Annotated in this window: 51 protein-coding genes and 1 pseudogene (2 of these 52 cut by a window edge); 24 read left to right on the forward strand and 28 right to left on the reverse strand. The window is 61.9% G+C overall.

Going from position 1 to position 57124, the window contains the following annotated elements; translation table 11 throughout:
* Positions 1-550 carry the 3' portion of an SDR family oxidoreductase gene (locus ACXAH0_RS00750; RefSeq protein ID WP_475188345.1) on the forward strand. Its footprint begins 227 nt before the window's first position, so 550 of the gene's 777 nt are visible here — the last part of the coding sequence; its start codon lies off the left edge, out of view; it ends in the stop codon at positions 548-550.
* A 79-nt stretch (positions 551-629) separates the two neighbouring features.
* On the opposite strand, the gene ACXAH0_RS00755 is transcribed toward ACXAH0_RS00750, so the two are convergent.
* The 10 genes from ACXAH0_RS00755 to ACXAH0_RS00800 form a co-directional block, all read right to left on the reverse strand.
* Positions 630-2138 (reverse strand): aldehyde dehydrogenase (NADP(+)), encoded by a 1509-nt coding sequence (locus ACXAH0_RS00755; RefSeq protein ID WP_475188348.1) that lies wholly within the window; start codon positions 2136-2138, stop codon positions 630-632.
* A gap of 11 nt (positions 2139-2149) precedes the next feature.
* Complete coding sequence (locus ACXAH0_RS00760; protein WP_475188351.1) at positions 2150-3304, reverse strand: fumarylacetoacetate hydrolase family protein; 1155 nt, start codon at positions 3302-3304, stop codon at positions 2150-2152.
* A gap of 375 nt (positions 3305-3679) precedes the next feature.
* Positions 3680-4408, reverse strand: coding sequence for a transcriptional regulator NanR (locus tag ACXAH0_RS00765; RefSeq protein ID WP_475172646.1), 729 nt, complete (start codon positions 4406-4408; stop codon positions 3680-3682).
* An 84-nt stretch (positions 4409-4492) separates the two neighbouring features.
* Positions 4493-6319 carry a D-apionate lactonase gene (apnL, locus tag ACXAH0_RS00770; protein ID WP_475188357.1) on the reverse strand — a complete coding sequence of 609 codons (1827 nt, stop codon included), beginning with the start codon at positions 6317-6319 and terminating at the stop codon, positions 4493-4495.
* Entirely contained in the window at positions 6319-7347 is a 1029-nt protein-coding gene (locus tag ACXAH0_RS00775; protein ID WP_475188359.1) for a Gfo/Idh/MocA family protein, read from the reverse strand. The genes apnL and ACXAH0_RS00775 overlap by 1 nt, the downstream gene beginning before the upstream one ends.
* A 37-nt stretch (positions 7348-7384) precedes the next feature.
* A complete protein-coding gene (locus tag ACXAH0_RS00780; protein WP_475172641.1) occupies positions 7385-8449 on the reverse strand; it encodes an ABC transporter permease in 1065 nt (354 codons plus the stop codon).
* The gene (locus ACXAH0_RS00785) at positions 8446-10050 is read right to left on the reverse strand and encodes a sugar ABC transporter ATP-binding protein (RefSeq protein WP_475188360.1); all 1605 of its coding nucleotides are present in this window, start codon (positions 10048-10050) and stop codon (positions 8446-8448) included. Before ACXAH0_RS00785 ends, ACXAH0_RS00780 begins: the two co-directional genes overlap by 4 nt.
* On the reverse strand, positions 10047-10730 hold the full coding sequence (locus ACXAH0_RS00790; RefSeq protein WP_475188365.1) for a DUF2291 family protein: 684 nt from the start codon (positions 10728-10730) through the stop codon (positions 10047-10049). The genes ACXAH0_RS00785 and ACXAH0_RS00790 overlap by 4 nt, the downstream gene beginning before the upstream one ends.
* Positions 10731-11069: 339 nt before the next feature.
* On the reverse strand, positions 11070-12008 hold the full coding sequence (locus ACXAH0_RS00795) for a substrate-binding domain-containing protein (protein WP_475172633.1): 939 nt from the start codon (positions 12006-12008) through the stop codon (positions 11070-11072).
* Between the two features lie 102 nt (positions 12009-12110).
* Complete coding sequence (locus ACXAH0_RS00800; protein ID WP_475172630.1) at positions 12111-12935, reverse strand: phosphogluconate dehydrogenase C-terminal domain-containing protein; 825 nt, start codon at positions 12933-12935, stop codon at positions 12111-12113.
* A 172-nt stretch (positions 12936-13107) separates the two neighbouring features.
* On the opposite strand from ACXAH0_RS00800, the gene ACXAH0_RS00805 reads away from it, so the two are divergent.
* Both ACXAH0_RS00805 and ACXAH0_RS00810 read left to right on the forward strand, forming a co-directional pair.
* Entirely contained in the window at positions 13108-14376 is a 1269-nt protein-coding gene (locus tag ACXAH0_RS00805; RefSeq protein WP_475188366.1) for a ribulose-bisphosphate carboxylase large subunit family protein, read from the forward strand.
* A complete protein-coding gene (locus ACXAH0_RS00810) occupies positions 14373-15722 on the forward strand; it encodes a four-carbon acid sugar kinase family protein (protein ID WP_475188368.1) in 1350 nt (449 codons plus the stop codon). Before ACXAH0_RS00805 ends, ACXAH0_RS00810 begins: the two co-directional genes overlap by 4 nt.
* A gap of 402 nt (positions 15723-16124) precedes the next feature.
* Here ACXAH0_RS00810 and ACXAH0_RS00815 read toward each other — a convergent pair whose 3' ends face one another.
* Positions 16125-16886, reverse strand: coding sequence for an AAA family ATPase (locus ACXAH0_RS00815; RefSeq protein WP_475188369.1), 762 nt, complete (start codon positions 16884-16886; stop codon positions 16125-16127).
* Positions 16887-17321: 435 nt separating this feature from the next.
* Here ACXAH0_RS00815 and ACXAH0_RS00820 point away from each other — a divergent pair.
* From ACXAH0_RS00820 to ACXAH0_RS00845, 6 genes and pseudogenes are all read left to right on the forward strand, one after another.
* Positions 17322-17614, forward strand: a pseudogene (locus tag ACXAH0_RS00820) (transposase); the annotation flags it as partial.
* A 39-nt stretch (positions 17615-17653) separates the two neighbouring features.
* The gene (locus ACXAH0_RS00825) at positions 17654-17857 is read left to right on the forward strand and encodes a nucleotide-binding domain containing protein (protein WP_475173006.1); all 204 of its coding nucleotides are present in this window, start codon (positions 17654-17656) and stop codon (positions 17855-17857) included.
* A 214-nt stretch (positions 17858-18071) separates the two neighbouring features.
* Positions 18072-19109, forward strand: a complete 1038-nt coding sequence (gene bchI / locus ACXAH0_RS00830; protein ID WP_475188371.1) for a magnesium chelatase ATPase subunit I — start codon at positions 18072-18074, stop codon at positions 19107-19109.
* Positions 19102-21102 carry a VWA domain-containing protein gene (locus tag ACXAH0_RS00835; RefSeq protein ID WP_475188373.1) on the forward strand — a complete coding sequence of 667 codons (2001 nt, stop codon included), beginning with the start codon at positions 19102-19104 and terminating at the stop codon, positions 21100-21102. The genes bchI and ACXAH0_RS00835 overlap by 8 nt, the downstream gene beginning before the upstream one ends.
* Positions 21099-22025, forward strand: a complete 927-nt coding sequence (gene bchO, locus ACXAH0_RS00840) for an alpha/beta fold hydrolase BchO (protein ID WP_475188375.1) — start codon at positions 21099-21101, stop codon at positions 22023-22025. Before ACXAH0_RS00835 ends, bchO begins: the two co-directional genes overlap by 4 nt.
* 79 nt (positions 22026-22104) lie before the next feature.
* Entirely contained in the window at positions 22105-23319 is a 1215-nt protein-coding gene (locus ACXAH0_RS00845; RefSeq protein ID WP_475188378.1) for an ATP-grasp domain-containing protein, read from the forward strand.
* Here ACXAH0_RS00845 and ACXAH0_RS00850 read toward each other — a convergent pair.
* Positions 23285-24682 (reverse strand): cytochrome P450, encoded by a 1398-nt coding sequence (locus ACXAH0_RS00850; protein WP_475188381.1) that lies wholly within the window; start codon positions 24680-24682, stop codon positions 23285-23287. The two genes, ACXAH0_RS00845 and ACXAH0_RS00850, sit on opposite strands and share 35 nt — an antisense overlap.
* Positions 24683-24734: 52 nt before the next feature.
* Here ACXAH0_RS00850 and ACXAH0_RS00855 point away from each other — a divergent pair, with 52 nt between their 5' ends.
* The 3 genes from ACXAH0_RS00855 to ACXAH0_RS00865 all read left to right on the forward strand — a co-directional run bounded on the left by ACXAH0_RS00855 (position 24735) and on the right by ACXAH0_RS00865 (position 28437).
* Positions 24735-25514 carry a hypothetical protein gene (locus ACXAH0_RS00855; protein WP_475188383.1) on the forward strand — a complete coding sequence of 260 codons (780 nt, stop codon included), beginning with the start codon at positions 24735-24737 and terminating at the stop codon, positions 25512-25514.
* 176 nt (positions 25515-25690) lie between these two features.
* Positions 25691-27238, forward strand: a complete 1548-nt coding sequence (crtI, locus tag ACXAH0_RS00860; protein ID WP_475188731.1) for a phytoene desaturase family protein — start codon at positions 25691-25693, stop codon at positions 27236-27238.
* Entirely contained in the window at positions 27235-28437 is a 1203-nt protein-coding gene (locus ACXAH0_RS00865) for a phytoene/squalene synthase family protein (protein ID WP_475188385.1), read from the forward strand. Before crtI ends, ACXAH0_RS00865 begins: the two co-directional genes overlap by 4 nt.
* A 21-nt stretch (positions 28438-28458) precedes the next feature.
* Here the strand turns inward: ACXAH0_RS00865 and ACXAH0_RS00870 are convergent, their stop codons facing one another.
* Positions 28459-29190, reverse strand: coding sequence for a carotenoid 1,2-hydratase (locus tag ACXAH0_RS00870; protein WP_475172600.1), 732 nt, complete (start codon positions 29188-29190; stop codon positions 28459-28461).
* A 104-nt stretch (positions 29191-29294) separates the two neighbouring features.
* Positions 29295-30968, reverse strand: a complete 1674-nt coding sequence (gene crtD, locus ACXAH0_RS00875) for a 1-hydroxycarotenoid 3,4-desaturase CrtD (protein ID WP_475188388.1) — start codon at positions 30966-30968, stop codon at positions 29295-29297.
* A gap of 102 nt (positions 30969-31070) precedes the next feature.
* Between crtD and ACXAH0_RS00880 the strand changes: the two genes are divergently transcribed.
* The 12 genes from ACXAH0_RS00880 (at position 31071) to pufC (ending at position 42160) form a co-directional block, all read left to right on the forward strand.
* Positions 31071-31940 (forward strand): polyprenyl synthetase family protein, encoded by an 870-nt coding sequence (locus tag ACXAH0_RS00880; RefSeq protein ID WP_475172594.1) that lies wholly within the window; start codon positions 31071-31073, stop codon positions 31938-31940.
* Between the two features lie 24 nt (positions 31941-31964).
* Complete coding sequence (locus ACXAH0_RS00885) at positions 31965-33164, forward strand: methyltransferase (protein ID WP_475188389.1); 1200 nt, start codon at positions 31965-31967, stop codon at positions 33162-33164.
* 108 nt (positions 33165-33272) lie between these two features.
* Positions 33273-34214, forward strand: coding sequence for a chlorophyll synthesis pathway protein BchC (bchC, locus tag ACXAH0_RS00890; protein ID WP_475188391.1), 942 nt, complete (start codon positions 33273-33275; stop codon positions 34212-34214).
* Positions 34211-35218: a chlorophyllide a reductase iron protein subunit X gene (locus tag ACXAH0_RS00895; protein ID WP_475188392.1), complete on the forward strand. Its 1008-nt coding sequence runs from the start codon at positions 34211-34213 to the stop codon at positions 35216-35218. The genes bchC and ACXAH0_RS00895 overlap by 4 nt, the downstream gene beginning before the upstream one ends.
* Before the next feature lie 15 nt (positions 35219-35233).
* Entirely contained in the window at positions 35234-36820 is a 1587-nt protein-coding gene (gene bchY / locus ACXAH0_RS00900) for a chlorophyllide a reductase subunit Y (protein ID WP_475188394.1), read from the forward strand.
* The gene (gene bchZ, locus ACXAH0_RS00905; RefSeq protein WP_475188396.1) at positions 36814-38259 is read left to right on the forward strand and encodes a chlorophyllide a reductase subunit Z; all 1446 of its coding nucleotides are present in this window, start codon (positions 36814-36816) and stop codon (positions 38257-38259) included. Before bchY ends, bchZ begins: the two co-directional genes overlap by 7 nt.
* A gap of 47 nt (positions 38260-38306) precedes the next feature.
* Complete coding sequence (locus tag ACXAH0_RS00910; protein ID WP_475172581.1) at positions 38307-38543, forward strand: hypothetical protein; 237 nt, start codon at positions 38307-38309, stop codon at positions 38541-38543.
* A 126-nt stretch (positions 38544-38669) separates the two neighbouring features.
* Positions 38670-38816, forward strand: a complete 147-nt coding sequence (locus ACXAH0_RS00915) for a light-harvesting protein (RefSeq protein WP_475172578.1) — start codon at positions 38670-38672, stop codon at positions 38814-38816.
* 28 nt (positions 38817-38844) lie between these two features.
* Positions 38845-39042 (forward strand): light-harvesting antenna LH1, alpha subunit, encoded by a 198-nt coding sequence (gene pufA / locus ACXAH0_RS00920; protein WP_475188399.1) that lies wholly within the window; start codon positions 38845-38847, stop codon positions 39040-39042.
* A gap of 147 nt (positions 39043-39189) precedes the next feature.
* Complete coding sequence (gene pufL / locus ACXAH0_RS00925; protein ID WP_475172573.1) at positions 39190-40035, forward strand: photosynthetic reaction center subunit L; 846 nt, start codon at positions 39190-39192, stop codon at positions 40033-40035.
* A gap of 11 nt (positions 40036-40046) precedes the next feature.
* Positions 40047-41012 (forward strand): photosynthetic reaction center subunit M, encoded by a 966-nt coding sequence (gene pufM / locus ACXAH0_RS00930; RefSeq protein ID WP_475188401.1) that lies wholly within the window; start codon positions 40047-40049, stop codon positions 41010-41012.
* 11 nt (positions 41013-41023) lie between these two features.
* Positions 41024-42160: a photosynthetic reaction center cytochrome PufC gene (gene pufC, locus ACXAH0_RS00935; RefSeq protein WP_475188402.1), complete on the forward strand. Its 1137-nt coding sequence runs from the start codon at positions 41024-41026 to the stop codon at positions 42158-42160.
* 138 nt (positions 42161-42298) lie between these two features.
* On the opposite strand, the gene idi is transcribed toward pufC, so the two are convergent.
* The 14 genes in view from idi to ACXAH0_RS01005 are tightly spaced (at most 35 nt apart) and all read right to left on the reverse strand, a layout consistent with a single transcriptional unit that may run on beyond the window.
* Entirely contained in the window at positions 42299-42829 is a 531-nt protein-coding gene (gene idi / locus ACXAH0_RS00940; RefSeq protein ID WP_475188403.1) for an isopentenyl-diphosphate delta-isomerase, read from the reverse strand.
* Positions 42830-42854: 25 nt separating this feature from the next.
* The gene (gene hemA, locus ACXAH0_RS00945) at positions 42855-44072 is read right to left on the reverse strand and encodes a 5-aminolevulinate synthase (protein ID WP_475188406.1); all 1218 of its coding nucleotides are present in this window, start codon (positions 44070-44072) and stop codon (positions 42855-42857) included.
* 30 nt (positions 44073-44102) lie between these two features.
* Complete coding sequence (puhE, locus tag ACXAH0_RS00950) at positions 44103-44957, reverse strand: putative photosynthetic complex assembly protein PuhE (protein ID WP_475188408.1); 855 nt, start codon at positions 44955-44957, stop codon at positions 44103-44105.
* A gap of 10 nt (positions 44958-44967) precedes the next feature.
* On the reverse strand, positions 44968-46077 hold the full coding sequence (acsF, locus tag ACXAH0_RS00955; protein WP_475172556.1) for a magnesium-protoporphyrin IX monomethyl ester (oxidative) cyclase: 1110 nt from the start codon (positions 46075-46077) through the stop codon (positions 44968-44970).
* On the reverse strand, positions 46074-46379 hold the full coding sequence (locus ACXAH0_RS00960) for a hypothetical protein (protein ID WP_475172555.1): 306 nt from the start codon (positions 46377-46379) through the stop codon (positions 46074-46076). Before ACXAH0_RS00960 ends, acsF begins: the two co-directional genes overlap by 4 nt.
* The gene (gene puhC, locus ACXAH0_RS00965) at positions 46376-46870 is read right to left on the reverse strand and encodes a photosynthetic complex assembly protein PuhC (RefSeq protein WP_475188411.1); all 495 of its coding nucleotides are present in this window, start codon (positions 46868-46870) and stop codon (positions 46376-46378) included. The genes ACXAH0_RS00960 and puhC overlap by 4 nt, the downstream gene beginning before the upstream one ends.
* A gap of 10 nt (positions 46871-46880) precedes the next feature.
* On the reverse strand, positions 46881-47558 hold the full coding sequence (gene puhB / locus ACXAH0_RS00970) for a photosynthetic complex putative assembly protein PuhB (protein WP_475172551.1): 678 nt from the start codon (positions 47556-47558) through the stop codon (positions 46881-46883).
* Positions 47555-48337, reverse strand: a complete 783-nt coding sequence (gene puhA, locus ACXAH0_RS00975) for a photosynthetic reaction center subunit H (protein ID WP_475172549.1) — start codon at positions 48335-48337, stop codon at positions 47555-47557. The genes puhB and puhA overlap by 4 nt, the downstream gene beginning before the upstream one ends.
* A 35-nt stretch (positions 48338-48372) precedes the next feature.
* A complete protein-coding gene (locus tag ACXAH0_RS00980) occupies positions 48373-49812 on the reverse strand; it encodes a BCD family MFS transporter (RefSeq protein WP_475172546.1) in 1440 nt (479 codons plus the stop codon).
* Positions 49809-50528, reverse strand: coding sequence for a magnesium protoporphyrin IX methyltransferase (gene bchM / locus ACXAH0_RS00985; protein ID WP_475172544.1), 720 nt, complete (start codon positions 50526-50528; stop codon positions 49809-49811). Before bchM ends, ACXAH0_RS00980 begins: the two co-directional genes overlap by 4 nt.
* 16 nt (positions 50529-50544) lie before the next feature.
* The gene (gene bchL / locus ACXAH0_RS00990) at positions 50545-51474 is read right to left on the reverse strand and encodes a ferredoxin:protochlorophyllide reductase (ATP-dependent) iron-sulfur ATP-binding protein (protein ID WP_475188413.1); all 930 of its coding nucleotides are present in this window, start codon (positions 51472-51474) and stop codon (positions 50545-50547) included.
* Positions 51471-55241: a magnesium chelatase subunit H gene (locus ACXAH0_RS00995; protein WP_475188415.1), complete on the reverse strand. Its 3771-nt coding sequence runs from the start codon at positions 55239-55241 to the stop codon at positions 51471-51473. The genes bchL and ACXAH0_RS00995 overlap by 4 nt, the downstream gene beginning before the upstream one ends.
* Entirely contained in the window at positions 55216-56805 is a 1590-nt protein-coding gene (gene bchB / locus ACXAH0_RS01000) for a ferredoxin:protochlorophyllide reductase (ATP-dependent) subunit B (RefSeq protein ID WP_475172537.1), read from the reverse strand. The genes ACXAH0_RS00995 and bchB overlap by 26 nt, the downstream gene beginning before the upstream one ends.
* On the reverse strand, positions 56796-57124 hold the end of the coding sequence (locus ACXAH0_RS01005) for a ferredoxin:protochlorophyllide reductase (ATP-dependent) subunit N (RefSeq protein WP_475188417.1). 979 nt of this gene lie beyond the right edge of the window; 329 of the gene's 1308 nt are visible here — the last part of the coding sequence; its start codon lies beyond the right edge, outside the window; the stop codon is at positions 56796-56798. Before ACXAH0_RS01005 ends, bchB begins: the two co-directional genes overlap by 10 nt.

Genomic DNA, 57124 nt, shown 5'->3' on the forward strand with positions numbered 1-57124 from the left:
AGCACTGTTCGACACCCTGCAGTCGAAACACGGCCGGATTGACCTTCTGGTGAACAATGCCGGGATCGGCAATTCGCCCGTGCCTATGGAAGAGATCAGCTTCGAGGAATGGAACCGGGTCGTGGCCACCAACCTGACCGGCGCGTTTCTGTGCACCCAGCAGGCGTTCCGCCTGATGAAGGCCCAGAGCCCGAAAGGTGGCCGGATCATCAATAACGGGTCGATTTCGGCCACAACGCCGCGGCCGAATTCAGCGCCCTACACGGCGACCAAACACGCCATTTCCGGCCTGACAAAATCCACCTCCCTGGACGGGCGGCCTTTCGATATTGCCTGCGGCCAGATCGATATCGGTAATGCGGCCAGCGACATGACTGCGAAAATGAGCGGCGGTGTGCCGCAAGCCAATGGGGAGCTGGCCCCCGAGCCGACCATCGATGCCACCCATGTGGCCGATGCGGTGGTCTATATGGCCAGCCTGCCGCTGGATGCAAATGTTCTGACGCTGACTGTGATGGCCACCAAGATGCCGTTTGTCGGGCGCGGCTGAGCCAGCGCCCTCAAAGAAAAAGGCGGGGGCAGCCCTGCGGCTGCCCCCGCCTTTTTGTTTTCCCTGAGAGCCGCCGCGATCAGGCTTTCAGATCGGCCGGAAGCAGGGCTTCGGAGAGGTTCTGATAGCAGACCGGACGCAACCAGCGGCGGATCGCCATGGTGCCGACCGAAGTCGCGCCGAAATTGGTCGAGGCCGGGTACGGCCCGCCATGGACCATGGCCTCCGCCACTTCCACACCAGTCGGAAAGCCGTTGACCAGAATGCGCCCGGCCACCCGCTCCACAATCGGCAGCAGGGACTGGGCAACTGCCAGATCACCGTCTTCCATCTGCAAGGTAACCGTCAGCTGGCCGCCAAAGCTTGCCGCGACCTTCCGCATCTCGTCGTCATCCGCCACCGTGACAATCAGGCCAACCGGCCCGAAGACCTCTTCCTGCAGAGCTTCATTGCTCAGGAACGTTTCTGCGCCGGTCTTGAACACGGACGGCGCCGCCGCACGGCCTTCGCCGGTTCCGGTAAAGAGTGTTTCAACGCCCACCTGGCTGCCCAGATGCTCCTGACCGGCGCGGCAGGCGGCGGCGATACCGTCGGTCAGCATGGTCTGAGGCCCGACGGCGTCCAGCGCTTTCAGTGCAGCTGCGGTGAAGGCCTCACATTCAGCCCCGGCCTTGACCACAACGATCCCCGGATTGGTACAGAACTGGCCCACCCCCATGGTGAGCGAACCTGCCCAGCCTTCGCCAATGGCCGCCGCGCGTTGCGCCATGGCCTCCGGCAGCAGGAACACCGGGTTGACACTGCCCAGTTCGCCGAAAAAGGGGATCGGTTCCGGCCGGGTGGCACACAGGTCAAACAGCGCACGTCCGCCGCGCAGCGAGCCGGTAAAGCCGACCGCCTTGATGAGCGGATGCTGAACCAGGCCCTGGCCGAGCGCGTGGGTCGTGCCCTGCAGGAAGCCGAATGTGCCGGATGGCAGGCCGCAAGCCTTGACAGCCGCGTCGATCGCCTGGGCAACGATCTCTCCTGTGGCAGGATGGGCCGGATGGCCCTTGACGACAACCGGACAACCGGCGGCCAGCGCTGAGGCGGTATCCCCGCCCGCGGTCGAAAACGCCAGCGGGAAGTTGGACGCCCCAAAGACGGCGACGGGCCCAACGGCCCGTTGCACCATGTAAAGCTCCGGACGCGGCAGGGGCTGGCGGTCCGGCAAGGCTTCATCATGGCGCTTGTCCAGATAATCGCCCTTGAGGATATAGTCGGCAAACAAGCGCAGCTGGCCGGTGGTGCGGCCGCGCTCGCCCTGAAGCCGGGCTGCGGGGAGAGCCGTTTCCTGGGTTCCGGCTTCAGTCAGCGCGTCGCCCCGCGCCTCGATTTCATCGGCGATCTTGTGCAGGAACGCGGCGCGTTCCTCACGGCTTGTGGCGCTATAGGCGGCAAAGGCCGCTTCTGCGGCCTGGCAGGCCCGGTCCACATCCGCTTCGGACGCTTCAGAAAAGCTATGCGACGGACCGTCCGCCGGCTGCGACTGAAAAGTTCCGTCGCCTGAGATCCATTCCCCGTCGATGAGGTTTTTTCCGCTCAGCATCTTGTTGTCCTTTAGATCAGCTTGCGAGTTGAAAGATTGCGCATAAGCGCGCGGGTTCCGAAAGTCCATTCCGGGCACTCGGTCGAGAGCCGGACCGTGTTCGAAAGCGTACCCAGCTCAGGACACGAAATTGCAACAAGGTCCCCCAATTTGTGGGTGAAGCCTTCTCCGGGCGTATCCCGGTCCTCCGTCGGCGCGAACAGTGTGCCCAAAAACAGGAAAAACCCATCCGGATACTGGTGGTGGCGGCCGCAGGCCTGACGGACCAGATCCTGCGGGTCGCGGCTGATTTCCGACATGGAGGACTGTCCGGTCAGACGGTAACCGTCTGACCCTGTTACGGTCAGGTCCAGTTCCAGTGCGCGCACATCGTCCATGGAAAAAGTCCCGTCAAACAGGCGGACCGCCGGACCGATGGACGTCGAGCCATTGTTGTCCTTGGCCTTGCCGAGCAGCAGAGCGGAGCGGCCTTCCACATCGCGCAGATTGACGTCATTGCCAAGGGTGGCCCCCTTGACCGTCCCGGAACTGTCCACGGCCAGCACCACTTCCGGTTCCGGATTGTTCCAGGTGGAGACCGGATGCAGCCCGACAGAGGCCCCCCAGCCAACTGCTGACAGAGGCTGCGCCTTGGTAAAAACCTCCGCATCGGGGCCGATCCCGACCTCCAGATACTGGGACCAGACGCCTTCGGCAATCAAGGCCTCCTTGAGCTGCGCCGCCTTTTCGGAGCCCGGCACAACAGAGCGCAGGCTGTCGCCAATAATGGCGGTGCAGCGCGTGCGGATCGTCTCTGCCTTGCTGGGGTCTCCCTTGGCCTGTTCCTCAATCACACGTTCCAGCATGGAGGCCACAAAGGTTACACCGCAGGCCTTGATAGCCTGGAGATCGGCTGGTGCCAGCAAAAAGGGCCGGGACGGATCCGGGGTTTCGCGGGAATTGTCAACCAGTTCGTCCAGGGAGCAGACCCGCTCTCCGGGTGCGCTACGCACCCACCCGGCGGGGCTGTCCAGCTCCAGAAGGTCGCGCATGGTGGCAACCTCCGGACTTGTGACATCCACCACATCCCCGCCGCGCAAGGCACAAACGGACGGACCTGCCAGATCCGAGCGCCAGACCCGGACAACAAAAACACCCTCCCCGGGCAAGTTCAATTCGGTGCTCATTGTCTCACATTTTCCAATTCTGAAAGACGCCCGCCACGCTCCGGCCCGCAATGACAGCCGGAACGGCAGCAGGTGCTGGATCAAGGCGCGCGCGGCCCGGACCTTAGATGTCGTGTTCAATCAAGAAGATGTCACCTCACAAGAGACGGATCTGACGTAAAGGCGGGACCGGTCTCGGGGCCTGCTGCAACAGAACCTGTTCCGGGCCCTCCTCCAGAACAGCACTGAGTGCGGAACAGCCCCACAACACGCTTTATCCTTACGAAGCCAGCGCTTCGGGAGCAAGGGCCAAGGCTCAACTTTCTAACATGTTACATTGTGTTTTCGCTGCTGGATCCCCCCGCCGGCTGCTGTGGACCAGCGGCTGGCCCCGCATCACACATGGTGGCGGTAGAGGTCCTGTGAGCGGTTCAGGTGAGAGCGCATGGCGGTTTCCGCATCCTGGACATTGCCGCTTTCGATGCAGGCAACGATCCTGGAATGCTCTTCCAGGGTCACGTTTTCCCGCCCGGACCAGATCAGCAGATCAATATGATAGGTGAACAGCCATTTCAGCATGGCGTCGCTGACAGCCGCAAAGATCGGGTTGCCGGACATGGACGCGATCTTGTGATGAAAGGCCATATCGGCCTTGATGAAGTCCGGCGGCGACCCCAGCACATTTTCCTGATCCGCCACCAGTTGCTTGAGCTCTGCAACGTCGTCCGGCGTGGCCGCTTCAGCGGCAATCCGGATCATGCCGATTTCAAAAAAGCCCCTTGCTTCCTTCAGATGTTCCAGATTGTCGGAGGACGAGGACAGCAGCATTCTGGCGACCAGATCCATCTGCCGGAAGGCAAGATCTGCGGAGAGCTCACTGACCCGCGAGCGCTCGCCCTGGGAAATCGAAATGAGGCCCTGGGTGTGCATAGTCTGCATTGCTTCGCGCACGGCCGGACGGCCAACTCCGAAGCGCTGCATCAATTCCCGCTCGGACGGCATCGGATCGCCCGGGGCAAGTTCCCCGCGCACGATCATTTCGCGCAAGCGGTCAAACACCTGATCGGAAAGTTTGCGCCGGACAATCTTATCGTCACCGGCTTCCGCGCCGTTCCAGTTTGCCATGACCCGCCGATTCGCCCCCTTTCCGTCTGGCCGCACTATACCCGTGATCGGCTCCGCCGCGAGAGCGCTCCGGTTGGCCCGCCCCTAAAGCCACAGGATTTCAAAAGGCTTTAGAACCACAGTCCCCCGCCACGCGGCCTTCAGTGTTTCGCAAGTAAGGTTGGCGGCAAGAAGTTCACTCCCTCTGCCCCGGTCCACAGCCAGCACCGCCAGCCTGTCCGGTGCACTGCTCGTGACCGCATGGACCTTTGCCCCGCTCAGGCCTGCCAGAGCGGCCACGGTCTGGCCCACCGGCAGCAACCCGCCACCGGGTCCGCCAATCACGCCTCTTGGCCCGGCAACCGAGGCCGGAACCCATTGGGAGATCCCGGCCGGAGCGACCCGGGCCGCATAGCCAAGCGTCCAGGCAGAGGCAAAGCGGCCGTGCTGTCGCGGATCCTCATGGCTCATACAGATCCGGCTCTGATGTGGATTGGCGAATGTGCGCGACCCATAAGGGTTCTGGCGCATGCCAATGCTGGTCAGCCCCAGCCGGTAGGGCATATCCCGGCCGATGACCGCCCGCACAGACCGGGTGATATGCGGCAGGGTTTCCAGGGTTTCCATGACGCTGTCATCATCGGCCGCATGCACGATCGGATTGGTGCCGTGAGAGACAAAGTCCAGCAGATCCAGCGGCGGGCGCTTGCGGTTCAGCTCCGTGAAATAGCTGACCATACCGCCCCCCAGAACCATCTGAGGGAAGGCCTGCCGGGCGGCCGCGTAAATGTCCTCCAGGGGCGGACAGTCAGGCCACTTGCTGCCCGGCGGCGTCGATTGACGGTCAACGGAGGGACAGACCATCAGCGAAGCCAGCTTGAGACCGCTTTGGCCAACCCAGTCCCGCAGGCGCGCAAACTCTTCCCTCAGATCCCCGTCACAGGCCACCACATATTCCAGATCGATGGTGGCCGGAACCGCTGCCTGAAGCGCCAGGAACCGGCTAAGCGCTTCCGCATCATGTCCTTTCGAAGGGTCCAGATGGCAGAGCAACGCCTGCGGGGCAACCTCCTGCACCAGCTCCAGATGGGGGAGAACGGACTCTACGTCTTCCGGATCCACCAGCAGACCGATTTTCGGAAACAGCGCTCCGGTGTCCTCCCCTGGGGCCACCTGGATCACCTCTTCGTCCTGCTGCAGCCTGGCCCCGTGCGGAGTGGAAAAGGACGGGTCTTTCTTGAGGGTCAGCGTGACGGATTGCTCAAAGCTCTCCTTGTCAGGCAACATATAGGGCCAGGGCAATTCGAGCGGGCGGACATAGGTTTTGTAGGAGGCATCGGACCAGTTGCGCTGATCCTCCATTTCAAAGGCGTCACCTTCCATCCGGCAGCAGGCCGTCAGCCCCTTGCCCGGAGAGTGGGTCAGCGCCCGGATGGATTTGAAGGGCTGCCAGGGATCGATCAGGTCGGGAAATTCCGTCTCGTTGAAGGTTCCGTCACACTGCTCCACCAGCACCGGCGCTCCGGCCACCCCGTCAATCGGATGCAAGATGGTGAAGCCGCAGCGGTTGGTCTCAAACGGCCCGTTCGCAAAGGCTTTGGCAGTAAAGCTGAGATGACCGGACGCAGCGCCGCGGATCTCTGTCTCGACCGTGAGCCGCGCGCCCCCGTGGTCAAAGGTGGCGCGATAGGCAACCCGAAACCCTTCTGCCTCTTCAACGATTTCCGGTTCGTCGATCTCCGGCGCCAAAGTGCCCCAGTCCCGGTCCCGCACCACATAGGAGATGGCGCGCAGAACCTCCAGTCCCTCAAAACGCACATAGCGCAGATTTCCTTCCTCGAACCGGACCTCCAGAGGTCCCGCCCGCAGGAGACGGTAAGGGGCCGGTGGCTCGGCCGTGCCATAAAGATCAAAGGCGGTCCCGGCCTCCATCAGACGCCTCCGGTCAGATCGATCGTCAGGCTGCCTTCCTGCGCCGAACGGTAGGCGCTTTCCACCAGATCCAGAGTCTTCAAATTGTCGGCGCCTGAGGTTTCCGGCTCTTTGCCAGTCTCAAGACAATCGATGAAATGCTGCTGAATGTTGAAGACGCTTTCCTGAATATTGTGCCAGGGCCGCTCGGCCCAGGGCAGCAGGGGCGGCGCAATCTGGCGCTCCCCGGTTCTGCCCTGGCTATGCACCACCAGCTGGTAATCCGGCATCAGACGCAGCGTGCCTGCACTGCCGTCGATCTCCAGCAGCGTTTCGGGGAAGTTTTCCCGGGGCAGCGCCGTTGCGTAGCTGCAATCCACAATGCTGGTCACGCCGCTCTGATGCACCAGCAAGACCGTGGCCACATCCTCGGCCCGGATCGCAGGATTGACCCGCCGCGTGCTGGCCGTGAGAGATTTTGCGTCCCCGAAGAGAAACCGGGCAATATCGAGCATGTGAATGCCCAGATCCTGAATGATGAAGCGCTCGTCGGTCGCCAGATAGGGTTGGCCCGAATAAACGTCGTAATGGGAGCGGAAACTGACCCGCCCCCAGAAAGGTGCGCCGATTGCACCGCTGTCCAGAACCTCCCGCACCGTGCGGATGGCCGACTGCCAGCGGAAATTCTCATGCACCATCAAGGTCACGCCCGCCTGCCCTGCCGCCTCGACCATCTTGCCGGCATCCTCCATGGTATCGGCAAAGGGCTTCTGGCAGATGATATGCAGCCCGGCATCCGCCGCCTGTTCTACCAGTGGGCGGTGGGTCTGAACCGTGGTGGCGATGTCAACAAAGTCAAGCGCTTCAGCCTTGAACAGCGCGGCCGCATCCCGGTAAAGGCGCGTGATCCCGAATTTCGCCCCCGTGGCCTCCAGCCGCTCCGGGTCCCGGTCGCACAGGGCAGTGATTTCTGCCCCCATCACATCTGCCCAGCCATGCAGGTGGTTCTGGGCAAAGAAGCCGCATCCGATCAAAGCGCCTTGTTTCATAAGTCCTCCCGGGGCTATGCCCCTGTCAACGTCCTGTTCACGCAGCCGCAGCCTGCTGCTGCAAGGCCACCCGGGCCTGTAATCTCTGCTGGGCCTGATCCACCACCACGGCGGCAATGATCACCAGCCCCTTGATCACGGTCTGCCAGAACGAACTGACACCCATCATCACCAGACCATCCGACAGCACCCCGATCACAAAGGCGCCGACAATGGTGCCGCCAATCCGCCCCCGGCCACCGGACATGGATGTACCGCCGAGCACCGCCGCCGCTATGGCGTTGAGCTCGAAGGTTTCTCCGGTGGCCGGGTGGGACGCGACGAGCTGGGAGGAGATCACCAGTCCGACAATGGCCGCGCAGAACCCTGAAAACATATAGACGAACATCTTGACCCGGTTAACCTTGACCCCGGACAGAGCCGCCGCCTTTTCATTGCCGCCCACCGCATAGATGTGCCGCCCGAGCGGCGTCCGCCCGGCAATATAGGCGGCCAGGAACCCGACAGCGATCAGCAGCCAGATCGAGACCGGAATGCCCAGAACACTGCCCGCGCCCAGAAAGTTGAAGCCGGTGGAACCATAGGCTTCATTGCCAACCAGATTGGGAAAGGTTGCCCCGTCCGAGGACAGAAGGGCAAGGCCGCGCGCCACATAGAGCGTGCCAAGTGTAGCGATGAACGGGGCCACATTCAGCCGCGTTATCAAGAGCCCGTTTATCGCCCCCACCACGACACCAACCACCAGCGTGATCAGGATGATCTCGAAAATATTGAAATAGACCGAATAGCCGATGCCCAGATCAACCCCATTGAGGATCAGATAGCCCGCCACCATGCCACACAGGCCGACTATGGACCCGACAGAAAGGTCAATGCCGCCGGTGATGATGACAAAGGTCATGCCGATGGCGAGAAACGCATTCAGCGCCACATGTTTGGACATGATGACAAAGTTGGCGGTGCTCAAGAAATTGGGCGCCGCAAAGGAAAAGAAGGCAAAAACCGCAATCAGCGCGATAAAGGTCCGCAGTTTCAGAACGAGCAGGATCAAGGGCTGCCCGCCGCCCGCAACCGGACGCTGCGTATCTGTGAGTGTTGTCATCCCTGGTGTCTCCCGTTCAGCGGGCCGGTCTCGCCCGTTGGAGAATGGCCGACCGCGGAGGCCGCGATTAAATCTTCTTCTTTTGCGCTGCTGCCCTCAAATTCCCCGGTGATCCGCCCATTGGACATGACGATGATCCGGTCGGACAGCGACATGACCTCTTCCAGATCGGAGGTCACGAACAGAATGCCGAGGCCCTCGGCCGCCAGCCGCCGCATGGTGCGGAACACTTCCGCCTTGGCACCGATATCAATTCCCCGGCTCGGCTCATCCATGAGCAGCACTTTGGGCGCGGTCATCAGCGCCTTGCCGATCACCACTTTCTGCTGGTTGCCGCCGGACAGGGAACTGACCGGGTTCTCCATGCTGGCAATCTTGATGGTGAGATCCTTGACGAACCGGCCCACCGCGGACCGCTCCTGCTTCAGGTTCAGGTGAAAGCCCTTTGCAAAGCTCCACAGGCTGGACAGGGACATGTTCTCCCGGATCGGCAGGATCTGCACGAGCCCTTCCGTCTTCCGGTCCTCCGGGATCAGCGCCAGCCCCCGGCCGATCCGCCCGGCCACATCCGGCTCGTCGAGGCGCCTGCCGTCCACGTAAAACGCGCCGGTCGAGGCCGGGTGCTGAGCCATGATGCATTCAAACAATTCCGACCGACCGGCGCCCATCAGCCCGTAAATGCCGACAATTTCCCCTGCCTTCAGGGACAGGGAGACATGGTCAACCAGATAGCCGCCCGCCTTGCTCCTCAGGCAGATGTCCTCGCAGCGGAACACCTCGGCGCCATAGGTATGCTCCACCGTCTTTGCGAAATCCTTGGAGGCCGCTCCGATCATGTTCTGGACGATCCAGGGAATATCCACGCCCTCCATGGAGCGCGCGCCGGTTTTCCGGCCATCCCTGAGCACGGTAATATAGTCGCCGATCCGGATCAGCTCTTCCAGCCGGTGGGAAATATAGACAATGCCGACGCCGCGTTTGCGCAGATCATCAATCACCCGGAAGAGGATCTCCACTTCCGCAGCGCTCAAGGCAGAGGTCGGCTCATCCATGATCAGGATGCGGGCATCCTGAGCCAGAGCCTTTGCGATCTCCACAATCTGCTGCTCGCCTATCCTCAGATCCGACACAATGGTGTCGGGCGAAATATCATGTTCCAGACGCTTGAGCAGCGCCGCAGCTTCCGCGCGCTGGTCCTGGGCGGCAATATCAATCCCGCCCCTTGTCTTTTCCCGGGCAATGAAGATGTTGTCGGCCACCGACAGGTTGGGAAAAAGGTTCAACTCCTGAAAGACAATTCCGATCCCGTGGGCCGCTGCGGCACGGGTATCGGGAAAGGTCAGCACCTCGCCCTCCATCAGGATCTGGCCAGAGGTGAGCTGCTCGACCCCGGCAATCACCTTCATCAAGGTCGATTTTCCGGCGCCATTCTCGCCCACCAGCACATTGACCGCACCCAGATGCACATCAAAATCGACATCCTTCAGCGCCTGAGTACCCGGATAGACCTTGTTTGCCCCCCTGACGGACAGGCCGACAGGATGCTCCGTGCCTGGCGCATAGGCGGCGCCGGCCGCTTTGCCGTCAACCTGCCCCGTCATTGCTCCCGGACCTCCAGCTCCACCGGGGTCACCAGATAGGGCGGCCCCTTGCCGCGCACAGTGAAGGCGCCCAGCGCCCTCACATGCTTGCCGGCAAGCGCGTCCCTTGGGGCATCCTTGAGCACCGTGTCATAGGCGCGGGTGTTGAGGGCGCGGGAGAGTTTTGCAAATTCGATCTGATCCGTGAAGGAGGAGAAATCGACAAAGGGCAGAATATCCCGAAGGGCGGTGCCCCGGATCACCGGGCCAAGCTGCAAGATAACATCTGCCGTGCCATCCCCGGTCACATCCACATCGGCCGTCGCCGCCCGTGTGTCAGTCTTGGCAGACAGGATCGTGCCCTCAATCCGGATGGCAAAATTCCATGGGCTGCCTTCACTGGTCGGCCGGTAGCCGCTCTTTTCCCCCGCCGTGTCCACATCCTGCTGCAAAGCCGGATAAAGGGTATTCATATCCGTCGCCGTCTCGGCAAGATGGGGCAGCACCTGCTCGTCCCAGATCCCAGCCACCAGCGCGGTCATGTCGCCGCCCGGCTGGCTGGAGACTGTGGTCTGCTCCTGCGCCTTGCCAGCAATCTCGTTCTTTTCCAGTTTGCAGGCCCCAAGGGCAAGCGCGGCGACAAAAACGGCGCATACCAACGGGAATGGGGCCAACGGGGATGGAGCTGGACCACGGATCACGTTAAACCTCCCGGATCGTCTCAAAGACCGATTTGCGCAAATCGCATTTCATTGGATTTGCCTTCCGCTGGCAGCCACCAGAAATGTCAGCACAAAAGACAAAAGTTTTAGCTCCATCTGAATGCGGCCGGCTCCAAAAGATTTTCAGCAAAAGAAGACACCGGTTTGCGTCCGCGGTCGCGTGAAAACAACGGGTTGGAGCGTTTCCCTGATGCCATTTCAAAATGGACAGGCTTTGGATAGAAACCGCCTTGCAGAATGGGCGGGCGGCTTGAGGGCAAGCCGCCCCCGCCGGTTATGGGAGCGGCCGCGCATGCTGCAGGCGCGGCCTCCCGGCGGTTATTTCAGTGCAAAGGTTTCCAGCTGCGGTGCATTGGCCGGAGTGATCAGAATGCAGTCCATCAGCTGCTTCTCATCCTGGCCGGTGGATCCGGTTTTCAGATACTGGTCCGCCTGCTCAACAGCGAGCTGGGCCTGCCGGTAGGCGGGCTGCAGAACGGTTGCCTTGATGCCACCTTCCAAAATGGAGTCGCGCACATCATTGCTGCCGTCAAAACCCACAACGATCACATCCGTGCGGCCAGCAGCCTTCAAGGCCGCCCAGGCGCCCATCGCCATAGTGTCGTTACCGGAGATGACGCCCTTGATTTCCGGATTGGCCTGCAAGATGGTTTCCATCTTTTCATAGGCTTCCGTCTGGCTCCAGTTGGCCGATTGCTGTGCGGCCATTTCCATATCAGGATACTGATCGATCACATCATGATATCCGGCTGACCGAATGCCCGCATTGGTGTCGGCCTCACGGCCCAGAAGCTCGGCATATTTGCCTTCTTCTCCCATCAGGCGGACAAATTCCTCTGCGCCAAGCTGGGCCCCCTGATAGTTGTTGGACACGATCTGCGAAACGGCAATGCCGGTTTCCTTGATTTCCCGGTCAATCAGGAAGGACGGAATGCCCGCTTCCTTGGCCCGGCGAACCGGGGCGACCGTGGCATCAGCGCCCGCATTGTCCAGAATGATCGCCTTTGCCCCGCGGGCAATGGCGGTGTCAAACAGCTGGTTCTGTTTGTTCGGATCATCGTCATGGACCAGCACAAGGGTCTCATAGCCCAGTTCCTCGGCCCGCTGCTGGGCCCCTTCGGCTTCCGCCTTGAAGAACGGGTTGTCATGGGACGGGGTGATGATGGCGATCAGATCCGCCGCCGAAGCAGCGGCGGGGGCAAGAGCTGTGGCCGCGAGCGCAGCCCCGGCCAGAAGTGTCCTACGGGTAAAAGTCATGTTGTCCTCCCAACAAAGTCTCAAGTCAGCCGCCAGTCCCTCCCAGAATCTGACGGCCCGTGGTGTACTGCCTGCCTACGTCTTCACATAGAGGCAGCCGGATCAGGTGATCTGCCGGATACTCTCTGCAATCTCCTCCGGCTTGAACACGCCGATCCAGTCGTCGCGCATCAGGCGCGTCTTTCCGTTTGTAATGGCCTTGTTGCAGGCGTCCGAGAACACGCCGTCAACTTCCTCCATAACAACCGCGCCCAGAATGTTCAGGTGGCCCAGCAGGAAGTCCCGCGCTGCCTCCCGATCCACACCCCGGCGCACAACCTCGTCCATGGCTTCCTTCATCACTACCAGAAGGGTGGCGCAGACCGTTTCCGACAGGCCCGGCTCCAAAAGCGCCATCTGGTCAACGGTTACCCGGTGGGCCCTCAGGATCGGCTGAAAGATGGTCCTGGCGATCTCCTCGCCAACCGCATAATGCTCTTCCGGCCCCTGCATCAGCGCCGAGACAATCGCCTGCTTGGCCGCGATCCCGCCGAAATAGTCCCGCTTGGCGGACATGTCCGTCTCATCATTGAAGATCGGGGGATGGCAGGGATGGGTAACAAAAAGGGTGATGTCATCCCGCTCGGGGAAATGGCCTGCAAAGGGCGCGGCCGCATCCAGCGCGATCAGGATCGTGCCCGGCTCCAGCTTGTCGGCAATCCCGTGGGCCACTTTTTGAATGGCCGTGTCCGGCACAGCGAGAATAACCGCTTCCGCGCCCTCAAGGGCCGCGTCCGGGTCCACGCAGTCCACACCCACTGCCTCTTTCAGCCGGGCTTGGCCTGCTTCGCTTACTTCCACATGGGCAACAGTGTAGCGGGAGCCTTTCAGGTTCTGGGAGAGACGCACTCCCATTTTGCCTCCAGCACCGATCAGCGCAATTTTCATGGTTCCTCCCCATTGGCTGGCAGAATTAACACATAGTAAAATCATGTTGTCAACTGGTATGATAAGTTGATATTCATACAAAATCGATCCACCCATGGCCCAGCCGGGATCGGGTGAGGCGGAGAAAGACGATCCCGTTCAAAGGGAGTACCCATCAAGGAGAGGAGCCGGAATGGGGAGGATTTACGCAACCTATGAGCTGGAAACACCGCTGGCACTGGATGTAACCGCCAGCGTGATTGCCGGCGAACAATCCTCCGGCACGTTCCTGAAACTGGCGGGCGAAACCGATGCGCTGAAGGAACGGTCCGGTGCCCGGGTGGAAGAGGTCCGCGAGACCGGCCGCAGTTCAACGCCGGCCCTGCCCTGCCGGATCAGTAGCCCGGCCTATACGCGCGGGCAGATCACCCTGTCCTGGCCGGTTGACAATATGGGGCCGTCCCTGCCCAATCTTCTGGCGACGATTGCGGGCAACCTCTTTGAACTGGCCGAGATCTCCGCGCTGCGTCTGATCGACCTCGACCTGCCGGACACTTTCTCAAATGCCTATCCCGGCCCGGCCTTCGGTCGCAGCGGTACGCTGGAGCTTGCCGGCGTGTCCGGCCGCCCGTTGATCGGCACGATTGTCAAACCCAGTGTTGGCCTGACGGCCGACGACACGGCGCGCCTGGTAAGCCAGCTGGCGGAGGGTGGAATTGACTTCATCAAGGATGATGAATTACAGGCCAACGGCCCCCATTGCCCGTTTGACGAGCGGCTGCGCAAGGTCATGCGGGTGATCGATGCCCATGCGGACCGTACGGGCAAGAAGATCATGTATGCCTTCAACATCACCGACGAGCTGGACGAGATGCGCCGCCATGCGGATCTGGTGGCCCAGGCGGGCGGTACCTGCCTTATGGTCAGCCTGTTTTCCCTCGGGCTTGTGGGCCTCAGCGCCATGCGCCGCCATGTCAGCCTGCCGCTCCACTGCCACCGCAATGGCTGGGGCCTGCAATCCAGGTCCCCTGATATCGGCATCGCCTTCCGGGTCTGGCAAAAGCTGTGGCGGCTGGCGGGGGCCGACCATCTGCACGTCAACGGAATTGCCAACAAATTTACCGAAGCAGATGATATCGTGATGGAAAATGCCCGTGCGCTTGGTGAGCCGCTCAAGGGGCCCAATCCCTTTCCCGCCATGCCTGTCTTTTCCTCCGGGCAGACAGCCGTTCAGATGGCCCCGACCTACAAGGCCATCGGCCACACGGATTTCATCTATTGCGCGGGCGGCGGTATCATGGGGCATCCGGGCGGCGTTGCGGGCGGGGTTGCCAGCCTGCGTCAGGCTGCCGAGGCCGCCGCAGAAGGCATCTCCCTGGAAGACTATGCCAAAGACCATGGAGAACTCGCAGACGCACTTGCGGCCTTTGCGGATAAGGCCAGCGCAGAGCCCGCGTCATGAGCGCGCCCCTGCTGCTGTCCTATTATGGCGATGATTTCACCGGCTCCACCGATGTGATGGAGGCGCTGACCACAGGGGGCGTGGAGACTGTCCTCTTCACGCGCCTGCCGGACGAAGCCCTGCGCGCCCGGTTTGCCCACTGCCGGGCCATCGGGCTGGCAGGCACCAGCCGCAGCCAGAACGCAGCCTGGATGGTTGACACACTGCCCGGCATCTTCGCCTGGCTGAAAGATCTTGGCGCCCGCTTCTGCCACTATAAGGTCTGCTCGACCTTTGACAGTGCGCCCGACAAGGGCTCGATCGGCCGCGCTCTGGAAATCGGCCTCAGAACGTTTGCGCAAAACCGGGCCGCGCTTGTCGTGGGCGCACCGCAGCTGCGCCGCTTCACCACTTTCGGCACCCTTTATGCTGCCTATCAAGGCAAGGTTTACCGGATCGACCGGCATCCAGTGATGCAGAACCATCCGGCGACGCCGATGGACGAGGCTGACCTTCTGATTCACCTCTCGAAACAGACGGCCTTGCCGCTTGCCTGTATCACCCCTGAGGATCTGGACACCTACCGCCAAAGCGGCGTCTGCCGAAATTTACTGGATGGAGCCAACACCCCGGCCGGGGTGCTGATCGATGTCTACGACGCGGCCTCCCAGGCCACCGCCGGAGCCATTCTGGAAGAGCATCAGGACACGCTCGGCCCGTTTGTGGCCGGGTCTTCCGGCCTGGAATATGCCTTGCTCACCGCCTGGCAGCAGCAGGGGCTGGCCCATCCTGCAGCGCTCCGGCCGCCCCTGGAGCCGAAGGAGCGGATTGCGGTTGTCTCGGGCAGCTGCTCGCCGACAACCGGCACCCAGATCCAGACCGCCCTTCAAAACAATTTCGCCGGGATCAAGCTGGACTATGCCAGCCTGGCCGGGGGCATGGGACTGGACGCGGAAGTCAGCCGGGCTCTTGATCTGGCAGACATGGCACTCACCAAGGGCCAAAGCCCGCTGCTTTATACGGCAGATGGCACTGGCGGTCCGGCCCTCTCCCTTTCCCAGCCCGGCGCGACCACAGGGCCTGAAGACCCGGACCGGGTCGGCCAGACCCTCGGCCGTCTGCTCGCAGCCCTCACCAAACGCCATGCTCTGGACCGGATTGCCGTTGCCGGGGGCGACACGTCCAGCCACGCCTTGAGCGAACTTGCCATTGCCGCGCTGACCTTGCGCACCCCCCTTCCCGCCAGCCCCGGCTCGCCCGTCTGCACGGCCCACCGGACCGATGGCACCCTTCTGGACATTGCTCTCAAGGGCGGCCAGATCGGCACGGACAGGTATTTTGTGGATCTGAGGGACGGGCTGGGCTGAAAGGGAATGTCAGCGACAGTCCACCGCGCGGACACGCTCCTCGGACTGGGCGTTCGGCACCGTCCCGTCACCTACCGGGACATCGTTGGCGACACCTCCGAATGGAAGATTTTACATCGGAAGGAAATCTATCGAGCTATCGATCCGGAACACCTCAAGGCCGCGAAGCTCATCGCGAAAGTCGAGCTTAGGGACGCGCTGGACATTCTGACAGAACTTCCGCGGGAAAAGCGGACCTATGAGCGGAAATCACCCTCTCGGCCGATATTGTCAGTGCGGCCGGAGGGACAGAGGCGCATCACGCGGAGATATACGCATCCATCAAAGCCATGGTGGGCTGAGCAACAAATGATGCGCCCTGCGTAAGGGATGAATTGTGGTCTCTACCTAAAATTCCACGAACTAACAGCGGACAAACTCGGCAGCAGGCTTCCCTTCGGCTTCGGCGATTTTTGCGAAAATCTCGGAAGCGGCGCCTTCCGGAGAAGTAATGTTCTGAACCGTACACCCAAGGGATCTCAGATTGCGTTCGACGGCGCGGTAAGTCTGGATCGTAAGATCTCCCAAGGGTTCTCGACCTTTGCGGGTGGCTTCTCTTTCGATCACGGCTTCAATAGGCGCCCAGATCGTAAAAAGGTACACCGGAGTGTTCGGAGGAAGCCATTGGCAAAATCTCGATACCTTTTCCGTAGCATCAAAAACATACTCGAAAATTATTCGCGGTGCTCCCATCCTTAGGTAGGCAGAAGCCAAAGATGCCCCAGCGCGATAGGTTGAACCAGAGCCTAGGTGTTGACCGACATCAGGTGGCGCAAACCATCGAATGGCATCACCAGAAACATTTATGGTCCCTGGGAGCATTCCTGCCAGCTTGGAAGAAACAGAGGTCTTTCCCACCCCTGCCGGGCCATTGATAATTACGACATGTGTCAATTCGAACTTCCGTTGAGTGGCGTTGCTATCTGTATAATGCTGAGCGAGCTTCGCCGCTAAGACAAGCTGGTAAACCAGATCAATAACGGGACCATCTCGTTTGATGGGGATGCCGCAACAGCGACCTGTCAGATCGGAGAAGAATCTGTTCTCCTTGCAATTGGCACTGGAGAGCCAAACCAATGCTCCATCGCTATATGTTGTATGTCCCTGAGCGAACGGGATAAGCAATCGTCGTTTTGGGATGAATACAGTTGGGTGGGAATTATGTTGAGGTCAGTTAGCTAGCTATCTGTCACTTTTGCCGTGTGTGTGTACAATTGAATGCTCTTCGCAGCCATGTTGAGATTTCGAGCAATATTTAAGTGCTTGATCAAACGATTACATCGAAGCGAAAGTTTCATTTCGCTCTAGTTTAGGGTGAATTTATTTTCTTGCAGGGTTTCTCGCAGATGTTCAAGGAGAAAATTTTTGAAGTAATGGTGAGTATTATAGATAGAAAGATTAATAACATTAAAAATGTAAAAATACGTAAAATTTTAAATTCTTTCTTTCTTTTTACTGTTATAATACTTGCCGTTTTATATATCTGGGCAAAATTTTACATTAGAGCAGAAATGTGGGGCTTTTGATGCAACCGTCATTGTCGAGAAGATGGAGGGTCGAATGCCCAGGAATGATATCACTCGCAAGCAACATAACCGGGACGCTCTTCGATTTCTAAGCGATTTACGGACGGGGAATGGGCGATTTTGGCGCCTTTGATCCCTCCGGCCAAGTTCAGCGGACGTCCGCGGACGACCAACATGCGGGTAGTTGTGAACGCGGTCCTTTATATCGCGGGCAGCGGCTGTCAGTGACGGGCGCTGCCAAAGGACTTTCCGCCGGCCTCCATCGTGCGTGGCTATTTCTATTCCTGGCGCGACCTCGGGCTTTGGCAGACCCTCGGCCGTCTGCTCGCGGCCCTCACCAAACGCCATGCTCTGGACCGGATTGCCGTGGCCGGGGGCGACACGTCCAGCCACGCCTTGAGCGAACTTGCCATTGCCGCCCTCACCTTGCGCGCGCCCCTGCCCGCCACTCCCGGTTCCCCGGTCTGCACGGCCCACCGGACAGATGGCGGCAGTCTGGACATTGCCCTCAAGGGGGGACAGATCGGCACGGACAGGTATTTTGTGGACCTGAGGGACGGGCTGGACTGAGAGGAGCTGTCACGGAAGACCGCCGCGCGGAAACGCTCCTGCGAAAGATATGCCCCAGGTGGATTTGCCGGTCCTCGCTCATGAGCGGCCAATACCCCCTTTCTGGCTCGGCAAGACCCGACGTCCGTCCTCCGACGCTGCTTTTGAAAGAATGGGCTTCAAACCGCGCTGAAAATGTGTCAATTTATATTGACACTCAAAACAGGCGGGTCCCATGTCCACACCGTTTCCCTTTTCGGCCATCGTCGCCCAGGAGGACATGAAAAAAGCGCTGCTGATGGCTGCGGTGGAACCTCTTCTTGGCGGCGTTCTCATTTTTGGCGACCGGGGCACCGGCAAATCCACGGCCGTGCGCGCCCTCGCCGAACTGCTCCCCAAGATCGACACCCGTGAGGGCTGCCGGTTCAATTGCGCCCCCGGCCACCCGCAGGACGCCTGCCCTGTGTGCTCGCCGCAGAACGGGACCAGCCAGGCAAAAAAGATCAAGACCCGGACCCCCATGGTGGATCTGCCGCTTGGCGCCACGGAAGACAGGATCTGCGGCGCGCTTGATCTGGAAAAGGCGCTGGTTGCCGGTGAGAAGGATTTTGAACCGGGGCTACTGGCCGCCGCTAACCGGGGTTTTCTTTATATTGACGAGGTCAATCTGTTGGAAGACCACCTGGTTGATCTCTTGCTGGACGCAGCCGCGTCCGGAGTGAATGTGGTCGAACGCGAAGGCCTCAGCATCCGTCATGCCGCCCGCTTTGCCCTTGTGGGCAGCGGCAATCCGGAAGAAGGGGACCTGCGCCCGCAACTGCTCGACAGGTTTGGCCTTGCCGTAGAAATCCGGACACTTGAGGACCTGAAACAGCGGATCGAGGTGATCCGGCGCCGGGATGCCTATGAAGCGGACCCTGACGCCTTCTGCAAGAGCTACGCCCGCAAAGACGCCGCCATCCGCAACCGGGTCGTCAAGGCCCGCAAGATGCTGCGCAAGATCGACATTCCCGAGGATGTGCTGACCCGCATGTCCCAATTGTGCCTTGGGCTCGGCATTGACGGAATGCGTGGCGAACTGACCCTCATGCGCGCCTGCCGGGCCGCCGCCGCGCTTGCCGGACGCGCGTGTGTCAGTTGGAACGACGTGTCGGACATTTCGCCTCTGGTCCTGTGCCACCGCCTCCGCCGCGATCCGCTGGACGATGCGGGCAGCGTCCCGCGCGTGGAACGCGCCATTGCCGCCGTCAGCGCCGGGGCCGGCTATGGATGACGTAAAACCAACAAAGGTCTGCAGTCCCTCCAAGGCCGACGCGATGGCCGCCGATGCGGCCCCGACCCCGGTGCCGATCCGGGCGCAAGACCCTGCAAAAAATTCTCCCCTGCCACCTGCCCCCGATCCTCACTCTGCGCACGTCTGGCAGGATGCTCTTCTGGCCGCGGGCCTGTTGAAAGCCGCAGGCCCGGCCCTTGGCGGCCTATGGCTGAAAGCGCGAGCTGGCGGTGTGCGCGAGGCCTATCTTACCCACCTGGAGCGCCTGTTTGGTCGCAGAACGCCCTGGATACGGATGCCTGCCTCCGCCGGTCCGTCCACGCTTCTGGGCAGTCTTGATATTCCTGCCACGGCCAGGATGGGACGGATCGTCACCAGGTCCGGCCTTTTGGCGCGCGCAGACAAGGGGGCTCTTCAGGTGCCCATGGCCGAACGGCTAGACCCTGCGACGGCGGCCCTCATCGGCACCGTTATGGATACGGGCCGGACCCGCCCGCAAGCCGCCGCAGGCGCTCAATGCGGGCAGACCAGACAGGACAGTGAGGACAGATGCAACGCGCGGTTTCAGGTGATTGCGGTGGATGAATCCGCCTCCCACGAAGAGACCCTGCCCCCTGCCCTTGCCGACCGTCTGGGACTGATTGTGGATCTGAGCGCAGTCTCCTGGAGCGCGGTCACTGTTGTGGAAGAGCCCCTGAATGAGCACGCGGCACCGGACTGGCAAAGCGTCAGCCTGAGCGCGCCCGTGACCCGCTTCTTGTCCGGGATTGCCCAAGCGGCAGGCGCAACGTCTTTGCGGCGGCTGCGCCATCTGACCCTTGTCAGCCGCCTGCTGGCGGCCATGGAAGGCCGGGACTGCGTGGACAGCGCGGACGCTCTTGCAGCCGCCCGTCTGTGCCTTGGGATCAGGCCCGAGGCCCACGCCCGGCCGGAAGACACGGCAGTGAAGGACGGCAGCGGCGAGAGCGCGCCAGCCCCGGCCCCAAATCCGGCCCAGGCACCGCCCACGCCCCAATCAGGCACTCAGGACACCAGAACAGACACCCCGCAGCGGCCTGAGCAAAATCTGGCGGCACTTTCCGACATGCTGGCCGCCGTGGAAGCCGGGACGATTACCGGTCTGCCCGAGCTCGCCGCCAGCAGCCCGGCACGTTCCAGCCCCAGCCGGAGCGGTAAAGCCGGTGCTGCGCACAAGAATGCCCGCCGGGGCAGGCCCGTTGCCATCTCCCGGACAGCCCCGTTCCCGGACGCCCGGCCTCATCTGATTGCCACCTTGCGGGCGGCCGCCCCCTGGCAGAGTATCCGCAACCGGAACCGGGCCCTGTTGCTGTCCCGCCTGTCCGGTCGGGACCAGGACCCCATCCGGCAGCCAAAGGCACTGATCACGCGGGACGACTACCGCTTTCAGCGGCTGCGCCACGAAACCCCTTCAACGGCCATTTTCATGGTGGATGCCTCAGGGTCGACAGCGCTGGAGCGGCTGGGGGAAACCAAGGGCGCCATTGAGCAACTGCTGTCCAGATGCTATGTGCGCCGGGACGAAGTGGCCATGATCGCCTTTCGCGGCACCGGCGCGGAAACCGTGCTGCCCCCCACCCGCTCGCTGGTTCTTGCAAAGCGCAAACTTGCGGGCCTTCCAGGCGGTGGCCCAACCCCGCTTGTGTCCGGTCTGGAAAAGGGGCTGACGCTTGCCCTGTCCGTGCGCAGGCAGGGCAGCACGCCGGTTCTTGTGCTTCTGACGGACGGGCGCGGCAACATTGCACGCAACGGGCAGCCGGACCGGCCCCGCGCCCAGGCGGAACTCACTCAGATTGCCGGTCAATACCGGGCCCATCGGATGCGATCGATCTGCATCGACATTGCCCGCCGTCCACGGGAAAGCGTCGCTCTTCTGGCCGATACAATGGGAGCGGACCTGCATGTCCTGCGGCATGCGGATGCCGGGTCCATGGCCGGCGTGGTGCATGCTTCCCTTCAGGAGGCGGGCCGGTGACCCGCGCAGGCGACTGGCTGGACTGGGACACCGTCGGCCGCACCTGGCCCCATCGCGCAGCCAGCCGGTTTGTCAAAGTCTCCGGCTACCGCTGGCATGTTCAGCTTCTGGGACCCGGCAACGCGCCCCCCCTGCTACTGATCCACGGGACCGGGGCGGCGTCCTTTTCCTGGCGCACGCTGATCCCCCGCCTGATGGACCGCTACCGGCTGATCGTGCCGGATCTGCCCTGTCATGGCTTCACGCAGCCGCTGGCTTCGCCTGACTTGTCGCTGGAAGGCATGACGGTGTCGCTAAGGGGGCTGCTCCACGAGATGGAAATCCAGCCCAAATGGGTTCTGGGCCATTCCGCCGGAGCGGTGATTGGCGTCTCTCTGGTGTCCGCGGCCTTCAAGTCGCCGTCCAGTCCGCTTGGAACGCCCCGCCGCGTTCTGGGGATCAATGGCGCCCTCAAACCGATCCGGGGAAGCAGAATTTTATCGCCGATGGCCAAGGCGCTGTTTGCCAATCCGCTATCGGCCTCCCTGTTTTCCCTGCTGGCGACGGCAACACCGCTCGGCAGCAACCTCCTTGCAACGACCGGATCTCAGATCGACGCGGACGGAGAGCGTCTGTACCGGCTGTTGCTGGGGGCCTCCGGCCATGTGCGCGGCGCCCTCGGCATGATGGCGTCCTGGGATCTCAGCCATCTCAACGCCATGCTCCGGCGCCTGTCCGCACCACTGGATCTGTTTGCCGCACAGGACGACCCGATGGTGCCTTCATCCCATTCGCAGACGGCCGCGCGCCTTGCCCGCGACAGCAGCCTGACCTTGACGGCAACAGGCGGCCATCTGGTCCATGAAACGTCTCCGGATCTCATTAAAGACTGGATGGAAAGCGTTGTGTGCAAGGACCGGACAAACGGAATGGACGCGGCATGAAGCACCAGTCAGCCCGTTTTCAGGGCCTTCGGATCAGCCGTCGGCTGGCTTTGAGCCACAAGGGCCAGGAGCATGTGTCATGCAAGATGGCAAACCCAAAACAGTCCTCCTGACCCTCGGGCGCCTGCCGAAGGCTCTGGAAATTGCCCGTGCGCTGCGGGCGGCGGACTGCCGCGTTCTGGTGGCGGACCCGTTCAAGTGGCATCTCTGCCGTGCCTCCAAGGCCGTTGAAAAATCGTTTCAAACGCCCTCACCACACAAGGACCAGGCGCTCTATCTGTCCTGTCTGCTTGATCTTGCCGCGCGCGAGAAGGTCGACCTGATCATGCCGGTCTCTGAAGAAGCCCTGCATGTAAGCCTTCTGGAGCACAGGCTGCCGGAAGGAACAAGATTGTTCTCGCTCCCGAACCGCACCCTCCAGGGTCTTCACGACAAATACACCTTTACCCGTATCGTCACAGCAGCCGGGCTGAACTGCCCCGAGACCTATCTGGCCTCGGACAGACGGGCCGTGCAACTGGCCAGAACCCGGGAAACGGTCCTGAAACCCAGGTTGGGCTGTTCCGGTCAGCACCTGCGCCTGCTGTCGCCTGAAGCCGCCGCAACAACGCCCCTGGGAGGCGCTGAAACACTTGTCCAGTCGCGGGTGCGCGGACGGGAAGTCAGCACCTTGACCCTGTGCCACAACGGCGAAGTGCTTGCCCATGTGACATATAAAGGGCTCATCTTTGCCGGAACAGTGGCGGTCTGCTTTGAGCGGGTGGACGGTCTGCCCCGGGTGGACGAGTGGGTATCGGAATTTGTGCGCGCGGGCGGCTATTCCCACTTTCTGGCCTTCGACTTCATGGTCGACGAAACGGGCACCCCATGGCCTTTGGAATGCAATCCGCGCCTGACCAGCGGCATTCACTTTATGGCAGCGGACGGCATCGCCCGGGCCGTGACGGATCTCAAAAACGCCTCCAGCATCGGCCTGAAACGAGAACGCCGCTTTCAGGAGGGGCACACCACCCTTTTGCAGGTTTACGGCAATCTCCTGCGGCCTGGAACCAGCCTGCGGCATCTGCGGGCGATGCTGACCTCAAAGGATGTTTTGTGGTCCCGCGACGATCGCCTGCCGTTTCCGCTCATGACGCCCTATTCCTGGCCAGTTCTGAAACAGGTGCTTTTTCAGGGCCGCAGCTTTGGAGAAGCTGCAACCCGCGACATTGCCTGGCCACCGGATGCAAAGTCCCAAACCAGCCCCTCAACACAGACCGCTAACCCGTTGAACGTCCATGGCTCCTGTTCTTGATACGCACCTTGATCTCCTCGGCGGGCCGCGTGGTCAGGCGCGCTGCCGGGCGCACGTTGCTTGTTCCTTCCGGCACAAAATCAAAGGCCCGCGTCAGGCGCGCCAGGATCAGCGCGCTTTCAACCGCAGCGAATCCGGCGCCAATACAGGTATGCGGGCCGGAGCCGAAGGGAATATAGCTCCCGGGCACCACGTCCCGGTCCCGCCCGGGCAGGAACCGCTCCGGGTCGAAGCGGTCAGGCTCGCGCCAGTAGCGTGTGTGCCTGTGCAGCGTCCAGGGCGCGATCATCAACAGCGCGCCCTTACGCACCTTGTAGCGGCCGATCCGCGTGGCCTTGAGCGCCACCCGAGGCAGAAAGGTGATCGGCGGATAAAGCCTCAGTGTTTCCTTGAAAACCGCACGGGTATAGGTCAGCCCGCGCGCCGCTTCAAAGGGCAGCTCCCCGCCCCCCATCGCCTGCCCGGTTTCCGCACGCAGCCGTGCCAGCACATCGGGGCACATGGCGAGCATGTAAAACGCCCAGGTCAGCGCGCTCGCGGTTGTTTCATGCCCTGCCAGGAAAAAAACCCCAAGCTGGTCAATCAGCTCCTCCCGTGTGAAGGGCTGTCTATCCGCCGGGTCGCGCGCGGCCATGACCGCGCTGGCAATGTCATCAAACCGGCTCGCCCCCGGTCCGGTATGCGTGTCGATCAAGCCGCCCAGATGATGGCGTATCCGCTTGCAGGCGGACAGGACCTCTTCGGTTTGCGGCACCCTCGTCCAGGCCGGGTCCAGGATCAGCCGCCAGATCTTCACCTGCGCGACACCGCGTTCAAACACCTCGAAATCGTCAAACACATCCTGGGCGATCCGGCTGGCAAGGGAGGTCGAAAACACCGTCCGGCAAATGATATCCGCCGTCAGCTCACTCATGATCCGGTCCAGGGAGACCAGTTCCCCCCGGTCCGCACTCAGCTGCAGCCGCTCCAGACAGGCATCGACGGCCTGCTGCATGGCGGTGAAGGCATGTGTCAGGCGCATTTTGGAAAAGGCCGGATCGATCATCGCCCGCTGACGGCGCCATTTCGCCCCATCGGATACAAACATGGAATCGCCGATCAGCGGTTCCAGAGCGCCCACCATCAAGTCGCTTTTGGGGAAAATACCCTCCTGATCATGGAGGATCTGCCGCACCAGGTCCGGATCGTTGAACAGCTTGATCGACCGGCGCGAGTACCCGAGTTCGCCCGCCTGCATGGCAAATGCGGATCCGGGCAGCAGGCTCAAAAGATCCCCTTGCCCATGCCAGACCGTGCGCAGCAGCGCCATCACGGGCGGCAAGCGCGAGGGGCGCGGGGGTTCGTAGACCTCAGACACTGCCATTCCGTCCTCCGCTCTGCATCAGGCCAAATCCTTTTCCCGGAGACTTGCCCCCATGACGGTCCATGACCTCTTCAAGGTGCTGATTGCACTTCACATCGCGACAGGAGCCCCCGGGCTCATCGGCTTCTGGGTGCCGGTCTTTGCGCAAAAGGGCGGCGGCCGGCACAGGTGGTGGGGCCGCCTGTTCGCGATGGCCATGCTGATCACCGGCACGGTTGCCATGATGATGGCGGCGCTGACGCTTGTGGCTCCCATGGCGACCCATCCACACCTTGCCGGGCATGAGACCTTCTCCGATCCGGTTCTGGTGCGCGGGATCTTCGGCTGGATGATGGTCTATCTCGGGCTGCTGACGGTCAATCTGGCCTGGTATGGCTGGCGTTGCGCCGTCAACAAGCGGGATCACCTGAAGAACCGGACGCCCCTGAACTGGGGTCTGCAGGCCGCTCTTCTGGCCGCTTCGTCCGCTTGTGCCCTTCAAGGGGTTCTGATTGCCCAGCCCATGATGACCGGTATCTCGATGGTGGGCTTTGCCACCGTGGCAACAAATCTCTGGTTCCTGCTCAAACGCGCCCCGGGGCCCGTTGACTGGCTGCTGGAACACATCAAGGCAATTGTCGGCACCGGCATCTCTGTCTACACGGCTTTTTTCGCCTTCGGGGCGGTTCGGCTGATGCCGGAGCTGGCCCTGGCGCCGGGCCTGTGGGCCATTCCCCTTGCAACCGGTCTCGCATTGATCTTCTACCATCGCCATCAAGTCAGCCGCCGCTTTGTGACCCGGACCGCAAATGCCCACAGCAGACGGCCTTTCGACCTGGATGCCGCAGAATAATCTGAAACAGGCCTTCTTTCTCAGGCGGAAAAGTGTAAACTAAATTTTACACAAGTGAAGAGCTTCATTTGACGCCCGGCCCGGTCAGCGCCTCCCGCCTCCACATGCGTGCCTGGGGGCCGTCCGGTCTGACGCCTGAAGGGGAAAGGAGCACGAGCGTGAACATTGCCCCGGACATGCCATCCCCGATCACCCATTCCGCTAGGGCCGGCGCGCCGCATGCCGTGGTGATCGGCGCAGGCGTTGGCGGATTGGCGGCCGCAGCCTTGCTGGGCGCACGCGGTTACCGGGTCACGGTGTTTGACCCGCTCGACCGGCCGGGGGGACGCGCCTATGCCTACCATCAGGACGGCTTTGTGTTCGATGCGGGCCCGACGATCATCACAGCGCCCTGGCTGTTCGAAAAACTTTGGGAAGACTGCGGCAGCACCCTGTCGGACGATCTGGACATCCGCGGCAACGACCCGTTCTACAAGATCCGTTTTTCCGACGGTACGGTCTTCACCTATTCCGCAGACCCGGAAGCGATGGAAGCAGAGATTGCCCGGTTTAACCCTGCAGACGTGGCCGGATACCGCAGCTTCATGGAAGAAAGCCGCCGGATCTATGAATATGCCTTTCTGCAACTGGCCGACAAACCGTTTCACAGTCTGGCCTTCACGCTGGGAACCTTCGCAAAATTGGTCCAGTTGGGCGGCTACCGCTCGGTCTACAGTGTCGTCTCAAAACACTTCAAGAATGACAAACTTCGCTCGGTGTTTTCCTTCCACCCGCTCCTGATTGGCGGCAATCCGTTCACCACCACCTCCTTTTACTGCCTGATCGCCCATCTGGAGAGCAAACACGGCGTTCACTACGCCATGGGTGGCACCAACAAACTGGCTTGCGGCATCGCCCGCCTGGTGGAGAAAAACAACGGCACGATCCGTTTGCAGGAAACCGTCAGCGCCATCCTGACAGACGGCAGAAAAGCAACCGGAGTGCGCCTTGCCTCCGGTGAGACCGTTCCGGCCGACATCGTGGTGTCCAATTGCGATTCCGCAATGACCTATGGCACGCTGCTGAAGGATCACCCGCGCAAACGCTGGACGGACCGCAAGCTGAAGCGCGGCGATTTTTCCATGAGCCTTTTCGTCTGGTATTTCGGCACCGACCGTCAATATGACGATCTCGGCCACCACACCATGCTCTTCGGGCCCCGCTACAAGGGGCTGCTGGACGATATCTTCATCAAAAAACATCTGGCGGAGGATTTCAGCCTCTACCTGCACCGTCCCACGGCAAATGACCCGTCCGTTGCCCCACCAGGCTGCGATGCGTTTTATGTCCTCAGCCCCGTCCCCAATCTGGCCAGCGGCACTGACTGGGAGGCCTTTGCAGAGACTTATCGCCGGGCCATTGCCGCACAGCTGGAAGCAACCGTGCTGCCCGGACTGTCCCGGCATATCGTGAGCTCCAGAGTGCTGACACCGGTCGATTTCCGCGAGCGCCTTCTGTCCTGGCAAGGTGCGGCGTTTTCCTTTGAGCCGAAGCTGCTGCAAAGTTCCTGGTTCCGTCCCCACAACAAGAGCGAGGAACTTGTAAATCTTTATCTTTGCGGCGCCGGAACCCATCCAGGCGCGGGTTTGCCGGGGGTTGTGTGCTCGGCGCAAATCGTGGCGGATCTGGTTCCAGACCCGGCCACCTTCGCACAGACATCCCGGAGCATGGAGGGAGCCTCATGAAAAAAATCAGCCAACGGTCCCTGGACGGCTTTGAACCTTTCGCCCTTCACGCGGATCAGCCTCGTCCGCCGCAAGGCGCCTCCGGCGCCCCGACGGATCCCCATCAGGATCTGAAAGCCTGCGCGGCCTCCATCCGCAAGGGCTCGAAATCCTTTCACCTGGCCTCCCTGCTGCTCCCGGCGGACACCCGCAAGGCAGCGATTGCCCTTTATGCTTTTTGCCGCCATTCCGATGACGTGATTGACGATCCGCGCTCAGACAGGCATTCGCTGGAGCTGTTAAAACAAAGACTTCATCTGATTTATCAGGGCACGCCCGCAAACTATGCCTGTGACCGGGCGTTTCAAAAGACGGTGACAGATCACGCCATTCCCAAATGCATTCCCCTGGCACTACTGGACGGCTTTGCCATGGACATTGCCAACCGGCGCTACCAGACCCTCAACGATCTCAAATGCTACGCGACAGGGGTTGCGGCCACAGTGGGCCTGATGATGTCGCTGATCATGCGCACCGGCGCGCCGCAGCACCTGGCCCGGGCCGCTGATCTCGGCATCGCAATGCAGCTGACCAATATCGCCCGGGATGTGGGAGAAGATGCCAGAAACGGCCGGCTCTATCTGCCGCTGGACTGGCTGGCGCAGGCCGGGATCGAACCAGAGCCGTTCTTGCGCTCACCCCGGTTTTCACCCGCACTTGGCGGGGTCGTCCGGCGCCTGCTTCACGAAGCAGACCACCACTACCGCCTCGGCCATGCCGGGATTGCCGCGCTTCCCGCCGGGTGCCGCCACGCCATCCGCTCCGCAGCGCTTGTCTATGAAGAAATCGGCGCTGAGATCGCTGCCAATGGCTATGACAGCGTGACCCGGAGAGCCCGTACGGGCCTTTGGCGCAAGGCCGCGCTTCTGGCCAGGGCGCGACGCCCGGCCTGTTTCCCAGCCCCGAAAGAGGACCGCGGCAAAGACCTGCCTGCAGACCCGGCCGCAGCGGATCTTGTGGCTGCCGCAGCGCGCTCGTTTTCCACCTCCGGGCGCCAAACGCAGACACAAATGCAGGCTGAACTGGCAGCAGACGGGACTCCTGCCACCTCGTCATCAGAACGGCTATTGTGTCTCTTGATCCGATTGCAGAACGAAAGCCGCCAGAACCTGCGCTTTCAAAAACTTGAGGCCCGCCAGCGGGCAGCCAGATTGCTGTGAGACAGAACAAGGGCACCCGGATCAGCCGCGCCGGGGCATCCTGAAGGGCAGCATCATCCGCACGACCGGGCTCTGCAGGCGGTCGCAGTCCAGGGTCTCATGCACCATGTGCACGCACTGCCCCTGAAGCGTTGTGTCCACCAGGGACCGGGTGTAGAAGGGCGTGTCTTCCAGACATCTGAACCGGGCCGGACGTTCTCCCTCCTCACACTGTATCCCGCCGCGCACACCCCAGACGCCCGGCGGCAGCGGCATGCTTGGCGGTAGGGAAATGGTTTCGGCGCCCCCATCTGCCGAAAAGGAAAGACCGAGCGTTGTGCGCGCGCCCCCGCGCATCCGGGCGTCATAAAGCACCAGCGTTCTGCCGTCCCGCGTGCGCCCGCGCGCCCAATCCCAAGCCTGGAAATCCGTTTCCAGCGGGCGGGAACCGCAATTGAGATCGTGATAGCCTGCGCCGGTCCAGCCGCCCCCAGGCAGAAGATCACATTCCACCGTCACCCGCGCCTGCGGCACAAACGGCCACCAGACATGGCGGCCCGCCGCATCCAGGTGATAGGATGTTCTGTTCACCGCATCCGGCTGCAAGAAGATACGGCCCCGGACGCGTTTGGGAAACAGGCGGTGGCCGGGCCAAGGCAGCGCCAGTTCCTCAAATTCAAGCTCCAATCCGTCGCTGGTCCAGGTCAATCCGCTGTTTCCGATCCAAACCCCGTTGGGTTTGCGCACCAGACTGCGCGCTCCGCGCTCCGTCATGGCCCAGATGTTCTTAGATGGCTGATAAAGCGCGACATTAAAGGCGACGTGGTTCTCGGGCCGTTGCCTGCCGGACCAGTGGTAATAGGGGGAAAAGACGGAGCCTATAAAGGCGATGACCGTGAGGGCGAACTGCCCGCAGCCGCTTGTTGCGTCGACATACCACCACTGATAGCCACCGGGCGGGACTGGCCGGTCATAGCCAATTCCGCCAGCATCTGGTCCGCCGCCAGCCGCCCTGACAGGGCCGCCATCGGGAGCCCCGGCCCCGGATGTACACTGCCCCCCGCCAGATAGAGCCCCTTCGGGCCCGCGCCCGGACCCAGGTATGTGCCCAGATGTGTTCCCGGGCGCTTGAACGAGGCCATCCAGCCATGGGAGGCCTGACCGTAGAGCGCCCCGCCCGTTGCCGGAAAAAGCCGGTTGAAGCCGTCCGGCGCCGTCAGCACCTGTGCCTCCCGGTCGCGCTGAAGCCGCAATCCGTTTGCCGCCAGCCGGCGGTCCATCGCTGTGAGGCATCGATCCAACTCGCTTGTCGCATATGGGTGCCGGTCGCCATCCGCCGAAAGGTTCATCAGACAATAGAGCCGTTCCTGAGGCTGCCCCGCCCCTTCCGGACGCATTCGCCCGCCCCCATCCCGGTCCTGCGCGCAGACATAGACTGTCGGGTCGGCCGGAGCGCGGCACTCGTTAAAAACAGCCCGGAACTCGGCTTCATAATCATCTGAGAAAAAGACCGTGTGGTGCGCCAGCGGCACGCCTTCGGCCCGGGCCAGGCCGCAGGTGACCAGCGCGGACTGGGACCGGTGGCCAAAGCGACTGGCATGGCCGGTACTGGCATGGCCGGGGCTGATCCTGCGGGCTCTGGTCTGGCCGGACCCGTCCCGTGGCGCCAAAAGGGCCGGAAGCGCACTGACATCGCCGTTAAAGATGATCTGATCCGCCGCAATCACCTCCCCGGTCTCCAGCCGCACGGAGGTCACCTTACGGCCGCCCTCTCCGGTCTGGATATGCTCCACACGGGCGTTGAAGCGGAACGATGCGCCCCGTTCCTGCGCAAGAGACTGAAACCGCCGAGCGATCGCGTGCATCCCACCGCTTGGAATCCAGACACCCGCCTGCTCCACATGGGCCACAAGCATGAGCGTGGCAGGGGCGGCAAAGGGGGAAGAGCCGCAATAGGTTGCATAGCGGGCAAACAGCTGCCGCAAACGCGGATCGCAGAAATATCCACCCAGAGCCGTCCACAGGCTTGTGAACGGGCGCAAGGCCAGCATGTCCCCCAGCCTGTTAAAGCCGATTCGTTTGGACAGGGTCAGGGGATTTGGCTTTGGAGCGGAGATGAACGTGTTCTTCAGCGTTTCAAAGACCCGCTGGCTGTCCGCCGCAAAGCGCCGGAAACCGGCGGCGTCATCCGCACTGAAGGTGGCGGCAATCTTCTCAGCGCTTCTATCGAGATCCGCATAAAGATCCAGGCAGAGGCCGCCGGTCCAGTAATGCCTTGCCAGATGCTCCGCCTTTTCCAGCGCGACTTCATCCTCCAGACAGGTGTTAAAGGCGGCCAGCAGGTCGTCAAACACCCATTTCATGGTCAGGACTGTCGGCCCCGCATCAAACGCGCGCCCGCCAGCAAGCACCTCACGCAGCTTGCCGCCCGGCGTCTTGGCCGCCTCAAGCACAAGCACCGGAACTCCAGCGCCAGCCAGACGCAACGCAGCCGCAAGCCCGCCCATGCCGGCGCCGATGATGATGATCCGATTTTGCGGCGGGGTGCCCAAATGCGCTCCTTCAAGTTGACATTCTGTCGCAATATGTCACTGTTAATTGACAGTATAACGTCAACTTAAATAGACATCCATGCAAAATTGAGGAGTGGCGCGATGGACCTGTCGGAGCGTATCGAAACCGGGATGCAAGCAGCCATTCGCTATGCCACAGCGAATGGCTGCCCTCAAAAACTTGCCAATGCGTTCCGGTATGCGGTCTTTCCAGGCGGCGCCCGCATCCGCCCCAGACTGTGCATCGCCGTTGCCCTTGCCTGCGGAGACCGGGACCCGAAAGCGGCCACGGCTGCTGCAAGCGCCATTGAGCTTTTGCACTGCGCCTCGCTGGTGCATGACGATCTGCCCTGTTTCGACAACGCTCAGACACGGCGTGGCAAGACATCCGTCCATATCGAATTCGGCGAGGAAATCGCCCTGCTTGTGGGAGACGGCCTCATTGTCAATGCCTTTGAAACCCTTGCACGCGGGACCCAGCACGCCCCTGACCTGGCAGCCCCGCTGATGTCTACCATCGCCAAGGCCGTCGGCTCGCCTTACGGACTTGTTGCGGGCCAGGCCTGGGAGAGCGAACCGGAGATCAACATTTCCGCCTATCACCGCGCCAAAACAGCTTCGCTCTTTACCGGCGCAGTCGCGTCAGGCGCCCTGTCATCCCGGGGAAATCCGCTCGACTGGTATGCACTCGCAGATGCGCTCGGCGCAGCCTATCAGGTGGCCGATGATCTTTATGACGCCCTAGATGAGACCAGCAGCATGGGCAAACCCGCCGGTCAGGACGCCTTGAACGGCAAGCCAAACGTGGTTGCCGAACGGGGCGTGGAAGGCGCCTTGAAACAATTGCACAGCCTGGTTCTGAAAGCGGCGGACGCGGTGCCGGACTGCCGGGGCGCGGATATGCTCAGGGCCATGATCCATAAGGAAGCCAAGCGTCTGATGCCGAAAAAGCTGGCAGCCAGCGCCGCCTGACCCCATTCAAGGACGCGGACCCACATGGCGGCAAGCAGCAACAACCGGCGCACACTCCCGCAAACGCCCCTGCCAAGCGGAAGCCCTTTTCCCCGGCAAGGCGTACCCCAGTTGTTCTGGTCCCGGGCCAGGCTTCGCACCTGGCGCAACCGCATCATTGCCTCGGCCTCTTTTCGCAAATGGGCCATGCGGCTGCCCTTCCTGCGCCGCCTCTCCAACAGAAAAGCGGCAGCACTATTCCGTCTGACAGCCGGGTTCGTTTTCAGCCAGGTGCTGAGCACCTGTGTCCGGCTGGGAGTGTTTGACGCGCTTAAGAACGGCCCCCTTCCGGCAAACCAGCTTGCCCGGTCCTGTGGGATTGCCCCTGAAACCATGCAGCTTCTGCTGGAGCAGGCTGAACGCCTGGATCTGGTGATCCAGACCGGGCCGGACGCCTGGATGCTTGCCGATGCCGGGGCGGTTGTGGCCGCAGATCCGGGCATCACCCAGATGATCCTGCATCATGACATGTTCTACCGGGATCTTGAGGCCCCCTTGGAGCTTCTGAAAGCCCCAGGCAAAGACACCCGTCTGAAGACGTTCTGGGCCTATGCCCACGGGCACCGCACTATGGATCTGGATGAGGCCACCGCCCAGACCTATTCCGCGCTGATGCAGACCAGCCAGAGCATGCTGGCAGACTGTATTCTGGATGCCTATGATTTCAGCCGCCACACGGCGGTGCTGGATATCGGCGGCGGCGACGGCAGTTTTCTGGCCGCCTGCGCCAGCCGCCATCCGGACCTCTTCCTCCACCTGCTCGACTTGCCGGCCGTTGCCGGACTGGCCCGCCAGAACCTGGCAGACAAGGGCCTTGCTGGCCGAGCCCGGATACATGCAGGCGACTTTGTGTCGAGCCCCCTGCCTGGCATGGCAGATTGCGCCTGCCTTGTGCGCATTCTGTGCGACCATGACGATGACCGGGTTGTGCTGATTCTCAACAACCTTCATGCCGCGCTCAAACCCGGCACACAGGTTGTGGTCGCCGAAGCAATGGCCGGCCCGTCCGAGGGCGCCCGGCTCGCGGCCGTCTATTTCAGTTTCTACTTTCTCGCGATGGGATCCGGCCGCTGCCGCAGCGACAAAGAGATCAAGGCCCTGTTGTCAAAAGCCGGGTTCAAACGGCCGCGCACCGTCAAGACTCACACCCCGCTTCTGGCCACACTCGTGGTTGCGGTCCGCTGATTCCGCGATCGGCACCGGCAAATATATGTAAATAATAATTGACACTTTATAGTGTCAATCTAAAATGACATACCTACCACCTGGATCCAATGTGCGGGAGGCACACAGATGGACACCACGGCAGTCGTATTCGAACAACCGGGAAGATTGAGTGTGAAGCGCCTGACGCTGACCGCCCCGGACGCGCGTGACGTCGTGGTCAAAACCCTCCTGAGCGGGATCTCCACCGGCACCGAGAAAATGCTGTTTCAAGGGTCCATGCCGCAGTTTCCGGGCTTGGGTTATCCGCTCGTGCCCGGTTATGAATCCGTTGCCGAAGTGGTGGAGGCCGGGCCAGACTCCGGCCGCACGATCGGACAAAAGGTGTTTGTTCCGGGCGCCAGCTGCTACACGGACGCCGCCGGCCTGTTCGGCGCCACCGCCGGCCGGCTGGTCCTGCCGGGCGAGCGCACGATCCCCCTTGGCCCGGTTCAGGCAGAGGACGCCGTTCTGCTGGCCCTGGCCGCAACGGCCCATAGGGCCGTGAAACGCTGCGCGCAACCGGTGCAACGGATCATCGGCCACGGGGTCCTGGGGCGCCTGGCCGCCCGCATTGCCATCGCCCTCGGCCAAAAGCCGCCAAGTGTTCTGGAAACGCAGGCCAAACGGCGCAGCGGCGCGGACGGATATCCGGTTCTCGACCCGTCAGAGGATGAGACCCAAACCGCCTGCACCGCTATCATCGACGCCAGCGGAGATCCGTCCGTCCTCGACAAAGCGGCCGCAAAACTGGCCCGCAACGGGCAGCTGGTACTGGCCGGATTTTATGGCGAGCGCATCAGCTTTGCATTCCCGCCCGCTTTCATGCGCGAGATCTCCGTCGCCCTGTCCGCCGAATTCAAACCGGACGACATCCACGCCGTGCTGGAACTGGTTGCCCGCGGCCGGCTGTCGCTCAAGGGGCTCGTCACCCATCGCACTGGTCCGGCGGCCGCCGCGCAAGCCTATCAGACCGCTTTCGGCGATCCCGGCTGCCTGAAAATGGTCATCGACTGGAGGAATGCCGCATGATCCGCGAACACCCCACCGGACACAGCTACCGGATGCAGGACTTCCTCCGTGAGGAAGCAGCCATGGAGCCGGACGCACCGGCCAAAGGCCCGGTGACCAAGGAAACACAGATCATCGCGATCTATGGCAAGGGCGGCATCGGCAAAAGCTTCACGCTGGCCAACCTGTCCTACATGCTGGCTCAGCTCGGCAAGAAGGTTCTGCTGATCGGCTGTGATCCGAAGAGCGACACGACATCGCTGCTGTTTGGCGGCCGGGCCTGCCCCACCATTATCCAGACCGCTTCCGCCCGCAAGGAAGCCGGGGCGGAAGTGGAGATTTCAGACGTCTGCTTCAAGCGGGATGGCGTGTTTGCCATGGAGCTAGGCGGACCGGAAGTCGGCCGCGGCTGCGGCGGCCGCGGTATCATTCACGGCTTCGAAACCCTGGAAAAGCTTGGCTTTCACGATTGGGATTTCGACTACGTGCTGCTGGACTTTCTCGGCGACGTCGTCTGTGGCGGCTTCGGCCTGCCGATTGCCAGGGACATGTGCCAGAAAGTGGTCGTTGTCGGCTCCAATGACCTCCAGTCGCTCTATGTCGCCAACAATGTCTGCTCCGCCGTTCAATATTTCCGCAAGTTGGGCGGCAATGTCGGCGTCGCTGGTCTGGTGATCAACAAGGATGACGGCACCGGTGAAGCCCAGGCCTTTGCCAAGGCGGTCGGCATTCCGGTGCTTGCCTCGATCCCACAGCATGAGGATATCCGCCGCAAAAGCGCAAATTACCAGATCATCGGCCAGCCCGGCGGAGACTGGGGACCGCTCTTTCAGTCCCTGTCCGTCAATCTGGCCGATGCGCCGCCGGTCTTGCCCGCCCCGCTCGACCAAGACGGCCTGCTGAACCTCTTTTCCTCCAGTGAAACCGGAGCCGGAATCCAGCTTCAGCCGGCCACCCGGGAAGACATGTGCGCCGCTGGCGCCACCGACAAACCCTCACTTGAGGTGGTTTACGACACCATTTAACGACCGGACAGGACGATGAAAACGCATCATAAGGAACGCGAGCCGGACAAGACCGGCGGGACAGATCCCGTCGGCGCCGCCGTTCTGCCGCCCACCGGTCAGACCGCTGCCCCCAAGGCCGAGAGCGCCGGGTGTCACAACACGGCCGATTTTTCAAAAGCAGCCGCGCGCACCTCCGGCAACGGCGCGCTGATGGACCGGCTGGAGGCGGATTATCCCAAAGGGCCCCACGACCAGCCCCAGTCCATGTGCCCGGCCTTTGGCTCACTGAGAGTTGGCCTGCGCATGCGCCGGGTCGGGACGATCCTGTCCGGATCGGCCTGCTGCGTCTATGGCCTCACCTTCACCTCCCACTTCTACGGAGCCAAACGGTCGGTCGGCTATGTGCCGTTCAACTCCGAAACCCTGGTGACCGGCAAGCTCTTCGAAGACATTGTGGACGCAGTCCACAAGATGGCGGACCCGGAGAGCTTCGACGCTGTCGTGGTGACCAATCTGTGCGTCCCCACGGCCTCCGGTGTGCCGCTGCAAATGCTGCCGCGCCAGATCAACGGCGTGCGCATTGTTGGCATTGACGTGCCGGGGTTCGGGGTCCCCACTCACGCAGAAGCCAAGGACGTCCTGTCCAGCGCCATGCTCGCCTATGCGCGCCAGGAAGCTCTGGAAGGACCGGTTCTGCCACCGCGCGACGGGTTGAAGGACAAGCTGACCGTCACCCTCGCCGGAGAGGTCTTTCCGGCTGATCCGGTGGTCATCGGCAGCATGCTGGAGCCCATGGGCCTGGCCGCCGGCCCCACCGTTCCGGTCCGGGAATGGCGCGAGCTCTATTCGGCCCTCGACTGCGCCGTTGTGGCTGCCCTGCATCCGTTTTACACCGCCAGTTTCCGGGAGTTCAAAGCCGCAGGCCGCGACATTGTCGGCTCCGCCCCCATTGGGCTGGACGGGACGGATGCCTGGCTTTCAGCCATTGGCGAGGCCTGCGGAATTGCGGCCGGGAAAACCAATATCAGCCGCAATTCCATGCGCGGCGCCATATCCGCCGCCCTTACCGGCAACCGGATCAACGGCCGCATCACGCTGTCGGGCTATGAAGGCTCGGAACTTCTGGTCGGTCGGCTTCTGGTCGAGCTGGGCGCGGATCTGCGTTATGTCGGCACCGCCTGCCCCAGAACACCTTACAGCGCAGCCGATGCGGACTGGCTGGAGGCCCATGGGGTCGATGTCCGGTTCCGCGCGTCGCTTGAAGAGGATCTGGCGGCATTCGAGGCGTTTGAGCCTGATCTGGCCATCGGCACGACCCCCATCGTCCAGAAAGCCAAGGAAACGGCGACCCCCGCCCTTTACTTCACCAACCTCATCTCGGCCCGGCCCCTGATGGGACCGGCCGGAACGGCCTCTTTGCCTGGCGTTCTCTCAGCAGCCATTGCCAACAAGGACCGGTTCCTGAAGATGCAGGACTTTTTCCGAGGGGTTGGCCAGGGCGACACCGCCGGGATCTGGCAAGGGGTTCCCGAAGACAAGTCCGGCTACCGGCAGGCCTACGCAGCACGCCTCAAAAGATCGCAAAATGCGGTCGACAACGGGGAGTCGGTCGGATGCTGATCCTCGATCACGACAGGGCGGGCGGTTATTGGGGCAGCGTTTACGCCTTCACTGCCATCAAGGGGCTTCAGGTCATCATTGACGGGCCGGTGGGTTGCGAAAACCTGCCGGTGACCTCGGTCCTGCATTATACGGATGCCCTGCCCCCGCACGAACTGCCCATCGTGGTCAGCGGCCTATCGGAAGACGAGCTTGGCCAGCACGGTACGGAAAGTGCCATCAAACGGGCCCGCCAGGTGCTGGATCCGGACCTTCCCGCCGTGGTGGTGACCGGCTCCATCGCGGAAATGATCGGCGGCGGCGTCACGCCTGAAGGCTCCAACATCAAACGTTTCCTGCCGCGCACCATTGACGAGGATCAGTGGCAGAGCACCGACAGGGCCCTGAAATGGCTCTGGAGCGAATTCGGACCCAAGCGGGTCCCAAAACCGCGCAAACGCAAGGATGGCTGCAAGCCCCGGGTCAATATCATCGGCCCCGTCTATGGCACCTACAACATGCCCTCGGACCTGCATGAAATCCGCCGGCTGGTCGAAGGGATCGGCGCGGAAATCAACATGGTCTTTCCGCTTGGCAGCCATGTTGCGGATCTGCGCAAGCTTGCCGATGCCGATGCCAATATCTGCCTCTACCGCGAATTTGGCCGCCTCCTGTGCGAAACGCTGGACCGGCCGTATCTGCAGGCGCCCATCGGCATCCACTCCACCACTGCCTTTCTGGAAACCCTTGGTGCAATGCTCGGCCTCGACCCGCAGCCGTTCATTGCGCAGGAGAAGCACACGACGCTGAAACCGCTCTGGGATCTGTGGCGTTCGGTGACCCAGGATTTCTTTGCCACGGCCAATTTCGCGATTGCCGCCAATGAAACCTATGTGCGTGGCGTGCAGTACTTCCTTGAAGAGGAGATGGGGCTGCCTTGCGCTTTTGCCATTGCCCGCAAGGCCGGGGCCAAGACCGACAATCGCGAAATTGCGGAGCTGACCGCGAGCAAGGCGCCGATGGTCCTGTTCGGGTCTTTCAACGAGCGCATGTACATGGCCGAAGCCGGAGGTCGGGGCAAGTTCATCCAGCTGTCCTATCCGGGGGCCGTGGTCCGCCGCCACACAGGCACGCCGGTAATGGGGTATTCCGGCGCCTGCTGGCTGATCCAGGAAATCTGCAACGCGCTGTTCGATGTGCTGTTTGAAATTCTGCCCCGCGCCGGGGAACTGGACGCGATCGAGGCGACCGCCGCCCGCCGGCACACCGAGATGGAATGGCATCCGGACGCGCTCGCCGCGCTCGACGCCAGAATCAACAGAGAACCCGTACTGGCCCGCATTTCCGCCGCAAAACGTCTGCGGGAGGCGGCCGAGCTTGAGGCCTGGGCTGACAATGTCAGTGAAGTCAGCTTCGCCCATGTCGCACGCGCCTCAAAGACGGCGGGAGCGCCCGCATGATCTTCAAGATGTCATATTCCGGTTCACGTGAGCAAGGAGAGGAACGCATGGTTTTGATGACAGCCCAGGATGCGGCGGCCCGCAGCCGCCACCAGGAACGGGAAGCCGACCGCCTCATGATGAAGCGCCTGTTTTTCCTCGTTTACCCGCTTTGCCTGACAGCCATTGCCCTGACCCGGCTGAGCACGGTGTTCAGCGCGCGCGATGCGCGGGCGGAAGGTTCGGTGTTTTCCGAAGCCAAGGCGTCTGCCTACGCCGCCTTGGGATACGCATTTCACGTGTGATCCCGTGTTTTGCCGGAGCTTTACGCCGGCAAAGACCAGGCAGGCCGGTCCCCCGGCTTTTCTGGACCCCCGCCGCGAGGGTTGTGCGCGGTAACCGCCGAAAGGCAAGCGTTGGAGGTCATTGCAATGGCTTCAGACAAAGAGTCCTTCACCGGGCTTTCACATGGGGAGGCACAGGAGTTTCATCGATACTTCGTCAAAAGCGCGATTCTGATGTCGCTCTTCCCCTTCCTCGCCCACATCTCGATGTGGCTCTACAAACCGTGGCTCTAGGGCCGACGCAGAACAAGGATGTGAAGACATGTGGAGAGTTTGGCTTCTCTTCGATCCACGCCGGGCGCTCGTCGGCCTCGCGGTGTTCCTTTTCACCCTGGCAGTGCTGATTCACTTCATCCTGCTGAGTTCGGAAAGGTACAACTGGCTGGACAACGCCGCGCTTTGGGGACCGGGACTGCAGATCGAACTGCATCACCCGGGCCAGACCACCGCCATGGCCTGAGCGGCCCGGACGGTTCAACATCACCGGTGGCGGAGGCCTTGTTCCGGCGTCCGCTTGCGCACAGTCCGGCGCTCTCCGCCACCAGGCCTTGCTTCATAAACTCAGCAGCAGCAGACGCACCGCTCCGCGGCGGCTAGGGAGGACTTCATGGCTTTGCTCAGCTTCGAGAGAAAATACCGTGTACGGGGCGGCACACTGCTTGGCGGAGATCTTTTCGATTTCTGGTTCGGTCCGTTCTATGTCGGCTTCTTTGGCATAACCGGGGCCTTTTTCATCATTTTGGGCACAGGGCTGGTGCTGTATGGCGCAGCAATCGGCCCCACCTGGAACATCTGGCAGATTTCCATTGCCCCGCCGGACCTGTCCTATGGCCTGGCCCTGGCGCCTATGAAGGAAGGCGGGTTGTGGCAAATCATCACCATCTGCGCGATCGGAGCCTTCGGTTCCTGGGCGCTGCGCGAGGTGGAGATCTGCCGCAAGCTCGGCATGGGCTATCACGTGCCGGTCGCCTTCTCCTTCGCAATCTTCGCCTATGTCACCCTGGTGGTAATCCGCCCGCTGCTTCTGGGCGCCTGGGGCCACGGCTTTCCCTACGGGATTTTCAGCCATCTCGATTGGGTGTCAAATGTCGGCTACCAGTATCTGCACTTCCACTACAATCCGGCCCACATGATCGCCGTGACGTTTTTCTTCACCACGACGCTGGCCCTGTCCCTGCACGGCGGCCTCATCCTGTCGGCGGCCAATCCCGGTGCCTCCATGGACGGCAACGGCCAGCAGGCCGAGGTGAAGACCCCCGAATATGAAGACACGTTTTTCAGGGACATCATCGGCTACTCCATCGGCACGCTCGGCATTCACAGACTGGGTCTGATCCTGGCCCTGAATGCAGGCTTCTGGAGCGCGGTCTGCATCGTCATCAGCGGGCCATTCTGGAACCAGGGCTGGCCGCAATGGTGGAACTGGTGGCTCAACCTGCCGATCTGGAACTGAGGGGAAAAGCAATGACCCAATACCAGAACATTCTGACTGTCGTTCAAATCAGCGGCCCTGCCGAGGAGGGCATGCCGCTGCCCAAGGATGACAGCAAGCGCACCGGCACGCCAGTCATGTCCCGGCTGCTGGGCAGGATCGGCAACGCGCAGATCGGCCCGATCTATCTGGGGTTTCTCGGCACGCTATCACTGGTCTTCGGCCTGATCGCCTTCGAGATCATCGGCCTCAACATGTGGGCCTCCGTCGGCTGGGACCCCATCCAGTTCGTGCGCCAGCTGTTCTGGCTCGGGCTGGAACCGCCCCCGGCCAAATATGGCCTGACCGTGCTGCCCCCCCTGAATGAGGGCGGCTGGTGGCTGATTGCCGGCTTTTTCCTGACCCTGTCCATCCTGCTGTGGTGGGTGCGCGTTTACCGCCGGGCCCGGCAGCTGGAAATGGGCACCCATGTGGCCTGGGCCTTTGCCTCCGCAATCTGGCTGTTCCTGGTGCTCGGGTTCATCCGGCCGGTCCTGATGGGCAATTTCTCGGAAGCCGTGCCCTTCGGCATCTTCCCCCATCTGGACTGGACGGCAGCATTCTCGATCCGCTACGGCAACCTTTACTACAATCCGTTCCACTGCCTTTCCATTGTCTTCCTCTATGGCTCGGTGCTGCTGTTTGCCATGCACGGCGCCACCATTCTGGCTGTCGGCAAATATGGCGGCGAGCGGGAGCTGGAACAGATCACGGACCGCGGCACGGCCTCGGAACGGGCGGCCCTGTTCTGGCGCTGGACCATGGGCTTCAACGCCACCATGGAATCTGTCCACAGATGGGCCTGGTGGTTCGCCATTCTGACCCCCCTGACCGGCGGCATCGGCATCCTGTTGACGGGCACCGTTGTCGACAACTGGTACCTGTGGGGCATAGAGCACGGCATCGTTGCTCCCTTGCCGGACATTTATCCGGATGTCGTTGACCCGGCCGTTCAGTAAGGAGAAGGAAAATGCAGCTTTGGATACCATTTGCAGCCTCCGCTGGCACCCTCCTTGCCATCGCGAGCTTTGTCGGCGCCGACTGGGATGCACCACCGGTGGAATCGATCCAGATCGGCTACCGCGGCACCGGCATGTATCTGGAAAAGGACATTGAAAAGGAACGGGCGCTCCGGGCCGCGAACGAGGTGCCCGAAGCGCCTTGGGAAGCCGACCCTGAAGGGGACCGGGCCAGTGAGCTTTACGAGAATGTCCAGGTGCTCGGGGATCTGTCCGACGACCAGTTCAACCAGTTCATGGCGGCCATCACCGAATGGATCTCCCCGGAGGAAGGCTGCGAATATTGCCACAATGCCGAGAACTTCGCCTCCGACGAGGTCTATACGAAAGTCGTCGCCCGGCGCATGATCCAGATGAACCAGACGATCAATGTGGACTGGGCGGACCATGTCGGTGGTGTCGGGGTGACTTGCTACACCTGTCACCGGGGCCAGCATATTCCGGTCAATTACTGGTATGACGACCAGGAACCCAAACCCGCCAGCGCCATGAGCCGCGATGGGGGTGTTGGCAAGTTCGTCGGCAACACCTCTATGCCGCAAAATGCCCTCATGGATTATCTGCTGGATGACAAGCCGATCCGGGTGCATTCGCTGACGGCCCTGCCCGATCCGGCAAACCCGAATCCAGCCGGAACCAAGGAGACCGAAAGCACATGGGCCTTCATGATGCACATGTCGGAAGGTCTTGGGGTCAATTGCGTGACCTGCCACAATTCGCGCGCCTTCAACGACTGGGATCAGAGCCCGCCGCAACGGGTCACCGCCTGGCATGGTATCAAGATGACGCGCGCGCTCAACACCAACTATATGGTCGGGCTGACCCCGGTCTTCCCGGACAACCGCCTGGGGCCGGAAGGCGATGTCTTCAAGATCGGTTGTTCCACCTGCCACAATGGCGTGCAGAAGCCGCTCTATGGCGTCTCCATGCTTCAGGACTACGTCGATGCCCTCGACAAGAAGGGGCTGGCCGGTGTGCCTGATTTCTCCACCTACGTGCCCGGAGAAACCCAGGTTCTCGAAACGGACCTGCCAGCGTCCTCATCCGCACTCCCTCCCCAGACCAAGCTTGCGGATGCAAAGGACTGACAACGGCCGGCAGGACCGTAAACTGAGCGGGAGCCTTTCGGGCTCCCGTTTTTTGGCATTTTTTGAAATCGTCTGCGTGAAGAGGCGGACAGCTTTTTCGGATCAGGCAGAGGCCGTTAGGGGGCGCTCTCCCGCCGGTCAGCGGATGTCGGCCCGCAATTGTGGAAAACGGTCAAGATAGATGCGGAACCAAGGGGTAAAGGCGTCCGGTGTTTCGGCGGCTTCGCGGTGCAGCTCATCCGGGCGGATCCAACGCACGGCGTCCACCTCGTCCGGGTTTGGCCGGATGGACAGCGCAGCCCGGTCCACCTGGGCGGAAAACAGCGTCACACGCTCATGTTCGCGGAGCCCGCCGCCGACATCGGCCTGGTAGTCCACTGTCCGGTGCCGGGTCAGCGGCAGGGTGAAACCGAGCTCTTCCTGAAGGCGTCTTTCAGCACAGGCTTCGACAGTTTCATCCCAATGGGGATGGCTGCAGCAGGTGTTGGCCCACTGCCCGCCGCAATGGTATTTCGATCTGGCCCGCTGCTGGATCAACAGGCAGTCCCCGTCAAAGACGAAAACGGAGACGGCCAGATGCAGGACCCCTTGAACATGCGCGGCCATTTTCTCGACCGGAAACAGAGAGCCGTCACCGGCCACCGCCGGGATAATGATATGCCTGTTCATGAATTGCAGCGTCCGTTTTCACATGTCACGCAACTGCGCGGGCCAGGGCGCATTGCGACCAGAGTGCGCACAGCGCCTCTGAGAGGCCCCTTATGTCCGCATCGCTGTGCAGCGGTGTCGGCGTGATGCGCAGCCGTTCCGTGCCCACCGGCACCGTCGGATAGTTGATCGGCTGCACATATATGCCGAAATCGCTCAAAAGAACATCGGAAATCCATTTGCATTTCGCCGCATTGCCCACGATCACCGGCACGATGTGGCTGGGATTGTCCATATGAGGGATCCCGCGTGCATCCAGGGCGTCCCGCACCTGGGCAACCCTCTCCTGATGCGCATGCCGTTCCGCCGAACTGGTCTTCAGATAGCGGATCGATGCAGCCGCCCCGGCGGCCAGCGCGGGTGGCAGGGCCGTGGTGAAGATGAAACCGGAGGCAAAGGAGCGGACAAAATCGATCAGGACGGCCGGGCCGGTGATATAGCCCCCCAGAACGCCGAAGGCCTTGCCAAGCGTCCCCTCGATCACGGTCAGACGGTCCATGAGCCCTTCCCGCTCGGCGACACCACCGCCCCGGGGACCATATATGCCAACCGCATGCACCTCATCCAGATAGGTGATCGCGCCGAACCGGTCCGCCACATCGCAGATCTCCCGGATCGGGGCGATGTCCCCGTCCATGGAGTAGACGCTTTCGAACGCTACAAGTTTCGGGGCCCGCGGATCATCGGCTGCCATCAGCTCCCGCAGATGGTCCGGATCATTGTGCCGGAACACCCGTTTCTGGCAGCGCGCATGGCGGATGCCTTCAATCATCGAGGCGTGGTTGAGCGCGTCGGAATAGACAATGATCCCGGGGATCTTCGCCAGCAGCGTGCCGAGCGAGGCCCAATTGGACACATATCCGGAGGTGAAGATCAGGGCAGCCTCCTTGGCATGAAGGTCGGCAAGTTCACGTTCCAGAAGAACGTGATAGTGGTTCGTGCCGGAAATATTGCGCGTGCCACCGGCACCAGCACCGCATTTTGCGATGATCTCCGTCATGCGCCCCGTCACAACCGGGTTCTGCCCCATACCCAGATAATCATTTGAGCACCAGACGGTGACCTCCCGGGTGCTGGCATCGTCCCCGTAGAACCGCGCCTTCGGAAAGGCCGAGCAGTGCCGTTCCAGTTCGGCAAAGACACGGTAGTTTCCTGCGCTGTGCAATTCGGAGAGAGCAGTCTCCATATGCTCAAAAACGTTCATCAGTCTCTCCTCTTCCCTCAATATCTGCAGCTAAGGTGCATCCGGCTGGCGCTTGGCTGCCCTGCCGACTGGGGGCAGTCCCCGATGGGCTGACGTGGACACCGCTTCGGCTGGCCGTGTCCTGGGCAGGGCCCAGCGCCACAGCGCCATGTCCGAGAGCGGAAGCACCAGAATGAGATGTTCCAGGATCGCAAGGGCCATGAAGGTGGCCAGCAGAATATGGCCGACCACGCTATAGTCCTGGTCCGCCCGTGCCGCCGCTATGGCCAGTCCCCCGAACAGGCCGACGGCAATGGCCAGCAGGACGGGAAACAGCGGGGTTGTGCGCCCGGTGTTGAAATAGGTCTTCAGATGCAGGACTGCTGGCGGCATCAACCCGCTGACCGCATGGCGTGCCCCCAGAAAGATCAGCACCTTGGAGGAGATCCGCATCCCCCACAAAAGCCCGAATGTGGCAAAACCGAACAGATTGTCACCGCCGGATAGCGTCAGCCACAGAAAAAGCCCGGTCACGGCCAGGGCGATCTCGTGATCGCACACGGCTTTCCAGGCCGCCTTGAAGCGCGCAAACCCGGTGAGCCCGGGAGGGCAGTCCTCCTTCCGGCGGCCCGTGACCATGCCGGTGAGGAATGTGGTCTCGTGCCAGGACCACACCAGAAGCGCCCCGAAAAATCCCGCATAGGAACCGAGCGGCGTCAGGTGGCGGCTGCCGTAATACAAAAGCAGAAACCCAGCGACCCCGATCACCGTGACCACGGGCAGAAGCTGCCAGGGCTCCAGACGGCGCCGTGTGGACCAGTGCACCAGAGCCAGCACGAGCCCGGTCGACAGCCACCACACGCCGATAGCGGTCAGGATTGCCGTGAGCGGGCTCGCAAGGGTCATCGAACGCTCCTCACCACACGGGCTGCAGGCGGGAGGTGTCCGGCAAGGTGTTCTTTTTCGCCGGGATCGCATACATGCGCAGAAAATTCACTCCCGCCGCCAGCCCCCACCAGGCCTTGCCCAGCCGGCCTGCCACTCCGCCCCTTTCGCCAGCGGCCTGCAGGTTCCGGTTGATCCGCTCCATGCGCCGGAAGCCTTCCACCAGCGCGGGATTGTCCAGATCCAGCACCAGCGGGAAACACTGACGGGAGATTTCCGACGTCAACCGGAACACCTTCATGTCGTAGTCGTCGATCTCAACGCCCAGAGCCTTGTGAAAGGCCGGGCGCATGTGATCGCGCACATACATGGTTGCAAAGACTGCCAGCAGGAAAAACTTGATCCAGAGCTTGTTATGCCCCTCCAGCAGGCGCCGGTCCGAACGGATAATCAGCGAAAACGCCTCTCCATGGGAGAACTCGTCATTGCACCACTGCTTGAACCACTTGAAAATCGGATGGAACCGCTGATCGGGGTGCTTTTCCAGATGCCGGAAGATGGTGATGTAGCGCGCATAGCCGATCTTCTCTGAAAGATAGGTCGCGTAATAGATGAATTTCGGCTTGAAATAGGTGTATTTCTTGGCCTTTGCGAGAAAGCCCATATTCACGCCGATGCCGAAATCTTTCAGCGCATCGTTGATGAAGCCCGCATGGCGCGATTCATCCCGGCTCATATAGCCGAACAGCTCACAGATTTCCTTGTTCTTGCCTCGCCGTTTCATCTCCTTGTAAAGCACACAGCCTGAGAATTCCGAGGTCAGGGAGGAGACGAGAAAATCGATGAATTCCTCGCGCAAATCTTCCGGCAGCGCGCCGATATCGATTTCATCCCAGTCTTGATTACGTTTGAAATGCCCCCTGTTCGGATCGCTGCGCATTTGCGCGATCAGGGCGTCCCATTCCGCACGCACCGGTTCGACATCGATCTTGTCCATCTCGTCAAAATCGGTGGTATAGAAGCGCGGTGTCAGCATGGTGGACACCAGGGCGCTGCGCGTCGTGTCGTTCTGGGCCGCGGTACGTTTTTCAAGGGTCGGTTCGTTGGCGGCCAGGCTGGCCGGTGTGACGGTCTTGTTCATGACAGTGCCCTTTCTGTGAAGCTGAACTCACACAGTTCCATAAATTCAAAGTCGCCCGTGGCCCGGGTCCAGGCACGTTCAAGCGCGCCTGCGCGCTGGATCGTGGCCTGCCGCCGGAAGCTTTGGCTCTGGCCATAGGGGATCGAGATCGGTGCTCCATGCACAAACACCTCGTCTCCCGGCTGCACGACAATGCCGTTGTCAAAGCGTACATGCGCGCCGAGCTGATCAAAGGTGTTGTTGATCTCCACGGTGCAGCTGACGGTTTCCGTCCGCCGCAGGGGTGCGAAAATCGGGTTCATTGGCTTGCTCCTCCCTGTTGACCAAGCAGTCGTTCGAAAGCTGCGGCATTGTCCTTGCCGAAGGCTTCCAGATAGACGCGCTCACCCGTCGCCGTGTCCGACAGGCTGACAGTGCCCGCTTCCCATCTGATAATCCGGTACGGGGCGGCCTCCGGCACCCTGGCGACCAAGCGCATGCGCTCAAACGCACGCAGCGATCCGCGCACGAACCCGCCCGTGTCCTTTTCAAAAACCGCTATGCGGACCCCGGAGCGGGCGTCGGCCACAATCACCTCGTCTGCACCGGACCGGGTGATGATGATGTCCCGGATCGCGACGGGCACCCCGGCCCGGTGCTTGATGACCCCGATCCCGGTTGTCTGCCCGAACACAACGGCGCCTGCGGCAAACACAAGGAGCAGGACAGCTCCGATCAAAATGCCTTTCGGGAACGTGTTGGTGCGTTTGCCCTCGCGCGACCCGAAATATCCAAGATGGGATACCGTCCCCATTCCCCCGCTCCTATTCCGCAGCTGCGACGGCGCTTGGCGCCGCTGGTTCATCTTCTGGCGAGACCTCTTTGAGCCGGGCATGGCCCGACATGGCAGATGTGTACTGGCTAATGGCCAGGGCCAGCAGATCGGCGACCGGTCTGGCCTCCGGCAGGCAGATCAGACTCGGCTCCACATTGGAAAACCGCCATCCGCGCACATGCGGCCACTGAACCAGCCAGGACAGCCGGTGCCCCGGCAACAGCCGGACGGCCAGATTTCCTGCGCCGCCGCCCTGATCCCCCAGCGCCAGCGCGCTGATCTGCCTGAACGGCAGATTAAGCGTGATCGCAAAGGCCACACCAAAGCGCAGCACGATCCGTTTTGAGGTGATTGTGTACAGCGTCGTCTTTTCAACGCCCCAGGCGAACAGTTCCAGCATCCCGATCACGATGGCCGCCAGCGCTGTCAGCACCGCAACGGAAAAGACGATGCCGGCCACCGGCCGGCCGTCATAGAGACCGCCTGCAACCGCCCACAGCGCCAGCAGCCCGAAATAGCCGGCAATCCAGCGGTTCTTCAGTACATGGCGTGCCACAAGCCGGGCGGACGGACGGCCCTGCCACACCATCTGCTCCCCATCGGGAAGATGCCCTGGCAGGCCCGGCACAGGCTCGATCTCATGCTCGCGGGTGACAAACTGTTTCACAGGAACGCCTCCCTGCGGTCGCGCAGCGCATAAAGAAGCCCGGCGCCGAAATAGGCGGCGATCTTGTCCTCTTCCAGCAGCGTTACAACCCCGTCCTTGGCCCGCGACGGCACATCCGCGAACTGGCCGGACGTGATCGCATGCACATAGAGATATGGCCGGACCCGGTCGTTCTGGCGCTTGATGACAACAAAATTATTCGGTAGCAGAGAGCTGTGCGACCCAGCGTCAACGTCGATTTCGTAATAGCGGATCAGATGCTCGGCCCGGTCGACCCAAACGTCCTTGACCGTGCCAGCCGGTTTGCCGTCGCATCCCATCACCTTGAGCCCAATTGGGTTTGTTTCCCCTTCCGCAATGGCAAAGCCGTCCGCCAGGCGCATGGGAACAATGCGGGCCTCGCCGTGGGCGGTCAGATCCGGTGTGTCGGAGCGCTCGGCCCAGGACCCGGGACCGACACCGGCCAGCAAGGGATTTCCCTCCGGCTCGATCGGATATCCGGGGGACTTGGACATCCGCCTGGCGTTGAGCGGGCGCTCATCCCGCTTGAGATCCGGGACCTGCCTGGTGCCTTGCCCATGGGGCAGCACAAATGTCTTCTTGTCTGGAACAAACAGCCAGGGATCCTTGCTGTACCGGCCGGAGACATCGTCTTCCAGAGGATAGCCTTCCCTGCGGTCCTCCTGGCGGATGTACCAGATCAGACCTGCAAAAAAGATCCAGAATGCGTAGAGCACCACCTGTGCGACATCCAGGCTGCCACCGAGGGAACCGGTCATGACACTTTCTCCTTCCCGTTCTCGGCCAACCGGGCTCAGCCCGGCAATTCGGCCAACCCAAACCGCATTTCCCGGTCCTCCGTCTGGCTGTAGCGGGCGCCGGTCAAAGGCCCCAGCACCGCCAAACAGAGAAAAAGAAGAGCGATTTCAATATGATAAACAAAGATATATCCGGTTCCGACCGTGTCCATTGCCGGACCGAGCGCACCGGTCAGGGCCAGCGCGTTCACAGCATTCTTGATCACGCCACCCAAAAGCAGGCTGACCCCGACCGCCGTGGCCTGAACAGCGCCCCAGGCGCCGACCAGAAGTCCGCTATCGGCCTGTTTCGAAATGCCCATGGCCGCCAGCATGGTGCAGACGGCAAAGAGCCCGCCCCCAAGGCCAACCCCGGCCGCGCCTGCAAAAAACAGGCTGTGCAGCCCGAGGGGCGAGGCCAGAATAATGGCGGAAAACGCCGCAATTCCAATCAGCAGGCCACGTGCCGCCACACGGTACATATGCGCGCCCCTGTTCAGGCTGGTGGCCGCCCATGCAAACCCGGTCATCGTTCCGGCCGCCCACAATCCGGTCAGCAGCGTTGTCTGCGCAACGCTCAGCCCCAGGATCTCTCCGCCATAAGGTTCCAGCAAAATGTCCTGCATGGAAAAGGCCGCCGACCCGACCGCGACCGCCAGGAGCAGACGCATGGTGCCCGGATGTTGCCGGTACTCCCTCAAAGCACTGAAGAAGCTTGCCACCTTGCGGTCCAGAGCCGTGCGGCCCGGATTCCGCGCCTCCTGTTTCCAGATCGCAATCACATTGATCACAAGGGTGAACAGCGCGGTGCCCTGGATCACCTGGATGAGCTGTTTGTGGGAGAAATCGACAAGGACCAGGCTGTAAAAGCCGGAGGCGGCAATCATCCCGGCCAGCAGCATCACATAGAGCAGCGCCACCACGCGGGGGCGCTTGTCAACGGGCACGATGTCGGTCGCCAGGGCAAGACCTGCCGTCTGGGCCGTGTGCAGCCCGAACCCGGTCAACAGGAACGCCAACGCCGCGCCGGCCGGGCCTGCCCAGGCAGGGCCAACCGTTTGGGAATGGAGCAGCAGCAGGACGAAGGGCATGATGGCCAGCCCGCCAAACTGCAGCAGGCTGCCGAACCAGATATAGGGAACCCGACGCCAGCCGAGAACCGACTTATAGGTGTCCGACTTGTGGCCGATGAAAAGACGCAGGGGCGCTGCCAGCACCGGAATGGCGACCACCGCCGAGACAAGGGCCACCGAGACGCCCAGCTCCACAATCAGGACCCGGTTCAAGGTGCCCGTCAAAAGCACCAGAACACAGCCTGCGGACACCTGAAACAGGGCCAGGCGCAGCAATCTGGACAGCGGCACCTGGCTGGAGGCCGCGTCTGCAAACGGCATGAAGCGCGGTCCGGCCTTTTGCCAGAACTGGATCATTTTCCGGTTGGCGGCGCCAGGCGTCATGAGCGGATCACCTCCATGGCCTGGGAGGTGTAGAACCCGACTGAAATCCGGTGTGTGCGGCCGCTGATCCAGTCCATCATATGGGGCTGCTGCACCAGTTGATGCACGACCCGCTCCGGATTGGCCGGATAGATGGCCGGGGCCCTGTCCGCGCGCGGAAAGGCCTTGCCGATCATCAGCATGGCGCGCAACAGATGGGAACTTGGCGCCAGCGTGAAAAGAAGTGCCCGGCGCGTGCGGGTGGCAAAGGCTTCCAGAACCCGCCTGGCGTCTTCCGGAGCGTAATGGATCAGGACATCCATGGCCAGAACCGCATCAAAACGTCCCAAATGCGGGTCCAGCATGTCACCGCTGCGGAACTCCACGGTTCCGGCGCCCGCCTCCCCTTTTTCAGGACCATGTTCGGCGGCCCTTTGGCGGGCGAAGGTGATCATCTGGGCGGACAGATCAATGCCGACCACATCCGCCCCACGGGCCATCAGCTCCAGCGACAGCACGCCCGAGCCGCAGCCCGCGTCCAGAATGCGCCAGCCTTTAAGATCTTCCGGCAGCCAGCCGGACAGGATCGCCCGCATGTCTTCCCGGCCCTGACGGACAGTTGCCCGGATCCCGCTCACCGGCTGATCACCCGTCAGCCTTTTCCATGCTTCCAGCGCAGTGCGGTCGAAATAATGTTCAATTTCCCCGGTCCGTTCCAGATAGGTTCCGCGTGTCATGGCCGTCGCGCTCCTGTCACTCAAAGCCGAGAAATTCAAAGATTTCCCGGTCTTTCATCGGCTCGGCGTTCAAGGCCTCGGTGCCTGCCCAAAGCTGCTCGGCCAGTTGGAGATATTCGTTCTGAATTGCGGTGATCTCCGCCGTGCCCTCCATCTCAAACAGGGTGGATTTCTTCAGGCGGCTCAGACGGAGCTGGTCGGAGTCGGGCACATGGGCCAGGCGTTTCAGACCGACGGAAGCGTTGTAACGGTCAATCTGGTCGGTTTCGCGAGACCGGTTGGCAATGACCCCGCCCAGGCGGACCTCGTAGTTTTTTGCCTTGGCCTTGATCGCGGCAACAATGCGGTTCATGGCGAAGATGGAATCAAAGTCATTGGCCGCGACCACGACCGCGCGTTCGGCATGCTGCAGAGGCGAAGCAAAGCCGCCGCAGACCACATCCCCGAGCACGTCAAAGATCACCACGTCGGTATCATCCAGAAGGTGATGTTCCTTCAGCAGTTTGACGGTCTGGCCAACCACATATCCGCCACAGCCTGTGCCCGCCGGCGGGCCGCCGGCCTCAATGCACTGCACCCCGTTGAAGCCCTCGACCATATAGTCTTCAGGGCGAAGCTCTTCGGTGTGAAAGTCTACCTGTTCCAGAATGTCGATCACGGTCGGGATCAGGCTTTTGGTCAAGGTGAAGGTGCTGTCATGTTTTGGATCGCAGCCGATCTGGAGGACACGCTTGCCAATCTTGGAAAAAGCCACCGACAGGTTGGACGAGGTTGTCGACTTGCCGATCCCGCCCTTGCCATAAATGGCGAAGACCTTGGCGCCATCAATGTCCATTTCCGGATCCAGATGCACCTGGACACTGCCATCGTCCTGCGCACGTTCACGCAGTTTTGCCGCCGTCCGGGCCTCGCTCTCGGCTGTTTTCGGGTGGGTATAGATGTTCATTCGGCCGCCTCCGTCACCAGGCCTTCCAGCCGGTCCTCCAGTTCCTCACCGGCCTGCCGCAAGGCCTCAAGCGTTTCGGCATCCGGTTGCCAGTAGTCGCGCTCCTGCGCCTCCATCAGCCGGGCGGCGACCCGGGCCGCCGAGGCCGGATTGAGCTCCGCCAGGCGGCGGCGCATGGTTTCGTCAAGCACATAGGTTTCAGTGATTTTCTGATAGACCCAGGGCGCCACTCCTCCGGTGGTTGCCGACCAGCCAAGCGTGTTGGTCACATTCGCCTCGATATGGCGCACCCCTTCATAGCCATGCTGCAGCATGCCCTCGAACCATTTCGGATTGAGGGTGCGGGTCCGGGTTTCCAGCGCCACCTGCTCGCCAAGGGTGCGCACTTTCGCCTCTCCCTGGGTCTGGTCCGAAATATAGACCGTCAGGCTGCTCCCACCTTTGGCCCGCGACACCGCCTTGGACAGCCCACCCAGCGTGTCGAAATACTGTTCAATGGTGGTGACGCCGATTTCGACCGATTCCAGGTTCTGATAGGCCATGTCGACATCACCCAGAATGGCGTCGAGCAGTGCAGATTGGCGGCTGGCCTTGCCCTTGCGGTTGATCGCAAAGCTTTTGCGGCTGGTATAGGTGTCGGCAATTTCCTCGTCATCGGTCCAGGCCGAAGAGCCGATCAGCATGTTGACATTCGCGCCATAGGCCCCATCCGCATTGGAAAAGACCCGGTAGGCCGCAGCTTCCAGATCGCAGCCATTGGCCTTGCAATAGGCAAGCGCATGTTTGCGGATGAAATTCTGCTCCGGCGGCTCGTCTGCGGTGGCGGCCAGAAAACTGGCCTCAGCCAGCATGCTGGCCTGGATCGGCAGCAGGTCGCGGAAGATACCCGACAGGGTCATGACCGCATCAATGCGTGGCCGGTTCAGATCCTCAAGCGGGATCAGTTCCGCCCCGCAGACCCTGTTATAGGCATCCAGCCTTGGCCGGGCGCCCATGAGCGCCAGGGCCTGGGCGAGCGGCGCCCCCCCAGTTTTCAGATTGTCCGTCCCCCAAAGCACCAGGGCAACCGTTTCGGGCAGCTTGCCATCGCCCTGCAAATACCTGTCCAGAATCCGGGCGGCCTGTCTGGCGCCGTCCTCCAGCGCAAAACGGCTTGGAATGCCAAAGGGGTCGAAACCATGCAGGTTCCGCCCGGTCGGCAGCAGATCCGGCGTTCTCAAGAGGTCGCCGGAGGGCGCCGGGGGAACAAATTGGGCATCCAGCGCCCGCACCAGGCCATCCAGTTCCTGGTTGGAGCTGAGATTGGCGTTGATCGCCTGAAGATGCCGGACGGTTTCCTGCCCCTCCGCCGTCAGATCCGCAGCAGCCGCCGCCAGCACCTTCCCGTCACCGGCAACGATCAACTGGCAGAGGGCACCGGCATCACCAAGACACCCGCTATTGGGCATGGCAGAGGCGATATGGGCCAGCGTTTCTGCCCGCTCGCTCGGCCCCATGCCACGGCCCGCCACATGAAGACCGTGCGGGATCAGCGCATATTCCGTTTCCGTGATGGCCGAAACCAGATGCTCGATGAACCCCTCTGTGGAAAGACCGGCCGCACCGCTGGCAAGATCCAGGGCCTCCGCCTGGGTCCGGATGACCTCCAGCAGCCGTTCCCGCTCGGTCCGGACCTCCGGCGCGGTCGAGCGGTACTGGTCCAGACTGGCCTTGAGGCTGTGCAGTCCCTTGTAGAGCCCCGCCTCGGTAATTGACGGCGTCAGATAGGAAATGAGAGTGGCCGCTGACCGGCGCTTGGCAATGGAGCCCTCGGACGGATTATTCGAAGCATAGAAATAGAAATTCGGCAGAGATCCCAGAAGACGGTCGGGCCAGCAGGTTCCCGACAGGCCGGTGTGCTTGCCGGGCATGAATTCCAGCGCGCCATGGGTGCCGAAGTGAAGAACCGCATCGGCTGCGAACGTCTCGCGCAGATAGGTGTAATAGGCGGCAAAGGCATGGTTGGGCGCAAAGCCGCCTTCAAACAGAAGCCGCATCGGGTCGCCCTCATAGCCGAAGGGGGGCTGGAGCGCGATCAGCAGGTTGCCAAAGCGGCGGCCGAGAATGTGAATGCCGCGGCCATTGCTGAGGATGCGGCCGGGGGCCGGACCCCACTGGGCTTCGATCTCGGCAAGGAACGCCTCCTGACGCACATGATCATCGGCGCATACGGTCTCATGCACGTTCGCCTCTGTCCCGAACCGGTCCGCATTGCCGCACAGAAGCATGTCCCTCAAGGTCTCGGCATCGGGCGGAACCTCGACCTCATAGCCTTCCGCCTTCAGCCGCTTCATGGTTTCCAGCAGGCTCTCAAAGACAGCCAGAAAAGCAGCGGTGCCGATATTGCCGCCATTGGGCGGATAGTTGAACAGGGTCGCGGCGATCTTGCGTTCGGCCCGGGGTGTGCTGCGCAAACGGGCCATGGAGGCAATCCGGTCCGCAAGAAGCCCCACGCGCTCATCATCCGGGCGCATGCAGGCCCGGCCCGAAGGACAGGAGCCCAGCTGGCGGGCGCAAATGCAGCTCTTCGCCTGCGGCCCAGACGTGCTGCGCCCGCCAATAACCATCGAGCCGATGGCGCCATCCAGTTCGGGGATGGCCACCATCAGTGTGGTCTCTATGGGGGTCAGCCCTTGCGTGGAGGCCTGCCAGCCATCCCGTGTCTGGAATTCGGTCACACAGGCCGACAGATAAGGCACGTTCAGCTTTTGCAGCGTTTCCGCCGCAGCCGCCGCATCGCTATAGGCAGGGCCGCCCACCAGGGAGAAGCCCGTCAGCGAGCAGAGCACGTCAATCTGCGCGCCCCCGTTCTGGCCACTCATGAAGCGCTCAATGGCCGCGCGCATGTCGAGTCCGGAGCAGAATACGGGAACCACGTTGAAGCCCCGCGCCTCAAGGGCGGCAATGACGCTGTCATAATGGCCCGTGTCACCGGACAGGATGTAGGTGCGTAGCAACAGCAAACCGACCGTGCCCTGCGCGCCCCGGACCCTGACCAGTTTCTGCGGCTGCGTGATCACCCGCGGGCGCGAACGCGGATGATAAAGGCCCACCTCCGGATAGTCCTCCGGCGCCTTTGCGGAGATGGCAGATCTGAGAGGCTTGCGGTTGCCGGTGGCATATTTGCTGACCAACAGCCGGACCATGTTCGCAATATTTTCGTCCGAGGCCGCGATCCGGTACTGCAACGTCAAAAAATAGTTGCGCACATCCTGGGCGGTTCCGGGAATGTATTTCAAGAGCTTCGGCAAGCGCCGCAGCATGGCGAGCTGCCGTTCTCCGGCCGTGCGCCCGCTGTCCTTGCCCTGGCGGGAACTGCTGCCGCGCAGCCGTTTCAAAAGCGCCAGCGGACCTTTCTGCTCGCCGCTCATGCGGAACCGGCCCATGGCCGTGTATTTCATGATGGTGCCGGCCGACATGCAGCAGACCATGGCGTCGCAGTCCAGATGGCGCGCTTCGAGCGCATCGGCGATGGCCTTGACGTGCTCTTCCACGAAGATCATCGAAACAATGATGATGTCGCCCGTGCTGATCGCCTGCCGGCACGCAGCCAGGGCTGCCGGGTCCTCCGCCCAGTCGGTCGCCGCATGCACGGTGAGGGTCAGGCCAGGAAGATCGTTTTTCAAAAGGGCACGCGCATCATCGACAGCTGCGGCAACATGATTGTCCAGCGTAATGAAGACCACCTGGATGGCGTGGCCGCTATCGGGCGAAATGGGCTTTCGCATCGTACAACGTCTCCACGGTAATGGGATGAATGCCCTTGCCGGCAGCAAAGCTTTCCGTGTTGCGCCGGGCTTTCCCGCGCACAAAGAAAGGCACTTTCTTCAGCTCGCGCTCCGCCTCGTCGGTCCAGAGCGCCATCGCTTGCGCCGCCCTGCCTGATGCATCAGGGGCGGGATTTGGAGCAGGCTCCGCCGCCCCCACGAACTGGCTGTGGTCTGCCACCGGACTGTGCGCATGCAGATGGGAGGCGGCTGCGTCATCATTGAACTCAAAGTCATCACGGAACATCGACAGAAGGTGTTCTTCCAGCCCCATCATCAGCGGATGCACCCAGCTGTCGAAAATCACGTTAGCGCCTTCAAAGCCCATTTGCGGCGAATAGCGGGCCGGAAAGTCCTGCACATGGACCGGAGCCGAGATGACCGCACACGGAACCCGCAGCCGCTTGGCGATATGGCGCTCCATCTGGGTGCCAAGAACCAGCTCGGGCCGGGCCTCCACAAGGGCCGATTCCACCTCTAGGTGATCCTCGGTGATCAGAGGCTCGACCCCGTACTCCCGGGCCGCAGCGCGCACATCGCGCGCAAACTCGCGCATATAGGTGCCAAGGCCGCAAACCTTAAAGCCAAGTTCGCGGCTGGCGATGCGGGCAGCCGCCAGGGCATGGGTGGCATCGCCGAAGATGAAGACACGTTTGCCGGTCAGATAAGTGCTGTCGATCGATTTTGCGTACCAGCTTGCCCGGTCGGCCTGCGCCGCCCTGAAGGGCACCGCCTCTGAAGGCCCGTCCTCTAGACCGGCCAGGGCACGGGCTTCGCTGAGGAAACGGCGCGTCGCCTCCACGCCGATCGGAACGGTCGACAAGATCGGCATGCCATAGGTTTTGTGAAGCCAGCGGGCCGCCGGTTCGGCAATTTCCGGATAAAGAACAATATTGAAGGCCGCTTCCGGCAGCCGTGCCAGATCTGCAGGCCGGGCCCCAAGAGGAGCAACACAACGGACCTCAAGACCGGCGCCTTCAAGCAATGTTGTGATCTCGCGGATATCGTCCCGGTTGCGGAACCCCAGGGATGTTGGTCCAAGAATGTTGCAGCTGTTGGGCGCGAGGGTCTGCGGCCGTGTCCGGTTGGCGGCAAAGGTCCGCACCAGGCGGTAAAAGGTTTCCGACGCGCCCCAGGTTTCCTTCTTCTGATAGGATGGCAGGTCGAGCGGCACCACCGGGATCTCAAGATCGAGGGTGCTGGCAAGTCCGCCCGGGTCATCCTGCAGCAATTCGGCCGTGCAGGACGCCCCCACCATCAGGGCCTCGGGCTTGAAGCGTGCGGCAGCCTCCCGGCAGGCCACCTTGAAGACATCAGCCGTCGAAGCCCCGAGATCACGGGCCTGAAAGGTTGTATAAGTCACAGGCGGCCGGGACTGGCGCCGCTCGATCATGGTGAAAAGAAGATCAGCATACGTGTCCCCCTGGGGCGCGTGCAGCACATAGTGGAGCCCCTCCATGGAGGCGGCAATACGCATCGCGCCGACATGGGGCGGGCCTTCATAGGTCCACATGCTCAACTGCATGGCGCGCCCTCCTTCGCTGCAGGTGCATCGCCGAGCGCCTGCCTGCGCGCCAAAGGGCGCGCAAACAATTCGGCCAGATCACCGGCCTGCTCGTATCCCTGGATCGGCGTGAAGGCGAACTCGATCGACCATTTCGTCAGCCGGCCTTCCGCTTCAAACGGATTGGCCAGACCCATGCCGCATACGATCAGGTCCGGGTCCGCCGCGCGGCACCGGTCGATCTGCCGGTCCACATCCTGGCCTTCGCAGAGGGCTGTGCCGGGCGGCAGCAGCGCCAGCTCGCCCGCAACGTGCTGACGGTGCAGATAGGGGCTGCCAA

This window comes from Roseibium sp. AWQ4_290, assembly GCF_056160985.1.

What these genes read in the sequence shown, in the direction of transcription:
- ACXAH0_RS00755 (WP_475188348.1), bottom strand. Translation starts at nt 2,138, where the DNA reads ATGCTGAGCGGAAAAAACCTCATCGACGGGGAATGGATCTCAGGCGAC.
- ACXAH0_RS00760 (WP_475188351.1), bottom strand. Translation starts at nt 3,304, where the DNA reads ATGAGCACCGAATTGAACTTGCCCGGGGAGGGTGTTTTTGTTGTCCGG.
- ACXAH0_RS00765 (WP_475172646.1), bottom strand. Translation starts at nt 4,408, where the DNA reads ATGGCAAACTGGAACGGCGCGGAAGCCGGTGACGATAAGATTGTCCGG.
- apnL (WP_475188357.1), bottom strand. Translation starts at nt 6,319, where the DNA reads ATGGAGGCCGGGACCGCCTTTGATCTTTATGGCACGGCCGAGCCACCG.
- ACXAH0_RS00775 (WP_475188359.1), bottom strand. Translation starts at nt 7,347, where the DNA reads ATGAAACAAGGCGCTTTGATCGGATGCGGCTTCTTTGCCCAGAACCAC.
- ACXAH0_RS00780 (WP_475172641.1), bottom strand. Translation starts at nt 8,449, where the DNA reads ATGACAACACTCACAGATACGCAGCGTCCGGTTGCGGGCGGCGGGCAG.
- ACXAH0_RS00785 (WP_475188360.1), bottom strand. Translation starts at nt 10,050, where the DNA reads ATGACGGGGCAGGTTGACGGCAAAGCGGCCGGCGCCGCCTATGCGCCA.
- ACXAH0_RS00795 (WP_475172633.1), bottom strand. Translation starts at nt 12,008, where the DNA reads ATGACTTTTACCCGTAGGACACTTCTGGCCGGGGCTGCGCTCGCGGCC.
- ACXAH0_RS00800 (WP_475172630.1), bottom strand. Translation starts at nt 12,935, where the DNA reads ATGAAAATTGCGCTGATCGGTGCTGGAGGCAAAATGGGAGTGCGTCTC.
- ACXAH0_RS00805 (WP_475188366.1), top strand. Translation starts at nt 13,108, where the DNA reads ATGGGGAGGATTTACGCAACCTATGAGCTGGAAACACCGCTGGCACTG.
- ACXAH0_RS00810 (WP_475188368.1), top strand. Translation starts at nt 14,373, where the DNA reads ATGAGCGCGCCCCTGCTGCTGTCCTATTATGGCGATGATTTCACCGGC.
- bchI (WP_475188371.1), top strand. Translation starts at nt 18,072, where the DNA reads ATGTCCACACCGTTTCCCTTTTCGGCCATCGTCGCCCAGGAGGACATG.
- ACXAH0_RS00835 (WP_475188373.1), top strand. Translation starts at nt 19,102, where the DNA reads ATGGATGACGTAAAACCAACAAAGGTCTGCAGTCCCTCCAAGGCCGAC.
- ACXAH0_RS00845 (WP_475188378.1), top strand. Translation starts at nt 22,105, where the DNA reads ATGCAAGATGGCAAACCCAAAACAGTCCTCCTGACCCTCGGGCGCCTG.
- ACXAH0_RS00850 (WP_475188381.1), bottom strand. Translation starts at nt 24,682, where the DNA reads ATGGCAGTGTCTGAGGTCTACGAACCCCCGCGCCCCTCGCGCTTGCCG.
- ACXAH0_RS00855 (WP_475188383.1), top strand. Translation starts at nt 24,735, where the DNA reads ATGACGGTCCATGACCTCTTCAAGGTGCTGATTGCACTTCACATCGCG.
- crtI (WP_475188731.1), top strand. Translation starts at nt 25,691, where the DNA reads ATGCCATCCCCGATCACCCATTCCGCTAGGGCCGGCGCGCCGCATGCC.
- ACXAH0_RS00865 (WP_475188385.1), top strand. Translation starts at nt 27,235, where the DNA reads ATGAAAAAAATCAGCCAACGGTCCCTGGACGGCTTTGAACCTTTCGCC.
- ACXAH0_RS00870 (WP_475172600.1), bottom strand. Translation starts at nt 29,190, where the DNA reads ATGACGGAGCGCGGAGCGCGCAGTCTGGTGCGCAAACCCAACGGGGTT.
- ACXAH0_RS00880 (WP_475172594.1), top strand. Translation starts at nt 31,071, where the DNA reads ATGGACCTGTCGGAGCGTATCGAAACCGGGATGCAAGCAGCCATTCGC.
- ACXAH0_RS00885 (WP_475188389.1), top strand. Translation starts at nt 31,965, where the DNA reads ATGGCGGCAAGCAGCAACAACCGGCGCACACTCCCGCAAACGCCCCTG.
- bchC (WP_475188391.1), top strand. Translation starts at nt 33,273, where the DNA reads ATGGACACCACGGCAGTCGTATTCGAACAACCGGGAAGATTGAGTGTG.
- ACXAH0_RS00895 (WP_475188392.1), top strand. Translation starts at nt 34,211, where the DNA reads ATGATCCGCGAACACCCCACCGGACACAGCTACCGGATGCAGGACTTC.
- bchY (WP_475188394.1), top strand. Translation starts at nt 35,234, where the DNA reads ATGAAAACGCATCATAAGGAACGCGAGCCGGACAAGACCGGCGGGACA.
- bchZ (WP_475188396.1), top strand. Translation starts at nt 36,814, where the DNA reads ATGCTGATCCTCGATCACGACAGGGCGGGCGGTTATTGGGGCAGCGTT.
- ACXAH0_RS00910 (WP_475172581.1), top strand. Translation starts at nt 38,307, where the DNA reads ATGGTTTTGATGACAGCCCAGGATGCGGCGGCCCGCAGCCGCCACCAG.
- ACXAH0_RS00915 (WP_475172578.1), top strand. Translation starts at nt 38,670, where the DNA reads ATGGCTTCAGACAAAGAGTCCTTCACCGGGCTTTCACATGGGGAGGCA.
- pufA (WP_475188399.1), top strand. Translation starts at nt 38,845, where the DNA reads ATGTGGAGAGTTTGGCTTCTCTTCGATCCACGCCGGGCGCTCGTCGGC.
- pufL (WP_475172573.1), top strand. Translation starts at nt 39,190, where the DNA reads ATGGCTTTGCTCAGCTTCGAGAGAAAATACCGTGTACGGGGCGGCACA.
- pufM (WP_475188401.1), top strand. Translation starts at nt 40,047, where the DNA reads ATGACCCAATACCAGAACATTCTGACTGTCGTTCAAATCAGCGGCCCT.
- pufC (WP_475188402.1), top strand. Translation starts at nt 41,024, where the DNA reads ATGCAGCTTTGGATACCATTTGCAGCCTCCGCTGGCACCCTCCTTGCC.
- idi (WP_475188403.1), bottom strand. Translation starts at nt 42,829, where the DNA reads ATGAACAGGCATATCATTATCCCGGCGGTGGCCGGTGACGGCTCTCTG.
- hemA (WP_475188406.1), bottom strand. Translation starts at nt 44,072, where the DNA reads ATGAACGTTTTTGAGCATATGGAGACTGCTCTCTCCGAATTGCACAGC.
- puhE (WP_475188408.1), bottom strand. Translation starts at nt 44,957, where the DNA reads ATGACCCTTGCGAGCCCGCTCACGGCAATCCTGACCGCTATCGGCGTG.
- acsF (WP_475172556.1), bottom strand. Translation starts at nt 46,077, where the DNA reads ATGAACAAGACCGTCACACCGGCCAGCCTGGCCGCCAACGAACCGACC.
- ACXAH0_RS00960 (WP_475172555.1), bottom strand. Translation starts at nt 46,379, where the DNA reads ATGAACCCGATTTTCGCACCCCTGCGGCGGACGGAAACCGTCAGCTGC.
- puhC (WP_475188411.1), bottom strand. Translation starts at nt 46,870, where the DNA reads ATGGGGACGGTATCCCATCTTGGATATTTCGGGTCGCGCGAGGGCAAA.
- puhA (WP_475172549.1), bottom strand. Translation starts at nt 48,337, where the DNA reads ATGACCGGTTCCCTCGGTGGCAGCCTGGATGTCGCACAGGTGGTGCTC.
- ACXAH0_RS00980 (WP_475172546.1), bottom strand. Translation starts at nt 49,812, where the DNA reads ATGACGCCTGGCGCCGCCAACCGGAAAATGATCCAGTTCTGGCAAAAG.
- bchM (WP_475172544.1), bottom strand. Translation starts at nt 50,528, where the DNA reads ATGACACGCGGAACCTATCTGGAACGGACCGGGGAAATTGAACATTAT.
- bchL (WP_475188413.1), bottom strand. Translation starts at nt 51,474, where the DNA reads ATGAACATCTATACCCACCCGAAAACAGCCGAGAGCGAGGCCCGGACG.
- ACXAH0_RS00995 (WP_475188415.1), bottom strand. Translation starts at nt 55,241, where the DNA reads ATGCGAAAGCCCATTTCGCCCGATAGCGGCCACGCCATCCAGGTGGTC.
- bchB (WP_475172537.1), bottom strand. Translation starts at nt 56,805, where the DNA reads ATGCAGTTGAGCATGTGGACCTATGAAGGCCCGCCCCATGTCGGCGCG.